Source organism: Micromonospora sp. U21 (genome assembly GCF_018070045.1).
Lineage (GTDB): Bacteria > Actinomycetota > Actinomycetes > Mycobacteriales > Micromonosporaceae > Micromonospora.
Genome location: NZ_JAGPYK010000027.1, coordinates 1 through 57,671 on the forward strand (window position 1 = coordinate 1; position 57,671 = coordinate 57,671).

A 57,671-nucleotide genomic window follows, 5' to 3' on the forward strand; every position below is an offset into this window, starting at 1 on the left:
AGGGAAGGCATGTCCAAGAAAGAGATCATCCGCTGCCTCAAGCGCTACGTCGCCCGCGAGCTCTACCAGCTCATCACAGCAAACGATCTTCAACTCGCGGCTTGACATCTATAGGAGCATCTTTGCCAGGGCCCTGGGCCGTAACCGTGCAGCTTGACCTGCTTCGACAGCCCGCACGGCTTAGAAAATGTGGACACGGGCGGAAGCTGCTCGGCAGTGAGCTGGCTTTACCTGCGCCGCCACGCTGGCTGTCACGTCCAGTAGTTAACCGCCGTTGACCGCCGTCGCCCATCCCAACGGGCACGCAACGGCACGGCGACCGAGAGATTATGGGATCAAAATGCCCGCCCCGCCGACCTTCGCGCGTGGGGGTCTAGCAGCGGAAATGCTCTCGACATCTCACACTGCTCCCCCGCTGTCCGTCGACCTCTTGCGGACTAGATGCGGACCGCTCCAGGTTCGTCCGTCCGGCAACTGCCGGCGCAGGGCCGCTACGTCACAGCTCGCGTTCGCGCAATGGCGGCTACTCACGCCTTACGAGGCGGTTCAGGCCACGCTCTGTCCCAGCTTGCCCAAATGTCAACCTCGTCAGCCGACTCCAGACCCATTGCCAACAGCAGAGAGATGACAGCGACCAGGCGGGTGAAAACCACAACCGAGGAGCCGTACAAGCCCTCCCCTATGGCCCGATGACCAGACCCCCAGCAAGATCGCGGCCTGCGGCGTGAAGGGCCTCGGCGTACTCCGGCTCTGTTAGCCCGAACGTGACTTCATCACACGGAACGGAGAGCGCAACGGGCACCGGATTAAGGTCGAGCTGGACCCCCGGAGAGTCGGTAGCACGCGCCATGAGCAAGCCATACGAGGACCGGTGCCCCAGACGGCCCCGGTACTCGACGCCGACGACGTCAACCTCGGCCGGCATCGGACCGTCGCCACCAGCCCACGCGGTCAGGCTGGAAAACTCCCGCCGCCGAAACTCCCTCAGCATGGGCCGCACCGTAGCGGGATGCCGTAAGCCTGGCGGCCTTGGGATTAGAAGAAGGTCGCGGATGGTTGGTCCGACGGTCACACCCCCGGTCAGCCCGTCCGTGGTTGTCGGGCGTCGTCGGCGGCTGCGGCTTTCCTTGGCTGTACCGATGGCTGTACGACCAGCCGCAGCCGGTCCGCACGTGTTCCTCGTGCGCGGCGCAACGGCCCGCGAGCGCCATCACCGCGGACGGGCCGGTCTGCGCCGCGTGCTACCGGGCACCGGCCCGCCGCTGTGGTCGGTGCGGCCAGCACCGCCCCGTCGCCCGGCGAGCCGGCGGCGGCAGTCCGGACCTGTGTTACGGCTGCTATCAGGGGCAGGAGGTGGCCTGCTCGGTCTGCGGGCGGGTACGACCCTGCCACCGAGCGGGCTCTGGACGTCCGATCTGCAATGCTGCCGACCGCGTCCGCCGAGGACCTGCTTCCGCTGCGGCCGCAGCCGCCCGGTTCAGGCGGAATGGCCAGCCGGTCCCGTCTGCGTTGGCTGCTACGAGTACGTCCGTCGGCATCCCGCCGAATGCCGCACCTGCCACCAGGTCCGGCCGCTGATCGCCCGGAACGGCGAAGGCGGATCAGTCTGTGGGCCCTGCGTCGGGGTCGACCTGACCGACACCTGCCGGGACTGCGGTCGAGCGGAGAGATCCACTGCGACCGGCGCTGCTTCCACTGTGTCCTGGCCGAACGCCTCACCGACCTGCTCACCGGACCCGATGGTCAGGTCGCCGAGCAACTCCGTCCGCTGCAGGAAGCGCTGACCGGGGTCGGCAACCCCGCGACGGTCCTCGGCTGGCTCGCCAAGAGCCGTTCGGCGAAGCTCCTGCGCGAGTTCGCCATCACCACCGCGCCCCTCACCCACGACATCCTTGACCAACAGCCACAGACCCAGCCCCTGCACTACATCCGCGAAGTCCTCGTCACCACCGGCGTCCTCCCGCCCCGCGAAGAACATCTCGAACGGCTCGGCCCCTGGCTTGACCGGATCCTCGCCGGCAAGCCCAGCCATCACGTCCGAACCGTCAAGCCGTTCGCCCAGTGGTTCGTCATCCGCCGCGCCCGCCGCTCCGCCACTCGCAACGGGGACTACCGCCGCGGCAGCGCCGATCACGCACGCGCCCGGATCCTGACCGCGTTGGAACTGCTCAGTTGGCTCGACCAGCGCGATCTGACCCTGGACACACTCACGCAACCCCGTCCTCGACCGGTGGCTGGAGGAGGGTGCGACCACACGTCGCTCGGTCCGCTACTTCCTGGCCTGGGCCCACGACCGCGGATTGGTCACCGGGCTCGATGTCCCGATGGCCGCCAGGACGGCACCGGCGATCCTCCTCGAGGAAGACGACCGCGCCGCCCAACTGCGTCGCTGCTTCACCGACGAGACTCTTCCCCTGGATCTGCGCGTTGCCGGAGCCCTGATCCTGCTGCTCGCGCTGCCGCTGACCCGGGTGCTCCACCTACGCGGCGCTGACCTCCTACGCGATCCCGACCACACTCACCTCCTGATCGACGGCCACCAACTCCGCCTACCACCCCGCCTCGCCGATCTGATCCACCGGCTTCAGAACCACGCAGGCGTCCGATCCACCCTGACTCGGATCAACACGTCCCCGGGCTGGCTGTTCCCCGGGCAGATCGCGACCCGGCCAGCCCACGACAACGCCATCGCCACACGGCTAAAACGCGCCGGCATCAACACCTTCGCGGGACGCAACGCAGCCCGGCTCGCACTCGCCGCCGAACTTCCCGCCTCCGTCCTGGCTGACCTGACCGGTCTGCACATCACCACCGCCGTGCGATGGACGGCCTGGGCCAAGCGTGACTGGGCGCAGTTCGTGGCTACACGCGGCGACGACAGCTCCAACGAACCCCACCGGCCTGACGGCCACGACATCCTGGAGAGGGAGCATGAACTTCCAGCACTTCGACCTCGGTCAGCTCAAGCGCGGCGCCACCGTCGTCGTCCAGCTCCGTGGGAACGCCGCGAACGTGCGCTTGATGGACTCAAGCAACTTCTCCAGCTACAAGAACGGCCGTGCGCATCGCTACGCCGGAGGCCTCGTGACCAAGTCGCCTGTCCGGCTCCCAATCCCACGCGACGGCCGCTGGCACGTGACGATCGACATGGCGGGCCTGCGCGGATCAGTGCGGGCCACCGTGTCCGTCGAGCCGCCGCCGCTTCCGAGACTGCGCAGCAGCAGTACGACCGCCCCGCTGAGTCAGATCCGCCACGAAGCACCACCCTCCCTCGACGCCGACGACTCCCGGGTCTGGGATGTCTTCATCTCGCACGCCAGCGAGGACAAACCAGCGGTCGTCACTCCACTCGCCGAGCACCTGCGAGAGCTGGGTGTGACCGTCTGGCTCGACGCGTTCGAACTGCGCATCGGCGACAGCCTCCGCCGCAAGATCGATGCCGGCTTAGCCCGCAGCCGATTCGGCATCGTAGTGCTTTCCCAGTCCTTCTTCCGAAAAGGCTGGCCCCAGTACGAACTTGACGGTCTCATCACCATGCAGGTCTCCGGCAAACAGAGCCTGCTGCCCATCTGGCACGAGATCACCAAGGACGAAGTGATGAGCCAGAGCCCATCCCTCGCAGACAAGATCGCCCGCAGTACTGCTCAGTACACCATCGAGGAGATCGCCACCGAGATCGCCGACGTCGTCCGGCCTGACCTCGACGCGGGTGCGGCCTGAGGAATACCGCACGCTACGAATAAGTGTTCTCCGCCAGTACACCCCGAGGCCAAGCCGGCCATCTGCCGCGGCTTCGCCGACCGCTACCGGACTCAGGCACTACAACTCATCGAACGGCTCTTCGGCTTCGTCGAGGTCGATCCGCCGGACACCAGCGAGAGGACAGTCGTGTGACGTTATAGCTCGTGCGCAAGTACACCGGCCATGACGTCACCGGCGCCGTGACCGCCGCCGCCGAGATGGAGCAGCTCTACAGCGAACTGAAGCCGCCGCTCCGGCGGTGTCGCCGCCTGGGCAGGGTGGTGCCGTTGCACCAGCAGCATGTGCTCGTTGAGCGGATCCGCGTCGGCCTGGTAGCAGGCCTGCTGCAAGATCTGTCGGTAGCGCGTAACTATCGCCGGCTGGTCGCGGCGCCGTAGCCGGCGACGCTTAACGTGGCCGCCCGCCCGTTAGTTGCCAGTTGCGGCGGTGCCGGAGTGGATCTGTGGGCTGCTTGGAGTCTGCGCCGGGGTGCGGTATGTCTTGACAGCCCGCTCGGGCCAGAACCCCAACAGCGTCTTCATTTGGCCGACCTGCCGGACGGCGCCGACGGCGGATACGATCCCGCAGTTGTAGTCGACCCTTACCGTGACTTTGGTGTCGTCTGGGTAGCCAAGGATGACTTGATATTGATCATGACCCGCGAGCGTGCAAGCGTTGCTTTCAAGGTCGGCCGGGTCGAGCGTGTTCAGGTAATCGGCCAGACCGTCCATCTTGTCAGCGGCTAACGGGATCGGTTGACGCAGTGGGTACTGGTCTCCGGTACGCGGAAATGAGTACACGCACAGCAGCGCCGTCGAGCTTCCCTCGGGCACGAGGTCACCGTAGCGGCTGGCCTTGGTGGGTGCGTTGTTCACGAATGTGGCAGGACAGGTGGGCGGGCCGGGCTGCTTCACGGCCGCGGTGTCATCCTCGGCCCCACACGCCGCCAGCAAAACGATAAGCCCTGGGATGACTCCCATCCGGACGATCAGCGATAATCCATGAAAACTGGCTGGCATACCGCCCCTTTGATTTCGAGTAATAGCGCTGCTCGGGCGCCCAACTTAAAGTTGGGCGCCCGAGGTGGTGCCGGTGGTTACGATATCACTGAGTCAGCGGGGTTGCGGCCAACGGGCCGCCAACGACCTGGTCCAAATCCGCGAAGTACAAATAATAAGGGGCGTTACCCCCCGCCGTGACAGTTCCCTTGGCCCGCACGCCATCTCCGTCGAGCGAGAAGACGGGACCACCGCTGTCCCCGTTCTGACCGGCCGCGAGGTGGTTGATCTGTTCCACCAGACCCAAATCGCTCATATATGTGAGCTCGCCATCGGAGTCCACACCCTTGATCGTGTACTCTCCGCCTTGGGTCTTAAGGCCGCAGATGGTACCGCTCCTTGACCCCGATTGGCAAAGCAATTCATTGACCGCCCGGTAACCCCAGCTATGCACGGGCTTTCTGATTGTGGTGTTGACCCCGCCATCGTAGATCCAGGCCTCTCCGGGGGCGTCGATTAGCAGGACATCATGTTCCCAGTCCTCTTGATAGACCGGGCCGATCTGCTCAAAGTAGGTATCGCCGTCAAAGTGGCCGTTGAAGGCCACGTCCGGTGCCGTCATACAATGCGCTGCGGTGAGCATGTACGTCCGCGAATTCTTCGCCACGGTGAACCCGGTCGTGCACCAATCCGACCTTTTCTCTAGGTCGCGCCAAGTTTCGAACTGTGCGCCCCCACTCCACGGCGAAAAGTCGCTCTCCCGGCTCAGCGGGTTGATGGGTGCCGTCGCGGTGGTCATCTTTACCGGCACGCCCAAGTTCAGGCCGCCCACCAAGCTGTCCGCGTCTTTACTGGTCAGGCCCTTGTTGGCCAGCTTGGCCCGCATCTTCTCGGCGGTTGCGGTGGGCATGCGCTCCACGTGCAACCCAGACCCGTCGTCCCGCGTTCCGATCGCCTGGATGGTGCTGTGCTCCCGCTTATCCGCAGCCTCCAGTTGTGCCTGCGCCCGATGCAGTTCAGCGCGTGAGAAGGCAGCCATCTTTACCGTCACGGGCCCAATCCGGCGGGCGTCGGCAACCGCGCTGGCCATGGCGGCCGGCAGTGAACCTTTGTAATACAACGTGACGCCGTCTCCCTCGTACGCCACGCCAGCGTAACCTGAAGTCTTTGGCAGCTTCATAGCGGCCTCGAGTAGAGCTTGCGCCGCTGGGTGCAGCTTCTCCTGCCGACGCATTTCGGCGAGCAGTTCCGGGCTCTGGTTGTCGGTCAGTTGCGGGTCGTTGGCCGCTGGTGCGGGCGGATCCGCCTGCACAGCCCCAGGCGCGATCGATAACGCCAGTAGCAATGCGCTGAAGGCTATTGCGAACCGTCGACGAGATCGGCTTCGTGTCATTGCTCTCCTCACGCTGACGTCGGAAGCAATCAAAGCATCCGACTCCGCTTCGTTCTTAGGCTTGACACCCGGAAACTGGGGTGGCGCACGGCCGAATATCCGCCGCAATCACACGACAGAGAGTAGAAACGCCAATGCATGGTGGCACATTGGGCTCGATTGCTAAATCGGTTTACCCCCGTGTTCCGATGTGAGGACAACGACGCCGAATGTCCTGACTCGAAGCTAGTCGATCATCTCATTAGTGTCAATGCATCGTGTAACCGTGTCGTCTCCGGTACGCCCAGAGCTCAACGCCGCTGTTGCCGCCGGTAGTCGGGCGGCGATCGCGGCCAGCAGCGCGGGCCTGTTGCTTTTTCGGTGAGCACGTAGTCCGTGCCCCGGTCCTGCGCAGGTAGGCGGCGATGTCACCGCTGGGTCGTTGGGCGAAAGTCACTTCCGGTATCCGGAAAATTCACCTCTGGCAGATGGGCAAAGTGACTTCCGGTACTACCGAATGCGACCCGCGATACCGGAAGTGACTTACGTCACCCGGGCTGGTCACTAGTCGTCCAGCCAAGCCGCCGGAACGCCTTACACCGGTCCCCGCCCAACTGCTCACACGGCACGGCACGGCGCCGGCGGCCACCTGACGCTCGCTTCACTGAGTCAGGCGCGACACCTCGCCCCGGGCCCTTCAACGTCCGGGGCGGCGGGCAGAAGCACATCCGGGCGAGGTTGAACATCACCGGTCCGTGGTTCTGCACGACGCAGGTGCCCTGGGGATTGAACAGCTTGCCGCAGCCGACTCAGGGAACTTGCAGCCGTGCGGCCCGGGGACCGGCAGCGACTGCCAGTCCGCCGGGATCAGGAGTTGGTACTCGTCGGCCATGCGTCGGTGCGCCACCCCGAACGTGACCCGCTCGGCCATGCCTAAGCCAACCATGGCCTTCTACGCGGAACAGAGGGGTCAAGTTTGAGCCGGCGTTGACAGTTGTCATGGCGGCCGCGTCCCGCCGCCAGTTCGGCAAGACCTTGTGGAAGGCCCGCAAGGGCAAGGAGGTTTCGTACGTATGCCGCGCGCACCTGGCACACAAGGCCGGATCGCTCCGCCTCGAAGCCTCGCAGGGGGCAACGCGGAGGCCGGATCGATCGTTACGATGCCTCCCTCAATCACTGGGGAGGATGAATGGAAGACATCGACGTGCCTGTCGCCTGGGCGAGCACCCACGGACACACGCTGCCCGGCGTCTGCGCCCGCCACGGCGAGCCGGCCGAGGAGATCCACCACCCCAGGTTCGGCCGGACGTCGCCTGGCTGGACACTGATCGCGGCAGTCACCTCGCTGGTATTGGCGTTTCTCCTCGGCGTGGCGGTGGCGCCCATGCTCGCACCCTTACCAGTCGTCGCGTTCGTCGCCATCGTCATAAACATGCGGTCAATCCAGGTCGCCTGGCCCTACTGCGCGCGGTGCGTGCTCCTCCACCACCGGGTGAAGGTCCTCGGCCGCGTGGCGGGCGCGCTCACACTGCTGGGCACGTTCGCAGCCGTATCGCGCATGCGTGCCAACGGCGTGGACGGCACCATGCTATGGGTGACGGCCGCGTTGCTGCTCGCCGCACTGGTCATGGCCCTGGTGATGGCGGCGTTCTCCTGGCAACGGCTCGCCGGGGCGCAGGTGTCGCGGGACCAGCTCTCCGTACGGGTAAAGGCGCACCCACGGTTCGCCGCCGAGGTCCGGGAGCGGCTCGCGGCAGAGCGGGCAGCCGCTGGCCACATTCGGTAGGTGAAGCGGGTGACGGGAATCGAACCCGCACTGCCAGCTGACCCGAAAGTGGGCTCCCCAGCCGACGGCCAGAGTGACAAACTGCAGGTAACAGCTATGGCCCGCCATGCTCCCACCCCGCGCCACGGCTTTGATTGCGGGCCTCGGGCGGTTGGCGTGTCCATTTTCCCGCATGTGCGGCGCCCCGAAGAGACCCAGGAACAGCTTGGGAATTATCGATCTGGGGCTGCCCTCCTGGCTTGGCGGCCCGCTCTCTCGGCGGTCTCTCGTGGCCTCGGCTGGCCCATGCTGTCCTCGCCCAATGGCGCGCTAATGGCACGGCGGGTGCTCGCTGCGATCGCCGGCCGAGCGATCGCCGACCCCTGCGTTGCAAAGATCAAGACTGCTGTCGGCGGGCGTCGACTACTGCCGCTGATCTGCTCGATCTGTTGCATCGCCGTCGGGCCGTCGAAATCTGCCACCACGAACTGGCACGTGTTGCTGGACAGCAGCGGGTACAGCCCCATGAACACGTCACCGACGAGATGCGCGGCGACGACCTCCGGCGTGCGGGGCAAGTACGCGACGCCGCGCCGATCCATGCCCTTTCGCCACCCGCCGGCAACTGCGGGCATCCACCCGGCAGCGCCGGTGCGGGCGTTCTCCCATCGCACGGCGTACACGTCGACGCGGGCCCGGAACCAATCGGCGAACAGCGCCAGCTTGTCCCCCACCGGCGAGGCCATCGTGACCAACCCTGGCGCAGCGACCGACGCGGACAGCTGCTCCGGCACCGGACTCGTGTCCTGACCGCGCAGTTCCAGCAGGCGCGACAGCCGGGCGTTCTCCGCTCGCAACCGCTCCACCTCGCGGCGAAGGCCGACGAATTCGTCCACGGAACCCACCGGACCATCCTCGGGTATCGGGCTTCGAACACCCCGGGGCGGATCCGCTATTCTCCGCCGATGGCATCGGAGCGGGATGCGGCGATCGAAGAGGCCACCGTCGACGCGTACAACGACGACGAACAGCTCACCGGCCTGTTCACCATGATCGAAGAGCATCTGGCGGTGCCATTCACCACCACCGTCCTCGGCATGGAGGTAATTATGCAGAAGGTCGACCTCACCGCCGACAGCATCGTCGCGGTCTGCGCCCGGGGCCGCCACCGGCAGAGGATCGACCTGCTCGACCTGCCGCTGCCCACCCCTGCACCGGATGGCGCCGCCTGGATCGACGCCTACCGGCACTGGGCGGGGCGGTAAGCCGCGGTGAGCGAGTACCAGTACTACGAGTTCACCGCCGTCGACCGGCCCCTCACGACCCGAGAGCAGGCCGAACTGCGCTCGCTGTCCACCCGGGCCGACATCACCGCCACCAGCTTCGTCAACGCCTACGAGTGGGGCAACTTCAAAGGCGACCCAGACAAGCTGATGGAGCGGTACTTCGACGCGCACCTGTACCTCGCGAACTGGGGCACCCGCCAGCTCATGCTGCGGTTGCCGAAGCACGTGCTCGACCCCGCCACCGTCGCCGACTACTGCGTGGGCGACGGCGCGTTCGCCTGGACCACCGGCAGGCACGTCATCGTCCGCCTCAACCGGGAGGACGAGGACGGTACCGATGAGTGGGACCTCGACGGTCACGGCCTGCTCGCCTCGATCATCCCGGTCCGGGCCGGCCTCGCCGCCGGCGACCTGCGCCTGCTGTACATGGGTTGGCTGCGCTGCGTGCAGTCCCTAGAGCTCGCCGACGACGAGCCCGAGCCGCCCGTCCCGGCCGGGCTGGGCACGCTCGACGCGCCCCTCACCGCGATCGCCGAGTTCCTGTGCATGGACCGTGATCTGCTCACGGCCGCGGCGGCCGGATCGACACAGACCGCAGCCGACGAACCGACCGCCGCGCAGCTCCGCACCTGGGTCCTCCAACTGCCCACCCGAGACAAAGACGCCATCCTGACCGACCTGATCACGGGCAGCGACGGTCACCTGCGCAGTCGGCTGCAGCGCCGGTACCGCGACGCGCATCCGACGGACGCGGCCACCACGAAGGCCCCACGCACCGCCGGGGAACTGCTCGCCACCGCCGCAGACCTCCGCGCCGAGCGGGAGCGCCGAGACGCCGAGCAGCGCGAACACGACCGGGCCCGCCGGGAACGGTTCGCGGTGGCCGCCCGGCAGCGGCACCTCGACACCCTCACCGTTGACCAGCCGAACGCCTGGCAGCAGGTGAGCGAGCTCATCTCCACGAAGAGGCCGCGCGAGTACGACACAGCCGTACAACTCCTCGTCGACCTACGCGACCTCGGCGAACGCGACGGCAACACCACGCCGTTCCGGCAGCGGCTGGCCGAGCTACGAACGGCGCACGCGCGCAAGCCCAGCCTGCTCGAACGCCTCGAACTGGCAGGCCTCGATGCGTGAACACGTCCGGCCGACCGCCGCGCAGGCCCAGATCAACCTGCACACTGTGCTGCAACTCGTGGCGGCCGGTCGACTGCGGTGCAGCCAAACGACCCGCCGACCAGCCGCCGCGACCGTCGCCGCAATCGCCGAAGTGCTCGACGACGGCGACTTCTACCCCGACGAGCCGATCGCGGCGTTCGCATGGCCACTGCTCCTGCAAGCCGGCGGACTGGCCGAACTCGCCAGCGGCCGGCTTCAACTCACCGACCGCGGACGCGCCGCCCTGGCCAAACCGGCCGCCGCGACGATCCGGCAGCTCTGGCGATCCTGGATCACCACCACCGTGCTCGACGAGCTCACGCGGGTCGACGAGATCAAAGGCCAGCGCGCCGCGAACGTCCTCACCTCGGTCAAGACCCGCCGCAAAGCCGTCGCCACCGCCCTCGCCGGCTGCCCACGCGACGAGTGGATCGCCGTCGACGACCTGTTCGCCACCATGCGCCGCAAACGGGAGACCTCTCCAACCATCGCCCGCAGCGAACGCGCACTGTGGAAGCTGTACCTCGTCGACCCCCAGTACGGCAGCCTCGGCTACAGCGGATTCGCCGACTGGCCGATCCTCGAAGGCCGGTACACCCTCGCCGTGGTGTTCGAGTACGCCGCGACCCTCGGCCTCATCGACATCGACTACACCGACCCGGCCGGCGCCCGCACTGACTACCACGACAACTGGGGCTCCGACGACCTCGACTGCCTCAGCCGCTACGACGGACTGCTCGCCATCCGACTCAACCCGCTCGGCGCCCACGCACTCGGGCTGACCGGCAACTACCAGCCACCCGCCAGCACCACGGCGCCGGAACGGACCCTGAAGGTCCTGCCAACCCTCGACATCGTCGCCGTCGGCGACCCCACCGCCGCCGACCGGCTCATCCTTGACGCCCACGCCGAACACACCAGCGACCGGGTCTGGACCGTGCGCGCCAACACGCTGCTCGCCGCAGTCGACACCGGCCGGCAGCTAGGCCATTTCGTCGCCTTCCTGACAGATCGTGCAACGCACGACCTGCCGGCAGCGCTCGCCGTCCTCGTCGATGACGTGACCACCCGGGCGACGAGGATCCGCGACGGCGGCCTCGTCCGCCTCGTCGAATGTGCCGACGCACCACTCGCGGCCCTCATCGCCCGCGACCCGAAACTCCGCACCCTGTGTACCCTCGTCGGCGACCACCATCTCGCCGTACCCGTCGAACACGAAAAGCAGTTCCGCCGCACGCTGCGCACCCTCGGACACACCATCGCCACCCCAACGGGATGAACCAGGCCGCGGCGGCCCAGCAACCACTTACTCGCAGGGCAGACCGCATCGGCTGGGGGACTCGTGCATGCCGAGCCCGTCCTCGCCGCGGCCATCCCCTCCCGCGCTGCTGCGGGCGCCCGCACTGGCCGTCCTCGGCCTGCTCGCCGCCCTGTTCCCTGCTGCTGGTCCAGCTACACCTGACCCGGGAGCGCCGCCGGGAGGTCCGCGACACCGCCCACGCCGAACGCTCGCACTCGAAGCCGAAACCACCGCCTGGCGGTGGCACCTGTAGATCCCGGCCAGCCGTCCCACACCCGTCTGCGCTCGGCCGTCACCTCGATGCACGCCGGGAACTCAAGGAGTCCGATGTGCGGTGACCGCACGTCGCTGGCGGCGGCCATGCGGGCTGACGATTCCACGGCTGGCATTGCCGCGGCCATCATGGTCCACCCCGCCCTCGCCGCATGCACAGACTCCCTTGATCAAGTCCCGCAACCAATCACACCTCACGCGCGGCGGCAGATGAGATGAGTGTCCCCCGACAGCCTGACGCGCTATCGGTAGTCGATTGGCGTGTCGAGCGGGTCAGAGATCGGTGATCCTTCCGTCGTCGGCGAAGGCCCCCACCGCGGCTAGGAACTCCTCGAGGAAGTTGCGTAGGTCTTCGCCGACGACCGTGATGCCGCGTTCGGTGCCGTGATAGATGCCGACCTCGTAGACGGCCTCCTGCAACCGGTAAACCGGGCCGCCGTCCGTGGTTGCCAAGGCGTAGAGGTCGCCGCCTCCGTTGCTGCCGAAGACCACGTTGTCGACGTCCTCCGCAAACGGCTCGCTGATCCGGTCGGCACGCCCGTCGTCGTGATACAGGTTGCCGATCACACTGTCCGGAGGGTGCAGAAAGTAGCCGTTGGTGATGTCCGACAGCGACAGCGGCCCGACAAATCGGTACAGGGCAAAAAGCTCATCCGGTACCCACGGCATGCGCTCGTGCAGCGCGGCCAGTTCCGCCGCGGAGGACGGCGGCCCACACGATGATCACCCGCCTCGAACGGGTACTTCGACACGACGTCCCTCAGCGCCCGCACGGCGGCCGCCTCGACCTGCGCCGCCCGAGCAGTCAGCCACTCCTCGTTCAATCCCAATGTCGCCTCATCCACTCGTCCGCTTCGCGTCGATCAGCCCGGCCGCCCTCATCGCGGCAAATGCGCGCAATCGACCCAACCGCGTCGTCCGACTCGTACCACGTCCGCGTTGCCCGCGAGTGCGAAGGCGCCGCTTCCAGGGGGTTACGGTCGGGATCCGGTCGCTACCGTGGTCGCGGCGGCAGCCAGCAGATTCCTGAGCCGGGTGTGCGGGAAGTGCTCACCGGCCTCCGCCGACGGTGTTACCCGTGTGCTGTAGAAGTCGGCATCGTGGTCGTCGTCTTGTTCGGCCCACAGGTTGCCTGCCTCGTCGCGGTGCCACACCACCTTTTGGCCGCGGAAGTCGGCGCGTTCGAGCCAGTCGGCGCCACTGGGCCAGTAGCCGTCCCAGCCCTTGGGCCGCAGTGTGGCGTACGCCGCGTCGACGCCGGCTACGGCGCGGTCCACGTCGTCGTCCTCGAAGACCGCGGCGAACCGGCATAGCAGGGCCATCGGCGCCCCGGGGTGGGACAGCTGCGGATCCGGCACGGCGACTGCCCGGCAGATCAGATCGAGCTCCGACCAGCGCAGCGCGTACGGGTGCCAGTGCGCCAAATCGTCCCAGCCCAGCTCGGCAGGCTCGGCGGAGCCAGGTCCGGTGATGCCCAGCTCGTACGAGCCGAGCCGGGTGTCAACGTCGAGCAGGACGAGGTGGCCGCCGCCGACGTCGAAGGCGACGTTGAGCGCCGTTTCCTGTTCGTCATCGTCGTCCTCGTCCTCGTCGAGCAGCTCTTCAAGGGCGCCGAGCCGATCGGCGCCGGGGCCGTCCTCTGCGGCGAAGGTGTACCGCGCCCAGAACGCCGGATCGTGCAGAGATTCGCGCAGGGATACTGGAATGCCCACCCCACGATCATCGCCTGCCGACGCGGCACTCCGTTAAGCCGGGTCGGCTGCCTTTGATCGAGCGCGCCCGGACATGCTTCCCTACGCACGCTCATCGGCTACTTATCTACTGGTGCTACGACCGCAGCCCGGCCAGGCTTGGTCGAGGTGACCGGCGGGGTGGCTCTCTCATCGGCTGCCCACTGCGGTTTGGTGTGGCTCTCATCTGGCGTGCCTCCTGCCGGTCACCGTGGCGCGGAGAGGCTCAAGAGGGGTCGGCGTGCCCTGACATTGGTGCCCGACCGGCACATGTGTGTCGTGCGTACCGACCAGATCGTCTACCTGGTGCCCGAAGCGGTCACCCGCCTCGACCCGCGAGCACCGCTGAGCTGGATCTCCGGTCCGTCGGCGACCAGCGACATCGAGTTCGACCGGGTCGAGGGGGTACACGGCCCACGGCGGGTGGGCGACGATGTGGCGGTGGCACCGTAGTCGCGCCATGTCGCCCAGCCAGCCATACGTTGCCGGCCACCACACCCTGTTCGGCCGGACGTCAACACCGAGAATCATCGACAACCATTTCTGCCGATCCGGCCGGCTGCCTGCGTCGGTCGGCGCAGAGATGGTCGGACTACTGGTGCGGGAGGGGTTGACCACCATGGAGTCGTTCGGCAGCCGGCGTACGGCGCGCACTGAGCACCAACGGCAGTGCCGGGTACGGAGGGTAGATCCCCCGTACCCGGTACGCCCTCCGCTTACAGCTCGCGAACCCTGACGTCGCGGATCTCGATCAGGTCGTTGGTGCCGTGGTTCTGCAACCCGATGAACCCGCTGAGGAACTGCCGCAGGTCCGTGGGCGGGTCGCCCTGGCGGGACGACGCCTTGCCCGGGGTGTTGTCGAACTCGTTGATCACCACACCGTTCCGGATGATCGTGTAGTGCTGGCCGACCACCCGGATCTCGTAGTCGTTCCACTGGCCCTTCGGGGTCGCCCCCGCCTGGTCCAGCCCGTTCGGGTCGAAGTTGTAGATCGAACCGGTCTTCTGCGGTTCACCGGTGGGTCCGTCGTAGATCTGGATCTCGTGACCGCAGTAGATGGCGACCCACGCCTCCGAGCTCCGGGCCGAGCCGAACGTGCCGCAGCTGCCCTCCGGCCGCTCGGCCAGCGGCATCCTCGGGTCCGGGAACCGGACGAAGGCGCCGCTGTTGGCGTAGACGCTGCCGGCGGAGACGTCCCGGAACTGCATCCGCAGGGAGAAGTCGGCGAACTCGTCCTTGGCGTACCAGAGCATGCCCAGCCCGCCGGAGCTGCGGATCGACCCGTCCGGCCGGAGCGCGAACGATCCGCCCGGTGCCTGTCGCCAGTCGGCGAGGGAACCCGCCGTCCCGTCGAAGATGGGCTGGTAGCCGGCGACCTTGCCGATCTCCGACTGCGCCGCCGCCCGGTTCAGCGTCGTCGCCTCACGGTTGTCGACGACGCCGTCCGCCCGCAGGTCGTTGACCACGTCGTTGACGTGGCTGACGAACTGGCCGTGGTTGGACCACATCCGCTCGTCGTCGATCAGGTCGTTGATGGTGCAGCCGCCGCCGGCCTGGTGGTTGGCCACGCCGGTGTCGGTGTCGAGCATCCGCACCGTCTGCCGGCCGTCGGGCGCGGCGCACCCGACGACGACCTGGACCGTGCCGGTGGCGACCTCGCCGTTGGCGTAGGTGACCTTCACCGTCGCCTGGTAGGTGCCGTAGTCCGCGTACGTGTGGGTGGGCTTCGCCTCGTGTGACGGCGCGCTGCCGTCACCGAAGTTCCACTCCCACTTCAGACCGCCGGTCCGGGCACTGGAGAAGGCGATCGTCTTCGGGTTGCTCTGCGACACCGCCCGCGCCGTAGCGTCGTTCGGGTTCGGCGTCGCCGGGCCGCCCTGGTAGGCGATCCGGATCAGTTTCTGGTTGGGGTGCAGGCTGAAGAACCCGCCGGCGTAGTCAAGCATGTACAGCGCACCGTCGGGCCCGAACTTGGCGTCCATCCAGGACTGGAGCTGGGTGGTGCCGCTGCCCGAACGGATGATGCTGCGCAGGTCCTCGGCGAAGGCCGGCGGCCCGTGGCTGTCGACCTTGCTCGGGTCGACGGTGACCGCGATCCGGTTGTTGGCGTTGGACTGGTCACCGATGAACCACTTGTTGTCCCAGTATGCCGGCCACGCCACGCCGCTGGCGGTGTCGACGTTCTCCCGCTGGTAGGTCGGGCCATCCATGATGGCCTGCCCGCCGCCCTTGAGGTACGGCTGGGTGAAGGTCTCCTGACCCGCCTGGTACGTCGGCAGTCCGCTCCCGTCGGTGCGCTTCGGGTAGACCGGCCCACCGCCCTGCGGCGAGTACCAGATCATGTTGTCCCGCGCCGGCGGGATGTTGACAAGACCGGTGTTGCGAGGGGATTCGTTCTTCAGGTTGTTGCAGTCGTACCAGCCGGTCAGCACGGTGGCGTCGGCGTTGCTGCGGTCCCGGTAGGGCTGCCGGTTGCCCATGCAGTACGGCCAGCCCTGGTTGCCAGAGGAGGTGATGATGGTCGCCGTCTCGTACTTGGCCGGGCCGAGGTTCGGGTCCGGGCCACCGGCGTCCGGGCCGACCCACGCCGCGGTGAGCCAGTCGTTGACCGGGTCCCAGGCGATCCGCGCGATGTTGCGGACGCCCATCACGTAGATCTCCGGGCGGGTCTTGCCGCCGCCCTGCTCCTCGCCGGTGAACAGGTTGCCGGCCGGCACGGTGTACGTACCGTCGGGCTCCGGGTGGATGCGGAGGATCTTGCCGTTCAGGTCGTTGGTGTTGCCGGAGGTACGCCGGGCGTCCTGGAACGACACGCCCTTGTACTCCTGCGTCCAGTTGTTGCCGGCGTAGCCGTTGGAGCCGCCGGAGGAGTTGCTGTCCCCGCTACCGATGTAGAGGTTGCCGGACTCGTCGAAGGTCATCCCGCCGCCCGCGTGGCAGCAGCTGTGAATCTGCGTATCCCAGTGCAGCAGGTCCTTGCGGGTGCCCTGGTCGAGGGACTGCTTCGCCGCGTCGTAGGTGAACCGGGAGACGGTCCGCTGGCCGATCCGCCGGTCCCGGTCGATCGACTCGTGCGGCATCCAGTAGGCGTACACCCAGCCGTTCTGGGCGAACTTCGGGTCCAGAGTGATGCCGACCAGGCCCTCCTCGTTCTTGACCAGCTCGCTGCCGCTGCCCCGGTTGCCCATCACGGCGAGGGTGGTCAGCAGTTTGACCTGCTTGGTCTTCGGGTCCCACTGGTGGATCGTGCCGCAGCCGAGGCCGACCTTCGGGTCGTCCCAGTTGACGACCGGCCCGGACGCGCAGGCCGCCTTGCCGATGTAGAACACCTTGCCGTCCGGCGCGACGGTCAGGCCGTGCGGCTCGCCGATCTGGTCGAGCTGCCCGGGCTGGTTGGTGGTGGTGAGCCGCTCGATGCGGTAGTTCGACGCGATGGTCGCCTGGCAGTCGCCGCGCACCATGCCGGTGGTCCACTGGATGGCGCCGACCAGGTGGCTCTGGAACTTCGTGTCGCTCGTCCAGCTGGCCTCGGTGCGACCCATCCCGGTGTAGAAGGACCGGCCGCCGTCGTAGTCATGACACCAGGAGATCGGGTGGAACGCGCCGTTGCCGCTCAGCCCCGGGTTGTAGGTCCCCTCCTCGACCTGGGCTAGGGTGTGCACCCGGCCGGTCGGGCTCGGGTCCCAGTTGATCCACTGGTCGGAGCGGGTCAAGGTCAGCGGCTGCCCCTTGTTCGCCGGGTGCTGACGGTCGGTGAAGTCCACCACGGCCTGCTGCACCGTGGTGTCCGGGGCCGGTCCGGCGTCCGGGCCGATCAGCCACAGCTCGGCGAGCTGGATCAACGGCTCGCCGCCGTTGGCCGTGATGTTCAGCCGGTAGTGCTGGTACGCCGTGGTGTTGGTGAAGCTGTACTGCTTGGTCTGGAACCGCTGGGGGAAGGACTCCCCGCTGCGCGTGTCCAGGTCCGTCCAGGTGGTGCCGTCCTGGGAGCCCTGCAGGGTCCAGTTCTTCGGGTCCCGGCCGGGGAAGTCGTTGGCCGAGGTCAGCGCGTAGCGGCTCACCACGACCGGCTTCGCCAGCTTTGCCGCGAGCCAGCCGGTCGGGTTGAAGGTGAGCCACTTGGTGCCGGTCGACCCGTCGATCGCCTTCGCGGCGGTCTCGTTCGGCGCGTTCTCGGCGCTCGCGGTGGCGGAGACGGGCTTCTCGGCGTTCGGCAGGCTGGCGGCCGGCCGGGTGCCGATCAGGCCGGTGAACCAGGCCGAGCTGGGCTGCGCGCGGGCGGCGTCGTGCACACCGACGAACCCGCCGCCACCCTTGACGTACGCCTGGAACGCAGCCTCTTGGGCGTCGTTGAGCGTCACCCCGTTGGCGGAGAGGAACACCAAGCCCCGGTACCGGGACAGGTTGCCGAATGTGAAGACACCGGGGTCACTGGAGTCGTCGACGGAGAAGCCGTGGTCCGCGCCGAGGCTCCGGATTGCGGTGACGGCCCGGTTGACCGGGTCGTCCTGCTGGGCCACCGGACCGTGGAACACCAGCACCTTGACCGCCGCGGCGGCCTCGGCGGCCGCGGCCTTGACCGGGGTCGGGCTCGCGGCCTGGGCGGGCAGACCCAGCACGCCGAGGGCCAGCGCGGCGCTCGACGCGAGGGCACCGGCGCGGCGCATGGCCCGCCGTCGGGCAGGCGGTGGTGGGGTGGCCGTCGAGTCGGACCGTAGCCGTCGTCCGACCCAGCGGGATAACCGGAAATGGCGTCCTTGAGCCATCTCGACTCCTCTTCAGGTTGGGATATGGCGGACATGCGCTGCCGAGCGGTCGTGCCGGGATCGACCGGACACCGGTGCGTGGGACCACCGGCGACGCCCGGACGGGTTGGGGGTGGGTGCGGGACATTGCGGCGGACTGGTGGATGGCTGGGGAGCCCGCCGTGGGCGCGGGGTCACGCCGGTGGCTGCTGGTCCGCCGACAGACCAGCAGCCCCCGGCCCGGTCACCGGCGCGGTGGCGCCGGTGCTCAGTTGTGCTGGTGTTCGCCGGTGTCGGTGGCGGCACCGGTGCCGGCGGCGGTCGCCGGGTGGGAGTGGTCGTGGCCCGGGGGCATCGCCCCGGACTCGTCCAGGACGTGCAGCATCGTCGACATGCCGCCGTCGGAGTGGAACTGCATGTGGCAGTGCAGCATCCAGTGCCCCGGCCCGACGGAGTCGCCCGCCGCCACCTGGAACCCGAACGAGTCGCCCGGCCCGAGCGGCTTGTTGTCGATGACCGGGACGCTGTCGGCGAACGGTTCCCCGTTGCTCACCAGGCCGGTCCGGGTGTCCGCCCAGGAATGCCCGTGCAGGTGGAAGGTGTGCATGTCATTGCCGATCCCGACGACGATGAACTCCACCTTCTCCCCCTTGCGGGCGACCAGGCAGGTCGGGCCGGGCTGCGGGTTCTGCGCGTCGCAGGTGTCGGTGGCCGCGCCGCGGCGCAGGTTGATGCTCTGCCGGTCACCGAAGACCACGGTGTACGTGCGGTCGGGCTTCGGGTCGCCGGGTCGGCGCACCACCAGCCCGCCGAAGAGTCCCGCGCCGAGGCCCTGGGTGCCGTGCGGGCCGCCCACCACGTGATCGTGGTACCACCAGTAGCCGGCCGTGCCCGGCGAGCCGGTCTTCCTGTTGCGCTGCTGGGCGAACCAGGTGTACGTGCGTGACTCGCCGGGCGGGACGAACGAGCTGCTCTGCACGGTGCCGTCGGAGAGCTGGGTGTACTTGACCCCGTGCACGTGCAGCGACACACCCAGCGGGTGCGCCGGGTCGGTGCGCAGCTGCTCCAGCGTCGCGGCGGGCACCAGGTTGTGCAGGGTGATGGCGAGGCACTCCCCCTCCATCATCTCCATGGTCGGCCCCGGGTAGGAGGCGGTCTGCGGGCTGGTGCCGTAGCCGAGCCGGATCTGGGTGCCGTCCCTGGGTAACTCCACCGCGTAGAGCTGCATGCTGCGGTCCGGCTTGACGCAGCCCTCCGGCCGCTCGGCCGAGAGCACGCCGGTGCCGGCGATCGCCAGGCCGCCCGCGCCGACCAGGGTCAGCAGCACGGTCGCCGCCACCACCAACAGCCGGCGGGTGCTCGACCGCGGGCGGCGGGGGTCGGCCGAGTGGCCCTCCTCAGCCGCCGCTGCGCCCTCGGGCGGCGGAGCGTCCTCGGTGAGCCGCCAGGCCGTCACCGCTCACCCCGCAGGTCGACCATCCGCTGGTAGCTGCGCTCGGCGGCGCCCAGCGAGCCGGGCGGGTTGGGCTGCACGTTCGGCCCTGTGTCCTGCTCCCACAGGTAGGTGAACCGTCCGCCCCCGTCGAGCTCTGTGAAGAACTCTGCGAACGGGATCACCCCGGCGCCGAACTCCACGTCCAGGTACGAGTTGCCCTGCTGCGGGTCGGGCAGTGGGACGCCGTCCTTGACGTGGAACAGCGGGTAGCGGTGCGGGTGGGCGTTGACGTAGTCGACCGGGCGGAAGCCCGGGTACTTCCGCGCCCCGCCGTACGCCCACAGGATGTCCATCTCCAGGAACACGTACCGCGGGTCGGTGAGCTCCAGGAACAGGTCGTAGAGCCGCACGTCGGGCCGGTCGGTCGCGAAGCTGAATTCGATGGTGTGGTTGTGCTGGTAGAGCTTGATCCCGCGGGCCGCGGCGGCGGCGCCCCACGCGTTGAACTCCGCCGCGGCCGCCTGGTAGCCGGCGATGGTGCGGTTGCCGGTCGGCGCGGACGCGGTGCCGATCGCCGACATGCCGAGCGTCTCGGCGGCGTCCAGCTCCCACTCCAGGTTGGTGCGGAAGTCACCCAGCCCACGGTGGCTGCCCGCCGCCTTCAGCCCGTTGTCGTCGAGCAGCTGCCGGATCTGCTCCGGAGTGATCGGGCCGACGTTGCCCTGGGTGTAGCCGGCGAACTCCACCTCCCGGTAGCCGATGCGGGACAGCTCCTCGAAGACCGCCGCGAAGCCGAGCTGGGCGATCTTGTCGCGGACGCTGTAGAGCTGGATGCCCAGATGCCCCTGCGGGATCAGACGGCCGCTCGATTCGCTCGCCGCGACGGCCGGCAGCGCGCCGGCGAGGCTCGCCGCGCCGACCGCGACGGTGGATCCGGCGAGGCCGCGGAGCAGCGCCCGACGGTCGATCCTGTTCTTCGCCATGGTGGTGTGGTCCTTTCGCTCGGTCAGCAGCAGCTGGTGGAGGCGGACGGCGTCCCGTCCGGGCAGCACGGGCTCAGTGGCGCGATCCGGACGTTGCGGAAGCTGACGACATCGGCGGTGCCGTGGTTCTGCAGGCCGATGTAGCCGCGGGCGCTCTGCCGTCCGGCCCCGCCCGGGTCATCCGCGCGGGGCGGGCTGAACACGGCTTCCGGGGTGTTGACGTACTCGTTGATCAGCTCACCGTTGCGGTAGACCGAGTAGTGCTGCCCCACCACCCGGATCTCGTAGTCGTTCCAGGTGCCCTTCGGGGTGACCCGCGCGCCGGCCAGGTCGACCCGGTCGAACCCGTACACCGACCCGCTCTTGTACTGGTCGCCGTCGGGCCGGTCGTAGATCTGCAGTTCGTGGCCGTACTTGATGGCCACCCACTCGGGCCGGGACTCGGCCGGGTGCCCGTGCACGTCCGGGAAGCGGACGAAGACCCCGCTGTTGGCGCGACCTTCGCCGGGCGCGTCGTCGCGCCACTGCAGCTTCAGCGAGAAGTCCCCGTACGTCGCCGTGGGCAGCCAGAGCATGCCGAGGCCGGCGACCGGGCGACTGGTGATCGACCCGTCGGCGTCGCGGGTGAAGCCGCCCGCCCCGACGTGCTCCCACCGGTTGAACGACGCCGCCGAGGTGTCCAGCAGCGGCTGGTAGCCGCTCTTGTCGTCCGACTTGCCGACGCCCGAGCGGGCGGCGGCGCTGGCCAGGCGGCCGTGCTCCTTGTGGTCGATCACGCCCAGGTGGTGCAGGTGCTCGGCGACATCGGTGACGTGCTTGACGAACTGGCCGTGGTTCGGCCAGGCCCGCTCGTCCTGGATGGCGTTGTTGATCGTGCAGGCGTCCGCGACCACCCGGTTGGGTACGCCGCTGTCCACCGTGCCGAGCCAGACCGTCGGCCGGGTGTCCGGCACCGGGCAGGCGGCAGGACCGCTGGCGACCACGGTGAAGGTGACCGACGCGGCGCCCGAGGTGTTGCCGGCCTTGTCGGTGGCCCGGTAGCTGAGCGTGTGCGCGCCCGGCTGGTCGACGGTGACCGGCGCCGAGTACCGGGCGTACGTGCCACCGTCGAGGGCGTACTCGATCCGGTCGACGCCCGAGCCCGCGTCCGCGGCGGTGAGGGTGACGGTGGCGCTGCCGAGGTAGGCGCCGGTGTCGTCCTGCTGGCCGGAGAGCGTGGCGGTGGCGGTGGGCGGGGTGGTGTCCGGGGCCGGCGGGTCGACCACGGTGAACGACACCGACTGCGCGGCCGAGGTGTTGCCGGCCTTGTCGGTGGCCCGGTAACTGACCGTGTGCTGGCCGACCTGGTTGACGGTGACCGGCGCCGGGTAGCCGGCGTACGGCTGCCCGTCGAGGGAGTACTCGATCCGGTCCACGCCGCTGCCCTCGTCGGTGGCCGAGATGGTGACCGTGGCGGACCCGACGTACGCCCCGGCGCTGTTCCGCTCGCCGGTCACCGCGGCGGTCGCGGTGGGCGGCGTGGTGTCCTGCGCCGGCGGCTCCACCACCGTGAACGACACCGACTGCGCGGCCGAGGTGTTCCCTGCCTTGTCCGTCGCCCGGTAGCTCACCGTGTGCTGGCCCGGCTGATTCACGCTCACCGGCGCCGAGTAGGCGGCGTACGCGCCGCCGTCGAGGGCGTACTCGATCCGGTCGACGCCCGACTCGGTGTCGGTGGCCGACAAGGTCACCGTCGCCGACCCCACGTACGCGCCGGCGTCGTTCCGCTGGCCGGTCACGCCGGCCGAGGCGGTGGGCGGGGTGGTGTCCGGCGCGGGCGGCCGCACCACGGTGAACGACACCGACTGCGCGGCCGAGGTGTTGCCCGCCTTGTCGGTGGCCCGGTAACTCAGCGTGTGCTGACCCGGCTGGCTCACGGTGACCGGCGCCGAGTAGCCGGCGTACGGCCCGCCGTCCAGGGAGTACTCGACCCGGTCGACGCCCGACTCGGTGTCGGTGGCCGACAGGGTCACCGTCGCCGAGCCCACGTACGCCCCGCTGTCGTCGCGCTCACCGGTGAGCGCGGCCGAGGCGGTGGGTGGGGTGGTGTCCGGTTTCGGGGGTTCGACCACGGTGAACGACATCGACTGCGCGGCCGAGGTGTTCCCCGCCTTGTCGGTGGCCCGGTAACTCACCGTGTGCTGACCCGGCTGGCTCACCGTGACCGGCGCCGAGTAGCCGGCGTACGCGCCGCCGTCCAGGGAGTACTCGACCCGGTCGACACCGGACTCGGTGTCGACGGCGGTGAGGGTGACGGTGGCGGTGCCGACGTACGCGCCGGTGCCGTCGCGCTGGCCGGTGACCGCGGCGGCCACGGTCGGCGGGGTGGTGTCCGGGGCCGGCGGCTCCACCACTGTGAACGACACCGACTGCGGGGTCGAGGTGTTGCCGGCCTGGTCGGTGGCCCGGTAGGTCAGCGTGTGCAAGCCCGGCTGGTTCACGGTGACCGGCGCCGAGTAGGTGCCGTAGGTCCCGCCGTCCAGGGAGTACTCGACCCGGCTCACTCCCGATCCGCTGTCGGTCGCCGACAGCGTCACCGTCGCCGCGCCCAGGTAGGCGCCGTTGCCGTCGCGCTCACCGGTGACCGCGGCCGCCACGGTCGGCGGGGTGGTGTCCGAGTTGCCACCGGTGACGACCAGGAGCCCGTTCATTCCGCCATGGCCGGGGATCGCGCAGAAGTAGCGGTAGGTGCCCGGGGAGAGGACCACGTCGACGGTCCACCGGCCGCCGTTGGCGTCCGTCGGATCGGCCAGGATGTTCACGTCGACGTCGCTGTTGTACGCCGGGTTGCCGGTGTCGAACGTCAGGGTGTGCTGCATGCCGGTGGTGTTGCCGGTCGCGTCGCTGTTCTCGAAGACCAGCGTCGTCGGCCCGGCGACCGCGGTGGCCGGGGCGGAGCGGTACGCGAGGAAGTTGTCACCGGCGGTCCAGGTGAGCACCTGGGCCTGCAACTGGCGCGGCGGCGACGGCGCGACGGCGGTGGTCGACGGTTGCAGGTCGACCGGGCGCGCGCTCGCCGGCACCGCCACCAGCCCGGCGGTCACCCACACCAGGGCGGCCGTGGTGACGGCCGCGATCGATTTCCGCAACCGGCCGGCCGGGAGCCGGCCGGGAGGTGGGTATCCGTTCATCAATGCCTCTCTCCCAGGTTCGAGGCGTGCGCCGGCAGGGCAGACGTCCCCCGTCGGTGCCAGATCACCTCTTGTCGAGATATGTCGCCCGAGCGGCGAACCGCGTGGCCCCCTCCTGGCCGCACGGGATCCCCGGCCGGGGCGGATGCCACGGCCGTCCGGTGTGGATGGACTCGGTCCTGGTCCGCGGGCGAGCCGGATCGCACGCGTCGTCGGACGGCGTTCAGCGTGGAGCTGATGGGGTGAGGGTTGCGCCTCGGAGCTGAGGAGGCGTCATCGAGTAGGGACGAACATCGGTCAAACCCACAGCATCTGCGGGCCACGGGTCGTACCGCTGACCCGGGGTGCCATCCCTGGTCGAGTCGGTCGCCGCCGGACGTGTTGCGCCGCCTGGGGCCATCGATCGAGACTCACCGCGCCGCCGGTTAATCTCGATGAAACATATTGATGGTTACGGACACTACTAAGTTGGTCTCGCCCTGTCCAGAGCTTTCGTCGCCCTCTGCTCTACTTTTCTCTGAAACGACGAAAGTCAGTAGCGTTGCCGACCACAAGTGCGTTACATCAGGTCAGACATCCATATCGAACGATGAATTGGTGGGAGGGTCAGGTGGCCGCTGTTGCATTGCCGGATGGTGGACGCGTTGAACCCGTGTCGGCCCCCGTGGTCAGATCGCTTGGGCGAGTTCGGTGAACGCGGCGGCGACCCGCAGAGCGGGCGGGGTGTCGATGGCGAGTCCGTAGTGTCCGCGGCGCAGGTTCTGCATGAACGCGTGGCCGGCGATGATCACTTGTGCTGTCTTGTCTGTTCGTAGCCCGCGCATCGGTCTCAACCGGTGTTTAAGCTGGCTGTGATCAGCCTCGATCGGGTTATTGGCGTACTGCTCGACGTGGTGCCAGGCGGACGGGATCAGCTCATCCAGCACACCGGGGTAGACCGGCGCGGCCTCGGTGACGACCTCGCTGGGTGTCACCTTCAATGTCGACAGCGCCCGGCGAAAGAACCTGCGGGCCGCTTCGGCGTCCCGGCGGGCCGAGACCAGCACGTCGATGACATGCCCGTCCTGGTCGACCACCCGGTACACGTACCGCCACAAGCGTTGACCTTCACGTACGTCTCATCGACGAACCAGCGGTCACCTGGCGAGTGGCGAGTCAACTACCCGCCCATGAATGGGCGGGCTTGCAGATCAACCCCGCTGCTGGGTGCAACGAGGTGCCGCGTGTGGGCGATTGACTGCTCCCCAGCCGTCCACACCGCGCTGGGCGATGTTGACGGCCGCATTCCGATCGGCGTGGGCAACGACCCCGCACGACCGGCAGATGAAGGTGGCCTGGTCGGGCCGGTTCCGCTTGTCCCGGTGACCACACTGCGCACACGTCTGCGAGGTGTACGCCGGGTCGACCTGGACAAGAGCGACACCGGCCCGGCGAGCCTTGTAGGTCAGGAAAGAGCCGAGCTGGGCGAACGCCCACGAATGCACCGCGGCCCGTTGGGGCTTGCGCAGCCGTACCCTCTGCCGGATCCCCGTCAACTGCTCGACGGCGACCCCGCGCGAGGTGCGTGCGGCCTCGGCCACGATGCTTTTCGAGATCACATGGTTGGTGTCGGTGGCATGCCGCGCTTCCTTGCGCTTGCGCCGGGCCAGCAGGCGCCGCGCGGACTTGGTGCCCTTGGCTTGCAGACGGGCGCGCAGTCGTAGCTGCCGCCGCCGGTAGCGGTTCAGCTTCTCCCCGGCGTACACCCGCCCGTCGGAGTCGGTGGCGATGTTCACCACGCCGAGATCTACGCCAAGGAACCCCTGCGGGTCGACCGGATCAGCTTCGGCAACCTCGACAGTGGCGCACAGAAACCACGTGCCGTCGCGGTGCACGAGGTCGGATTCCCCGACCGGCAACTCGGCCACGGCCTTGAGCTGCTCGGGCGAACCGGTGTAGGCGACACCCTTGCACCGTCCGTCGATCGTCCAGATCGACACGGTGCGCGAGTCGGACTGCCACGACAGCATCCTGGCGTCGTACGGCTGCGCGGCGTCCCACCGGAATCGGACCGGCGTCGCCTCGACCCGCCGCCGGCGCTGCGACCCTGGCTTGCCGTAGTTACCGGCCGTGATGTTGGCGTGCAGCGTGGTGTAGGCGTCGGCGACCTTCTTGATGACGTGCTGCGCGGCCTGCGCCCCGAGCCGGTAGTCGGTCCTGATGCCGTGGTATGCGTGCCGGCGCAGGTCGTAGTTGCGGTAGCAGTCGATGTCGCGGGCCATCCGCGCCACATCGGACGCCGCCTCGTTGCAGGCGCGCAGAGTCGCCGTCAGCGCGGACGCCTGCTCCGACGTCGGCAGCAGCTTCACCTGCACGACCAGCTTCACCAGCCCATCGTATCATTTGGTCCATGTCACCTCGATGGACCCCCGACCCAAACGTGCGCAGGGGTCGCAGTGTCGTCCACAATCTTCACGCGCACTTGGTCTTCACCACCAAGTACCGACGCGGCGCCCTCACCGATCCGATCCTCACCCGCTGCCAGCAGGTCATGGCCCAGGTGTGCGAAGACTTCGGCGCGCAGCTGCGCGAGTTCAACGGCGAAGACGACCACGTCCACCTGCTCGTGCACTACCCGCCAGCCGTGGCTCTGTCGAAGTTGGTCAACTCGCTCAAGGGTGTCTCGGCCCGGTATCTGCGTCAGGAGTTCTCGTCCCACCTCAGTCAGTATCTGTGGGGCGGTCACCTGTGGTCGCCGTCGTACTTCGCCGCCTCGTGCGGCGGTGCCCCACTAGGTGTGGTCAAGGAGTACATCGAGAACCAGAAGCGTCCAGGTCCGTGACGGCGTTCCTCCCGGCCGTAAACGGCCGGGGATCCCGCCTTATTCACTGCTGAAGGGGGCGGCGTCGGCCAGCAGTGGGGTGAACCGCTGCACCCACCGGTAGGCGGTGACGTGATCGACCTCCACGCCACGCTCGACCAGCAGCTCCTCAACGTCGCGATACGACAGGTTGAAGCGTAGATACCAGCGAACCGCGACCACGATCACCTCCGGTGGGAACCGGAACCCGGCGAACGCGGACGTCGGAGGCAGCCATGGTCCAGGTCGGGTCGATGACTTCACTGCTCAAGCCTGCCTCGATCTTGCCGACGTTCAATGCAACAGAGCCCACTGATCCACCCATTGGCGATCTTGATGCCCGCGGACCCGCGCCGCGCGGCGAGGTCGGCGACCGGTGCCGGCAGCGCGTCCAGGTTGGGTGGCCGTTGCTGGCGGCCCTGATGCGGGCGGTGCTCGTTGTAATGCGCGGTGTACTCGCCCAGAATGGCCAGCAGGTGCCGTTGTCCGTAGATGAGCATCCGATCCAGGCACTCGCGGCGTACGGTGCGCACCCAGCGCTCGGCGAACGCGTTGGCCCGTGGGGCCTGCGGCGGTGTGCGGACGATTTCGACGTTTTCGCTGGTGAAGACGGTGTCGATGGCGTATGTGTACTTGGTGTCGCGGTCTCGGATCAGGAACCTGAACAGGCCGATTCGCTCGCCGAGATCGATGACGAGGTTGCGGGCCTGCTGGGCGACCCACTCGCCGGTGGGATGGGTGGTGGCGCCGAGGATGTGCACCCGCCGGGTGGCGACTTCCATCAGGAACAGCACGTAGATGCGGGTCAGCCCGATGGTGTCGACGTGCAGAAAGTCGCAGGCCAGGATGCCTTTCGCCTGGGTGGTGAGGAACTGGGTCTAGGTGGGGCCGGCCCGACGCGGCGCCGGGTCGATACCGGCGGTGTGCAGGATCGTCCACACCGTTCTGGCGGCGATCGGGTAGCCCAGCCCGACCAGCTCGCCCTGGATCCGGCGATGGCCCCAGCTCGGGTTCTCGGCCGCCAGCCGCAGCACCAGGGCGCGGACCTCCGCCGCGATGGGCGGACGGCCGAGTCTCGCTCGGGGATAGGTCCATCGTCGGGCGACCAGGTCGCGATGCCAGCGCAGCAGCGTGGCAGGGGTGACGACGAACGCCGGCCAACGTGGCCGCGGCAGCAGCCGGGACAGAGCCGCCAGCACGGCGCGGTCGGCGGGTTCCAGATCGAGGCGGGTGACCTGGCGACGCAGCACAGCGACCTGATGGCGCAACACCAGGATCTCCACATCCTTGGCCCGGTCGCCGCGCATCCCCTGGATCAACAGCTGCAGGACCTGGCGCAGTATCAGGTACCCAAACGACAGGATCATGACCGCGAGCATGCCGCCAATGCCTGGCTGGACGTCGTACAAAACCGCACGTCAACCCAGGTGACCGAGTTTCCGAGCGGTACAGGCTCGCCGCCGTGGACCAGGCGGTCGCGTTCGGCGAGGCCGGTCTCCAGGACCACCTCCATGCGCTCCAGCAACTCGTTGTGCGTGGCGGGCAGCAGTGCGCGATGGAAGCTCAGGTCGGCGGTTACGGCGGCGGCCGGATTGCCGTTCGCGGCGGCCATCTCCGCTAGCGACCTCACGGCAGCGGGCCTGCCAGTGCAGTGGGCCGGGGACCACGACGCGGAACTGTTCGTCCTGCGCCGCGACTGACCCGATCCCATTTCTGGACACGGGTGCCCGAGCACCTGATCCGATCGCTGACCGCCGCCGCCCCACGTCTGTGGCCGCCGGCGACGGGACCCAGAATCCTCGCCAAGCCTGTTGACCCCGCACTCGACGCCGCTCGGACCAGGCCCGGCGCCAAGCAGGTGCGATGGATCGAAGGGACGTCCCAGGCGCTCCCGCACCGGCCGTTCGACACGGCGGTGGCCGCCGTTCACCGCCGCGACATGAGCTTCACCCGCCACTAAACATTCCTGGCGGAAGATTCATCAGCCCGGCGCGCTGCGCTTCCGGACGGAGGATCAGCTAGACGCCTGGCTGCGAGCCGCGGGATCCGGCGTCGAACGCACTACGGCGGATGGACCAGGCAGCAGCCCATAGGCCAGGGCGACGGCGAGTTCCTCCTCCTCGCGCGGAGGCAAACCCGGTAACGACAGTCGCACCCAGGTGAACCGTCACCTGGGTGCGACTGTCCCCGTTCAGCAGGTGGCGTTCAGGCCGGCCCAGTTCGTGCGGTCGTTGTAGCCGCCGTCGCCCGCGTCGCCGACCAGCAGGTCGAGCACCCGGACGCCGGTCAGGTCGACGTCGACCTGGCGGATGTCGTCGCGGGTCAGCACACCGCTGTCGAACAGGACCCGGCCGTCGCCGATCACTTGGAAGGTCGAGGTCGCGCCCCCAGGTCCGACGTTGCGGACCGCGTCGTCCAGGCCGACGGTCGCGGTCAGCCCGCTGCACTTGTCGCCGACGTAGTAGCGGACCGTGGACGGCGACGCCACCCCGATGCCGGTCGGGTACACCTGGCCGAGCATGCTGATCGGCGACCCGCCGCCGACGCTGCGATCGATGGTCGGGCTCATCCAGCCGCTGGTGGCGCTGATCCACTGGTGGTGCGACAGTATGACCTCGCCGTCCGGTGGCGCCGGCGCGACCACCACCGCCGAGACCGTCGCCTGCCGCAACCGTCCGTGCCCGATCACGTCGTACGAGGTGGTGGCGGTCAGCACGGCATCGCCGGGAGCGGCAGCGGCCGGGAGGGTCACCGCGAAGGCGAAGGTGGCGGAGTCGCCGCGGGCCAGCAGGATCGGCGCGCGGCTGAGGGGGCGGACCGTCCAGGCGGCCGGCGCCGCCAACGTCACTTGCGGCGCGAGTACCGGCAGCACACCGTCATTGCGTACGGTGACCTCGACGCGCGCCTCGTCACCACCGGCGACCACCGGCGCCGTGCCCTCTGGCATCGGGTCACCACCGACCTGCGTCACCAGCGGGAGGCCGGCGGTCACGTGTGGGACACCCGGTAGGCCGCGGGCCGGGCCGACCCGGAACAGTGCCGCGCCGTGGGCCGCAACGGCGGCGCTGATGGTGCCGGCGCTCTCGGTGACCTGGTCGGTCCACGCGTTCTTGAGGGTGAACCGCGCCCCGGAGAGGCCGACCGACGACGCCTTCGTGGTGAGGATCTTCGGGCTGTCGCCCCGGTTCAGCAGCACCACGGCCCGATCGCCGTTCGCCAGCCGCTTCACCCACGTCTCGGTCGTGCCGGCGGGGCCGACCCGGACGGCCTGAACGACGGCAGGGTCCTGGTTGATCGCCAACACGTCGGGGTCGGTGAGGATGTCCACAGAGGTCTGACTGAGCGTGCGGGCGTCGCTGCCGATCACCAGCGGCGCGGCGGCCGCAGACCAGAGCGTCATCTGCGTACGGAATTCCTCGTCGGTCATCCCGAGCTGCGGGCCGAGGTAGTCCGGGTCGTTGAAGTGACCAGGCCCGGCGACCTCGGGGTGCCGCGCGTTCGCGTCATAGTTGCGCAGCACGTCCTTGAACTTGATGTCCCCGACGAAGCCCACGTCGGTATAGGTCCGCCAGGACTGCGCGATAGCCGGAGCGTAGGTCCAGGAGTACGTCGACTGCTGCTCCTTCGGGTAGTTGCCCCAGTCGGGCGAGGTCACCGGATTGCACAGGTTGAAGAGGATCGGCCGTCCACTGGTGTTGTTCCGCAACGCCTGCGCGAACTCGGTGAACACGGTCTTCGGGTCGAGGTCTGCGGCGATCCCGCAGAGGAAATCCACCTTCACCGCGTCGAACTCCCAGACGGCGAACTGGTCCGCGTCGCGCTGGTAGTAGCCGCCGCTGCCGAGTCCGCACTTCCCGGGGATGTACGGTCCGGCGTCGGTGTAGATGCCGGCCTTCAGGCCCCTGGCGTGGATGTAGCGCGCGAGCTCAGCCATCCCACTCGGGAAATGGTCGGGGTTGGCCACCAGTTGGCCGGCCGAGTTGCGTGGGGTCGGCGCCGCCCAGTTGCCGTCAATCCAGACGTACTGGTAGCCGGCATCGCGCAGGCCGCTGCTGACCAGGTAGTCGGCTGTTGACTTGACCTCGGCCTCGGTCGGATCGCCACCCAGGCCGAAGTATGTGTTCCAGCCCATGTACGGCGTCGGGCTCAGCACCTGCTGAGGTGCTGGCGCCGTGACGGCGGCAGTGCCGGCCGCTGGGCCGGCGTGGGCCGGTGTCGGCACGATCAGCAGACCGGCCGTGAGGGCGAGCAGGGCTGTGAGCACATGTCGTTTCACATCGGATTCCTTTGCTGCCGGGATGGGCGGACGCCACGACGGGCTACTTGCCAGCCTTCTTCTCGTTCTGGACCTGCTTGTACTCCGGCTTGACCTCACTCCAGCGCCTGGGCTTGTTGCGCACCGGCGTGGGAGTCCGGAGCAGCACCGCGCGTTTCGGGGGCGGTGCCGAGGAGCACGTCGGTCGTCCCGCTCACGTCGGCCCGCTGGAGGCCCCGCTCGAGGTGTCCGACGTGGAGGTGGCACAACCGCCGACGTACGTCGCGGCGCACCGCACCCCGGGACTTGTGAGGCACCCCACGATGGGCTGCCAGACCAGTCATGTCCGCACTCCTGAGGTTCGTTTCGAAGATCTTGCATCCCGTTAGAGCTATGTGTCAATGTTAATTCGTAAATTATGAGTTCTAGAGTGCTCAGGGCCGTCCACATCCGACCCGAGCCCCCCACCAGACCAGGCACCGAGACCGGACACCGTAGAGCGACGAGCGCGCCGATTGGCCACGGTCGACGACGCCATATCCCTGTTGCGGCAACCCGGTCCAGCCACTGACGCCTCACCATGACCGGGACGACGTCAGCGGACGCCTGACCTGCGGCACGAGGGCACCCGCACGGCGTCGCGGCGACGATTGATCCATCCAGAAGTCGCGCCTCACTCGTCGCTTGTGAAGATCCAGTAGTGGCATTCGGCACCTGCCCGAGTCAAGGAGTCCAACAGCGGCGTGCTAGGGCGCGGTGCCGGCCGCCCAGTGGCAGCCACCGGCGGCGCATCTGCCAGTCGGAGCGGGCGGTGCATGAGGCACGACCAGTTGCCGATGTCCCCGAGGTGGGCCGGGTCGAGGCCGTCGCGGCCGGCGTGCCGTACGACGGTGTTGTGGTCGAACTCGGCGTTGTAGGCCAGCACGGTACGGCCGGCGGTGACCTGCAGCAGCTTCGGCACGACCTCAGCGAGGGGCGGCGCGTCGGCCAGCTCGTCGTCGGTGATGCCGTGCACCCACCGGGCCTCCGGCTCGGCTTCGCACCCGGGGGCGACCAGGGTGTCCAGCAGCGGCTCCCCGGTGCACGCGTCCACCACGGCGGTCTCTACCAGGTAGCCGGCCAGGCCAGTGGTCTCCGAGTCCAAGATCACGGCGGCGCCGGGCTCGCGCATCGCGCGGGCCCACCGGACCGCCGCGCCGGCCTCGGTGCACATCGCGATCTGGTGGCGGTACTCGCGCAGGTATGGGTGCGTGGCGATTGCCTGCTTCACCTCAGCCGGGGTGGGCGCACCGTCAACGCGTTCCCAGTCGATTTCCCACCGGCCGGCGCCGCGGTGCCACCACGCCCAGACCTCGATGCCGTGCCGGTCGCCCAGCTCGGCCACCCACCGGCGGACGAAGGCGGCGCGGTCGACCGGGCGGCGGGCCAGCCGGCGCAGCGGCGACGGCTCGCCCGGTTCACCGCCCGCACGGCTTCCCAGTCGATGCTGGGGTGAAGGTGGGCGCCGCGGTCGTGACCATCGGTCCCGCCGCCCGGTCCCCTGGTTCAAGATCCGGACGGCTCACCTGCCGGCGCAAGACCGCGACCTGATGACGCAGCACAAGGATCTCGACCTCTTTGGACCGTTCGCCGCGCAGGCCGAGCACGATCAACTGCATGATCTGGCACAGGAACAGGTACCCACACGACAGGATCACGGTCGCCAGCATGGCCATCAACCCACGCCCGGCGTCGCACAAACCCGCACGTCAACGCCCCGTGACCGAGTTCTCGAACGGTACAGGCATGGGCCGCCCGCGCCGCCGGCCGACCGTGGGTCGATCATGGGCCGGCGGCGCGGGCTGGGCCCGGACGGTGGATGGACCGCGTGGGCTGGCAGGCTATGCGGGCCCTATCGGTTTTGGAAGATCAGGATCGTGACGCCGTCGCCGACCGCTCGCGCTTCGGCCAGGCGCAGTGTCTTCTTGTCGCTCGTGTTAACGAACAGCCGCTTGCCGGCACCCAGGACGACCGGCGAAACGATCAGCCGCAGCTCGTCAACGAGGTCATGCTCGATGAGCGTCTGCACCAAGGTGGCGCTGCCATGGACGATGTCACCGTCCACGGCCTGCCGCAGCCTCGCCACCTCGGTCGGTGCGTCGCCGGCCAGCACGGGGGTGTTGTTCCATTGTGGATTTCGCAGGGTCGTTGAGACGACGTACTTGGGCATGGTGTTGAGCAGGTCGGCGAATTCGTGCTTCTGCGGCGGCCATGCCTGGGCGAACTCCTCGTACGTGACCTTGCCGAGCAGCAGCGCCGCCGAGTTCTTGGCCTCCTCGAACTTGAAGACCATGCCCTCCTCGCCGGAGCTGGTCTCCATGCTCCAGCCGCCGTGCTTGAATCCCTCCGACCCTCCCGGGTCTTCGATTACCCCGTCGATCGAGATGAACTCGGTGACGACGATCCTGCCCATTGCTCCCCCTTGGATACGTTTTGCGGTTCGGTGTTGACCGCGAAGGCAGGTTCAGGCTGCCCGCGGCGGGTGACCGGGCGAGCACCAGGCGGGCACCGGGCGAGCACCGCGGGCAGCAGCCGCCATGGTGGATGGCGGGCCGGTGGGCGGATCGCGACAATGCTGGGATGAAGTTCGGCATCCTGGGCCCGACGCAGGTCGACCGCGGCGACGGCCAGCTGCTGGCGGTTGGCGGACCCGGGCTTCGGGCGCTGGTGGCCCTGCTTCTGACCGCGGGCGGTGAGATCGTCACGATCGAGCGCCTGGTCGACGGGTTGTACGGCGCGGAGCCGCCCGCCGGCGCGGTCAACGCACTGCGATCGCAGGTGGCCCGACTGCGCCGGCTGCTCGGCGACGTGGTGGTGTCACACCCGGCCGGTTACCGCCTCGCGGTCGACGCCGACGATGTCGACGCGCACCGGTTCGAGCGGTTGGCCGATGCCGGCCGCAGGGCCCTCGACCAGGGTGACCATGCGCGGGCGGCGGGGCTTTTGGGCGAGGCGCTGCGGCTGTGGCGCGGCCCTGCCCTGGCCGACGTCGGTGCCGCACCGTTCGCGGCGGCCCGGGCCGCACGGCTGGAAGAGTTGCGGATCGCCGCGGCGGAGGACCGGATCGAAGCAGCGCTGCCGGACAGCAACCTCGGCCCGGTGGTGGCCGAGCTGCGTGAGCTGGTGGCCACCAATCCACTGCGGGAACGCCTCTACGCCCTGCTCATGAGGGCGCTGGCGGGGGCCGGGCGGCAGGGAGAGGCGTTGACCGTCTTCGAGCAGGCTCGGCGCACGCTCGCCGACGAGCTGGGAAGTGACCGTCCGCCGAGCTGACCGCCGTTCACCTGGCCGTTCTGCGCGGTCACCTCCCAGATCGGCGCGCTGCGGCGCGGACGGGCGCCCCGGAGGGCACCCACCGGTCGGCCATCCCCCGGATGCTGCCCGCCACCATCGCGGACTTTGCCGGGCGCCTCGATCACCTCGGCGCCATCCGCCGCGCGGTGGAGGCGACGGACGGCGGCGACAGTCGTCTCGCCGTCCCGGTCGTGATCATCTCTGGGCGCGCCGGCGTGGGGAAGACAATCTTGGCAGTGCATGCCGCCCACGGCTTGGTGGACCGCTTTCCGGACGGCCAGCTGTTCGCGAACGTCCACGCGGCCACCGCTCATCCGGTCCGGCCGGCACAGATCCTGCAGCGTTTTCTGCGCATGCTCGGCGTGCACGGCGCGTTGATCCCGGACGGCGTCGACGAGCGGGCGGAGATGTTCCGCAACCTGCTGGCCGACCGGCGTGTCCTGATCGTCCTGGACGACGTCGACGGCGAAGACAGCGTTGTCCCGCTGATTCCCGGCGGCCGCTCATGCGCGGTCATGCTGACCTGCCGGCGGCGGCTGCCCGGGCTCGCCGGGGCCACCGGCGTCGGCCTTGGACGGTTCGATCCTGGGCAGTCGCTCGAGCTGCTGTCCCGCATCATCGGCAGCGATCGGGTACGCCAGGAGGCCGACCACACCCGCAGCCTGGCCGACCTGTGCGGGCATCTGCCTCTGGCGTTGCGGATCGCGGGCGCGCGGCTGGCTGCGCGACCGCATTGGAGCATTCGCCAGATGTCCGACCGCCTCGCCGACGAGGAGCGCAGGCTCGACGAGCTCATCCACGGCGGGATGGCTGTTCGCGCCGGCGTCAGGCTGATCCACGACGCCCTCAGCCCGCCGGCGCGGCGGCTCTTCCGACTGCTGGCCACCGTCGACGCACACGTCTTCGCCAGCTGGACCGCTGCGGCGTTGTTAGACCGACCACTGGACGAGGCTCAGGACTGCCTGGACGAGCTGGTCGACGCACACCTGGTAGAAACCGTCGGGACCGGCCGCGGCCTGCACAGCCACTACCGCTTCCACGACCTGATCCGCGGCTTCGCCCGCCAGCGGCTGGCCGCCGACGAACCGGCCGCGCAACGATCCGCCGCTCTCGCCCGGGCCCTCGACGCCGTGCTGTGCCTCAGCCGCGCCGCCGCGGCGCCCGACGCGCACGATCCGATGCAGCTCTCCGACCGGTCACCGACCTGGTCACCACCCGCGGAGCTGGTGGACGAGGTGACGGCTGACCCGAACCTGTGGTTCGAACGCGAACACGTGCTGATCACCGCCGCTGTCCACCAGGCCGCGCGGATACGGCTGCCAGACCTCTGCTGGGCCCTTGCCATAGCCATCCGGCAGTTCCTCATCCTCCGCGCCTACAAGGACGACGCGCTCGCCGTGCTCACCGCCGCGCTGCACGCCGCCCGCCAGGCAGCCGACCGCAAACGCGAGGCGGCGGTGCTGCTCGAGCTCGGTACCCACGCCTCCGGGCTGCGCAGCCACGACGACGCCGAGCGGCACCTGGCCGCGGCAGAAATTATCCTTCAGCAGCTTCACGACGAACGGGGCGTCGCCGTCGCGATCCGGGGGCGGGCGTTCGTGTACTACGGCCAAGGCCGGACGGCCGAGGCGGTCCCTCTGCTGCGGCGGGCCCTGGCCACCACCCGGTCCCTTCGCTTCGACAGCGAGACCGCCTACATCCTGCAGGTACTTGCCGGCATCAGCCTCCTGCACGACGACGTCCCCGTGGCCGACCGGTTGCTGGCCGAAGCGATCCACCACGCCCGCGCATCGGGCAACCCGAGGATCGTGGCTCAGGCCCTGCACCGGACCGGCCAGGCGCAGCTGCAAGCAGGTGAAGTGGGCCTGGCCGCCGACACGCTGGCCGAGGCGCTAGCCCTCGCCCGGGGCGCGGGCGATGTCGCCGGCGAGGCGCACATCCTGACCGGCCTCGGCTCCACTAGGCTGCGTGAGGGTTCGTCAGCGGCGGCCCACGACGTCCTCTCGCAGGCGCGTGACCTCGCGCGTACGGCTCACGACGCGCTCGCGGAAGCTCACGCGCTGTGCGGTCTGGGTGAGGTAGCACTCGACCAAGACCGCGCCGAGCAGTCCGTGATGCTCCTCCAGCAGGCGGTTGCCCTGTTCCGCGCGGTAGGCAGCCGAATCCACGCCGCACACGCCCTCGCCAGGCTCGGCGACGCCTTACAAGCCGCAGGGCACATCGAAGCCGCGCGCGAATCGTGGGACGAAGCCATGCTGCTCACCGAGCACATGGACCCCGCCGTATCCGCCGGACTACGCGCAAAGATCCCCGCCCCGCCCCGCGGGTTACCGTGACACCCTCGGCGAGCCCGGACCTTCCCGTGCCCATCGAGTTTGCGACGCCTCGTCCCCGCACTCGGCGACGGCGCCGGCTTGCAAAAGGCCGCGGGTGATGGTCGCGTCGTAGCCGGTGCGGCCCGACAGCACCCGGGCGGTAACGCGCACACGTTGGCGCAACACGTGGTCGACTCGGCGGCCACGGCCCTGCGCACGTGGGCGTCCGCGCGGGCGGTGCACGCCTGCCTGCCGCCTGCGACCGCTCGATCACCGCGGCCGAGCTCCGCCTGGTCGAGGTTGACCAACTTCGGGTAGGTCTCGAACCTCGACATGGTTGTGCTCGCATAGGTGTCTCACAAATCTGATGAGGTGCCGGGCTGCGCTGCCGCTACCCGCCCGCGCGCCGATCATGCTCAGGCCGCCCGCCGGTTGCTGCCGAGCCCTCCGCTGCCAGCGCGGGGCGGTGCCCCATGCCAGACAGGACATCCGTTCCCACGCCTGGGGTATACCCGAATGTCGGAACCGCGCGGCGGCGCGCGCCATACCGAGTCACACCGCGCGGCTTGAAGACGGCCAGCACCGTCATGGCGAGCAACACCAGCAGCCCGCCGGCGGCATGCACCACCAGCGACGCGCGGGCCTCGCTCCACAACCTGTTCGGGAAGCCGGTGCCCACAGCGACGTCGGCGAGCGCGCCGGTCGGCGCCACCTGCAACAGCAACACCCCCGTCGCCGCAAGAGTCACCACCAACTTCACCACCACCCACCAGTGCCGCACCAATCCCCACGGGCTAACCCACGACGACACCAGCCCAGTGACCACCGACGCAACCGCGAACGGCACCACCACCAACCGTGCCACCAGGTCCAATGCGACATAACAGGCCCGCACCAGCGCGACATCTCGACCGCCCACCGCAACGACCGCGAGGACGAGAAACACCACGACCGCGCCGAACCAGCCCACCGAGGCGGCCACATGCGCGGTCAGCGCCGCCTTGCGCGCGCCCGGCCAAACCTTCACCACCTGCCCGCCAACGCCTGCTCCGCGGTCGCGGGCAGGCCACCCGGCACGTGCCGGCCCGGGCCATGATGCCCGCCCCACCCCGTCAACTGGACGATCACGAACAGGGCCAGCAGAACCAGCCCCACCACCGCGAGCACGACCACCCAACGCGGCATACCCGACCGACTCCCATCGCCGCTCGACCTGTCCGCCATCCGCCTCTCCCGCCTCTCCGAAGCCGAACCGCCCGCCCGACTTTTTCGATACATCATGTCTTGGTTGCAAGACAGCATGTCACGCTATCGTCGGTGCGTATAGTTGGGTCGTGCCAAAGCTGTGGAACGACACGATTGAGGCGCACCGCGCCGCGGTACGTGACGCGGTGCTGGATGCCGCCGCAGCATTGATCGCTGAGCACGGGCTGACCGCGCTGACCATGTCCCGCATCGCCGGGAACACCGGCATCGGGCGGGCCACCCTCTACAAGTACTTCCCCGATGTCGAGGCGGTCCTGCTCGCCTGGCACGAACGCCAGGTCCACCAGCACCTCACGCGCCTGATCGAGGTCCGCGACAACGCAAGCGACCCGACAGCGCGGCTGCACGCCGTCCTGCACGCCTACGCGCGGATGTCACGCCACACTCACGACAGCACCGTCGCGGCAGAACTGCACCGCACCGAACACGTCAACGCCGCCCACCGGCAACTACGCGAACTCCTGAGCGAAGTGATCGCCGACGCAGTCCAGGCCAGAACCGTCCGCGACGACATCACCCCCGACGAACTCGCCGCCTTCGCCCTGCACGCCCTAGCCGCGGCCAACATCCTCACCGCAGACGGTGCCGCTGATCGGCTCGTCACGCTCACCATCGACGGGATGCAGTCCACGCCCTGAACCGAGCGCGGCGTTAAGCCCCCGCGGCGATTCAAGGACGCCGGCCACCGGACGGTCGTGCCCAGCAGTACCAGGTAGACGGCGGGACCAAACCTCGCGTTACCAAGCGACAGAAGGAGCACTGCCAGAACGCCATAGCCCCAGTACTGCCACAGCTTCGACTTGCTACGCGACGCCATGAGCGTACCGACATGGATGCAGAACGTGAACGTCTTACCTTCGTCGCCGATCCGACAGCGTCCTGCCCCCAGCCATCCCTCGGCCTTCGTCCGCACACCGTGTAGTGGGTGGGGCCTGCCCGGTCAAGGTGGAGCACCCTACGGCTGAACGACCTTGACCGGGCAGGCACTGCCCGCTCGGCTCTGCCCGGACGGAGGCTGTCGGGATGGCACTTACCATCCCGGAGTGCCTGAGCACCCCACCGGAGGCACGCCCTGGTCGTCACCTTCACATTGAAGCCCCGGATCTGCCAACACCCATGGCGACCCGGGGCTTCGTCGTATGTCGCGCCGCCGGCGGGCTGGAACCGACTCGCTGGCGGCCGAAGGCCAGAGGCCCGGCGGCGGGCCACCAGCCCGGCCCAGGTTCGGCGGTGCGAGCGGCCTGCGAAGCGGGCCGCCTTGATCACAAACGAACGGCGTGGTGTCCGGTCTCAGGACCTGCGTGACGGATCGGTATCAGGACCTGGCTGACACCCCCCTGTAGAACGCCGCCACTCGACCCAGGCCATGGCAGCACATCCGCATCCACCAGAGCCCGCAGCGTGGTACTGCTTCAAAGCGACAATGACGGCAGAAGCGGGCGAACCTATGGCGACCAGTAGGGCGGGCGGGCTGCTGCGGAGACCCGGGCAGCCGCAGCAGGCAACGTTCCTGGACTTGTTCTTCGACCTGGTGTTCGTCCTCGCGCTCTTCCGGCTCACGCAGGGGCTGCTGCAGAATCTGACGTGGATCGGCACCTTCCAGACGCTGGTGTTGCTGCTGGCCCTGTGGTGGGTCTGGTCCCGCGTTGCGGGGACAACCGACAGGTTCGATCCGCAACGACCGCCGATACAGCTGCTGGTCATCGCGTCCATGCTTGGCGTCCTGGTGATGGCCGCCGCGACGCCGGAGGCGTTCGGCAAGCGAGGCCTATTCTTCGCGGGCGCGTACGTCGCCATTCGGATTGGCGCCAGCGTCGTCCTCGTGCTCCTGCTGCGCGGCCACCAGGCGCAGCGCGCCTTCCTGCGGCAATTCTTCTGGTACGGCGTGTCCGCCGTGCCATGGATCGCGGGAGCCATCGCGCACGATACGGCGCGTCTGGCGCTGTGGACGCTGGCGGTGGCCATCGACTACACGGCGACCGCACTCCGCTTGCCCACACCGGGGTTGGGTCGCCTTGCGCGATCGGAGCTTGCGATCCTGGGCGAGCACTTGGCCGAGCGCTTCCGGCAGTTCTTCATCATTGCGCTCGGCGAGTTGATCCTGGTCACGGGTCTGGCGTTCGGCACCACTGGCTTCGGGGCCGAGCACAGCGTTGCAGCCTTGGTGTATTTCACTACCACCGTGCTGTTGTGGCGAATCTATATCTACCGCGCTGGGCAGCTGCTGTCGGAAGCCATCGCGGCCGCCCCCGATCCGCTCCGCCTCAGCATCTCGGCAACCTACTCCCACCCGATCATGGTGGCCGGCATCGTCATCACCGCCAACTGCGTCGATCACGTCCTCGCCCACCCGTTCGGACACGCAGAGCCGATCTGGATCGCCATGATCCTCGGCGGGCCCGCGCTGTTCCTGGCCGGGCGCGGCATCTTCGAGTACGCGGTCTTCGCCCGCGTGTCCCGCAACCGGCTGATCGGTGTCCTGGTCCTCGCCGCCATCTCACCGGCGATGATCCGGACGCCGCCGCTGGTGATCGCCATCGCCGCTGCTCTCGTCCTGGCCGCGATCGCCCTATCCGATACAGCCCGCGCCCGAGGACACCCACCCGAACCGCCGTCACCGCCCCGCTAGCCGGAAGTGTCACCCACGTTCCGAGACTCCTCTGTCACGAACGTCCTGAGACCTGACTGGGTGTTTTGATCGTTCCCGCTACGTATTGCTGCTTTCGTGGGCCTGGTTGGCGAGGCGTCGGCAGGGCCGAATTATCACCACTGGGATCAGGTTCACCTGATTTATGCCGATGCGAGATGCCCTGCTTTGATCCGCGGATCGTGTCTGGTTCACAAAGTTCGGAAATCAGCGGGCCTCAAGTGCGATCCAGTCTGACGTCCTTAGTAGACAGGGTGTATGGCCGAACGACCTGCCTACCCTTCCGACCTTTCCGACGCCCGCTGGGCACTGATTGCACCACGACTGGACGCCTGGCGCCAGGCTCGCACTGATGCTGGCGTCGGAGGACGCAAACCCACCTACGACCTGCGAGAGATCTTCGACGCGATCCTCTACGTCAACCGCACCGGCATCACGTGGCGCTATCTGCCGCATGACTTCCCGCCCTGGCAGACCGTCTACGGCTACTTCACCGCCTGGACAGGCGATGGCATCTTCACCCAGCTCAACTACGAGCTCACCGGCCTGGCTCGCGCCAAGGCTGGACGCGCCGCTCAGCCCTCGGCCGGCGTGATCGACACCCAGAGCGTGAAAACCTCCACCAACGCGCCACTGGCCAGCCAGGGCATCGACGCCGGCAAGAAGATCGTCGGACGCAAGCGCGGCATCGTCACCGACACCCTCGGTCTGCTCCTCGCCGTCATCGTCACCGCGACCAGCGCCAGCGCCAGCGACAACGCGATCGGCATCGACCTCCTCGACCAGGCCAAAGCCGCGCATCCCGCCCTGGCCAAGACCTGAGTCGACGCCGGCTTCAAGAACAAGGTCATCGAACACGGCGCCACCCTCGGCATCGACGTCGAGGTCGTCGCCAAAGACCCGCACATCAAAGGATTCTCAGTGGTCAAACGCCGATGGGTCATCGAACGCACCCTCGGCTTGGATCATGCTGCACCGGCGCCTCGCCCGTGACTACGAAGCCCTACCCGACAACTCTGCCAGCATGATCCGCCTCGCGATGATCGACAACCTCACCAAACGGGTCCCCGACGAAACCACCCCAACCTGGCGAGACACCTCAAGATCACATCACTCGCAAAATACGTGAATCAGACGCCCTCTAAGACCGCTGCCGCGCCGACCAGCTGGCAGAACCCTGCCCGGCACACCGCGGACCCGGCGCAGTGCCGGCGACGGGTCGAAAGGGCCACGCGCCGCGCCGCCCACGCGTCGGTTTCCTGCACACCGACTGCCCGACACGCAGATCCGTGCTGGCGGGCTTGACGTCGTCCACCTCGCCGCGAAACCGAGTGCCGGAGCACGCCACGCGCGCCCCGGCACCGGTCGGGAGCCGGCCGGCACCGGCTCGCCGTCATCTCCTCACAGGTGGGCTCGCAGGTAGGTGCCGGCCGCAAGCAACTGGGTGCGTGCCTGCTCGTCGGCGACGGTACGGGCGAACGTCGCGAACCGGTCGAGTGCGGCTTCGGCCGGCGGCTTCTGCCCGGCCTTCGCCATGCGCTCGGCCACCTTGAGCTGGCTCTTCAGGGCAGCCTCCCGGTGGGGCAGGATCAGCCCCTCCGCGCGGTACCGGTCGATGAGTGCCTCGGTGTTCGCAAACGTCGCGAACACCTCGAACGACGCCGTCGACTCGACTTCATTGCCCGCCTTGTCGGTCGCGACCGCGGTTACCTGGTGGGTGCCGGCGGTCGGCGCGACCGCCGCCGTGACCGGTTCGCCGTCGAGCCGTACGACGACAGACGCGACGCCAGATGCTGGGTCCTTCGCCGATGCGGAGATCGGCAACATCTTGCCCAGCTGGTAGGAGCCGCCGTCCGTCACCCCGTCGAACGACACCACGGGTGCCGTCGAGTCGACCCGCAGCGTCACGGCTGACTCCGGCGAGGTGTTGCCCGCCTCGTCGACGGCCCGGAACCGCAGCTCGTGCGTGCCGTCCGCGGTCACCTTCACCGGTTCCCGGTAGTCGGCCCACTCGCCGTCGCCGACGGCGTAGGAGATGCCGACCGGGCCGGTGCGGTTGTCCGTCCCGGTGGCCGACACGGTGACCGGCGAGACGTACCAGCCGTCCTCGCCGTTCGGCGCGGCCGGGTCGACCGTCACCGACACCGTTGGCGGCGTGGTGTCGACCACCCGGAAGTAGTCGAACGCCACCGTCACCGGCGACACCTGCTCCGGGCCGAGCGCGAGCAGACCGACCGACGTCATCGCGGCGTCGTTGGTCACCGGGTCACCCAGCGAGGTCCAGTTGACCCCGCCGTCGCTGATCTCGGCCGAGTAGGCGTTCCCGGTCCGCTTCAGCCGCAGGTCGTACCAGCCGCTCTCGGTCGCCTCGGCGACGTCGATCGACAGGTTGCCGCCGTTGCCGAACTCCCCGTTGCGCTCGGAGACCAGTTCGGCCCGTAGATCGGTCGGCGAGCCACTGGCGTTCGTCGCCACCACGTCGAACTTCACGTAGTTGTCGTCATCGGCATACACCAGGAACCCGGCCAGCTGCCAACGGTGCAGCATCGTCGGCGTCAACCGGGTCTGGATCGTCCAGTCGCCATCGGGCAGGTCCTGGAGGATGAAGTTGCGCGGCGCTTGCGTGTTGCCGCCGTTGATGTCGCCCGACTGCGTCTCGATGCGCAGCTGGCCGTCGGTCACCGCGGCCTTTGACGAGTCGTAGCGCACCACGGCGTCCCACCGGCAGCCGTCGAGCGCGTCGCCGTCGAACTCGTCGGTCGGCCCGCGCACGCCGTCGTCGGTCGAGTCGGGTGTGACGGTGAAGTGGTCGAACACCGCGTCGACCGCGGTGGCCGCCGTGTCGCCGGCGGCCATCAGGCCGATCGTGGCGCTCGGAATCACCGTAGCTTCGCCGGCCATCGCGGTCCAGGTGCTGCCGTCGGTCGAGTACGCGGCGGTCAGCTTCGACCCGTCGCTGACCAACCGCAGGTGGACGGCCTCCGGGAAGTCGGCGGGCACCTCCACGGTGGCATGCCATCTGCGGGTGCCTGCCGATTCCGTCTGGAACTCGAGGATCCGACCGCCGGACGAGTTACGGGTGAAAGCCACCTTCACGTAGTCGTTGTCGCTGCCGTGCATCAGCAACCCGGCGCGCTGCCACTCCCGGCTGTGTTCGATCGCCACCTTCGTCTCGACCGTCCAGGCACCGGCCCGTGCCGGCTGGCCGACGTAGCTGATCGGGCCGGTCGTATCCTCGTTGATGTCACCGTTGGTCACCGGCAGCGCCAGGGCTCCCTCCGCTACCCGCACCGGCATGTTCGGCGCGTTGCGCACCACCGTCCAGCGGGTGGTGGCGAGCGCCGTGCCGTCGAAGGTGTCCGAGCCCTTGACGACGCACCCCGGTCCCGGCTCGGGCTCGGGATCCGGCCCGGGATGAATCACCTCGTCCACCAGGCTGAACCCGGAGAACTCCGCCTCGCTGGTGGCCGACATGCTGTGTGCGGTCACCGCGAGCCCGATGTCCTGCGGGCTCACCGCGCCGGGCAGCGTCACCGGGTCGCCGACCCCGGTGAAGGTCACGCCGTCCTTGCTCCAGTAGCCGTAGTACTGGTTGCCGTCGCGCACGATCCGCACCCATGCCGGGTAGTTCGTGGTGCTGACGCCGGTGCTGGCGTCAAGCTGCCCGTTGCCGTCGGTGTCGCGCAGCCACTCGAAGCCGAGTCCGGCCCGCATCGTCATCGCCGCGTAGCCGGGCGAGGTGCCGGGCTGGGTGACGTCGTTGCGGACGATGAGCCCGGCCTTGGCGGAGGGGTTGGAGTTGGTCTGCCGTTCGATCTTCACCGTGGCGGTCCACTGGTTGCCGGCGGCGGCCGGGAGGTACACCGAGCCGTACTGGTCGGTGCCCTGCCACATGTTCCCGCCGCCGGAGTTGATCACCCAGGTGTCGGTGTCCGGCCGGTCGTACGTGGCGTTGGTGTTGCTGAAGGTCTGCCAGTCGCCGTACAGGTCGCCGACCTCCACCTCGACGATGCGGGAGGTGCTGCTGGTGCCCATGTCGTTGGTGGCGACCGCGGTCAGCCGGTAGCGCTGCTCGGTCGTGGCATTCCAGGTGAGCGCGTACGGCGCCGTGGTGTCGGTGCCGATCGAGGTGTCGCCGGCGAAGAACTCGACCTTCGTGATCGTGTTCTCCGCGTCGCTCGCGTCGGCGGTGACCTGGATCGCCCCAGGCTCCAGTTCGTCATCCGGAGTCGGGGCGGTCACCGTGACCTTCGGCTTGCTCGTCGGTGAGACGCCCTTGCCGTCGGCCTCGATGAAGTTCAGCCGCCGCTCCCCCGCGCCGGGGAACACCGCGTACAGGACGAACGTCTCGCCCGGGTCGGTGACGGCGACCGGTACGTCCACGTAGCCGCCGGCGGTGGTCGCCGGCACCTGGGCGGCGCCAAGAAGGGCGCCGTCGGGTGCGCCGCGGCGCAGCTCGACGGTGCCCGCGCCGGCCGCGCTGACGCGCAGGACCAGCTTGTCGACGCCGCGCAGGTTCACCGGGTCGTACGACGCCCAGGCACCGTTCTGGCCGGTGATGGCGTTGGCGTGGCCCTCCACGTCCCGCGACGGCGCCACGGTGACGCCCTGGGAGGCCTCGAAGAACTCCGCCTCCCGCTGCTTCGAGAAGAGCAGGGTGGTGTCCGACCCGGTGAGCGGCGGGATGCCGCCGGGGCCGCCGGAGTCGGTGTAGCGGCCGTCGAGGGCGTAGAAGACGTTCATGTCGTCGCTGTGCCCGCCGCCCAGCGAGGCGGCCACCGTGCCGGTCCGCCCGTGCAGCGGTTCGGCGGGGTGGGCGTGCTCGTCGTGGCCGAGCGCCGGTTGGATGACCACGTCGGCGTCGTCGATCTGGGTGTCCTCGGCGTCGGTGACCTTCAGGTTCCAGCTGATCTCATCACCGAAGTCGAAGAACGCGCCGGTCGGCGGCAGCTCGAAACGCACCTCGGGCCGCTTATTGCCGGCCGTGATCGGCACCGTCGTGGTGCCGGTCTTGCCGTGCGGGTCGGTCACCGTGAGCCGCGGGTTGTAGACGCCGTTGTCGGTGTACGTGTGGGTCGGCGCCCGGTCAGTCGAGTCGACCGTGCCGTTGCCGTCGAAGTCCCACGCGTACGTCAGCGGCTCACCCTCCGGGTCGGACGACGGCCCACCGTCAAAGCGCACCTCAATTGGCGCGGGCCCGGAGTCCGGCGTGGCCGTGACCTTCGCCTCGGGCGAGCGCGAGCCGGAGATGTAGTCGATGCGGTACAGGCCCGAGTTGGGGTTGTCGCGGCCGAAGCCGCCACCCCAGTCGAGCACGTACAGGGAGCCCTCGGGGCCGAACTTCGAGTCGATCGGCGCGAGGAACTGCTCCTGCGGCAGGAACGGGTTGACCTTCTCCACGTTCCCGTTGTCGGTCGGGATGATCGAGTACATCTTGTTGCGAGACCACTCGTAGAAGAACGGCTTGCCGTCGTAGTACGCCGGGAACTTCGTGTCCGACTCCAGCTCCGGGTCGTACTGGTAGAACGGCCCGCCCATCGGCGCGAGGCCACCGCCCTGCGGGATGACCGACGGCACCGAGGACCGCTGGTAGCCGTACCACATCTTGGCCGGCTTCGCCGCCGGCAACTGCGCGAGGCCGGTGTTGCGGATCGAGTCGTTGACCGGGTTGGCGCAGTCGAAGTACGCGCCCACCGTGACCGGGTTGGTGCGGTAGTCGACGTCCCGGAACGGTTCGTTGTTGCCCATGCACAGCGGCCAGCCGTAGAAGCCGGGCTCGGTGATGAGGTTCCACTCGGCGATGCCCGCGGGACCGCGGTCGGGGTTGTCGCTGCCGTTGTCCGGTGAGTAGTCGGCCATGCCCAGGGCACCGGTCTGCGGGTCGATCGAGAATCGGAATGGGTTGCGGAAGCCCATCGCGTAGATCTCCAGGCGAGTCTTCTCGGTGCCCGGCGGGAACATGTTGCCCTCGGGGATGGTGTAGGTGCCGTCCGGCTCCGGGTGGATCCGCAGGATCTTGCCGCGCAGGTCGTTGGTGTTGGCCGAGGTTTCCCGCGCGTCGTGGAAGGTGCCGTCCCGCTCAGACAGGGGCGCGTAGCCGCCGGACGGCTCGGAGTGCGGGTTCACGTCGTCGCCCACGCCGAGGTACAGGTTGCCGTCGAGGCCGAAGTCCAAGCCGCCGCCGGTGTGCCCTGGCTCGTCGGGCAGCCGTCGCGCGGGCACCTCCAGCAGCACCTTCTCGCTGGCCCGGTCGATTTGGGAGCCCTCGCCGACGGTCAGCCGGGACAGCCGGTTGACGAAGTTGGCCGGGTTCGTGTCGTCGCTACTTGCCGGCGAGTAGTAGATGTAGAGATGGCCGTTTTCCGCGAAGTTCGGGTCGAGCGCGATGCCCAGCAGGCCGTCTTCGCCGCCGGAGTACACCGGGATGGTGATGGCGGTCGACGTGGTCCGGGTACGCGGGTCGTATACCCGAATCTCGCCGCGGACGAGCTCGGTGTAGAACGCCCGGCCGTCCGGCGCGACGTCCATGGCGTACGGGGCGCTGGTGTTCTGGTCCAGCGGCACGCGCTCAAACTTGTCCCACGTCGTCCCGCCGCAGTCACCCTGAACCGTGCCGGCCGCCCACTTCACACCGCCGGTGATGTGCTGCACGAGCTGCGCCTCGCCGGTGTAGTGCGCGCCGAAGTGGCCCATGCCGGTCATCCAGGCGCGGCCGCCGTCGTACGGCTTGCACCAGGAGATCGGGTGGTCGTAGCCCATGGCGTTGCCGCCCGGGTCGTACGTTGTCTCGTCCATCGTGGCGAGCACGTGTGCATCGCCGCGGACGTTGAGCGCGTAGTTGTACCACTCGTCGGCGCGCTGCCAGCGCTGCGGCAGGTGACTGGTCGACGGGTGGGCGTGGTCCTCGACGCGGACGGTGCCTGGCAGGCCGGGGCTGCTGCCGGTGGCGGCGTGGCCGGGCATCAGCGTGCCGATCATGCTGTCCCACCACGCGTAGTTCCCGCGCATGTCGGTCGCGTTATGGATGGAGACGATGCCGTGGCCGGCCTGCATGTACCGCTCCATGGCCGCCTTCTGGTCGGCGGTCCACGGGTCTCCGGAGGCCTGGAACATCACCAGAGCGTCGAAGTGCGCGAGGTCCTCGTCGTTGAAGATCGACGAGTCCTCGGTGTGCTCGGAGGTGATGCCGGCGTCGGCGAAGGCGGCCTGCAGGACGGGAACGCCCTGCTCGATCGCCTCGGTGTGCCGGAACTGGGTGGTCTTGGTGAAGATCAGCACGTGGGCATCGCCGTGGGCGCCCGGGTGGGCAGCCGCCGGCGCCGGGTTGATCATGGACATCGCGAGCGCGGCGGCGATCGACATCGCGAGTAGCCGTCCCCATCGGGGACGCCGGGTCACGTTCATGGGGTGCGGAACCTCCTGGGACGCGCGAGGAACTGATGCTGTCGTGACCAGGCGGCGTGCCGGCGCCGTCGGGCTGTACGGAGCGCGGGTTTGTCGGATCTACGGCATCACCGCCCGCAGGAACGTCAGGCCGTCCACGGCGATCGCGTCCTGGCTGTCGGCGAGCGGTCGCCAGATGGAGGCGGCGGTGGCGATCGTTGCGTTCTCCGCGGTGAACGACTCGATGCACAGCGGGCCGGTGTAGCCGGTCTCGTCGATCGCGGCGATGATGGCCGGCCAGTCCAGGTGGTCGGTGCCGGGTGTGCCCCGGTCGTTGCCGCAGACCTGGACATGTGCCACTCGGCCGGCGGCCGCGCGGATCGCCGCCCGGATGTCGGTCTCCTCGATGTTCTGGTGGTAGAGGTCGAGCGCGACCCCGCAGTGCGGCAGGTCGCCGATCGCCTCGACGGTCTGGCCGACGGTGTTGAGCAAGCTTGTCTCGTAGCGGTTGAGCGGCTCGACGCCCACCGTGACCCCGGCCGCACCGGCGTGCACGACGACCGGGGCGAGGTTCTCCCGCAGCTGAGCGTAGGCCGCGGCCCGCTCGGCCGGGGACAGCCGCCAGGTGCGGCCGACCGACGTGTACGCCGGTCCGGCGATCACCGGTGAGCCGACCGTCGCGGCGACGTCCACCACCGTGCGCAAGTAGTCCTGGGTGGACCGGACGGTGGCCTCGTCCGCCGCGACGAGTTCACGGCCGGGTGGCATGACGAGGCAGACGGTGGCACCGAGGCCGTGGTCGGCGAGCACCTGGGCGGCCTGCTTCGGGTCCCAGTCCCCCGGGTTCTCGACGGGGAGTTCGAGCACGTCGAAGCCCCACCCCGCGACCTTGGCCGCGAGGGCGGCCAAGGCCGCGTCGGTCAGCGGCGAGGTCCACACCCAGGTGTTGACCCCGAGCGGACGTCCGGTCACTTCCACGGCCCTGGGTAGCCCGGCATACCCTCGCAGCCGCACATCGCGTAGTGCAGCGGCGGCATGTCCTGCTTGACGTACTCCCGGACGTTGTCGCTGGTGATCCGCGGCTGCGGCAGCACCCACTCCTTCGGCACCTGCTCGCCCTTGAGGATCTTCACGGCGGCGACGACGGGGGTACGCCACTGGTAGGTGGGGTAGGTCGGCGCGATCGCGTTCAGGCCCTCGTCGACCCAGAGCCGCAGGAAGTCCTGCTGGTCCTCACCGACGATGGCGGGCACGTCGACGCCGGCGTCCTGGAACGCCTCGGCCGCGGCGACGGCAGTCGCGCCGGCGTCCATCCACACACCGTCGATCTTCCCTTCACGCTGGATGTAGTCGGACACGATGCTCTTGGTCTTGGCTGCGTCACCGTCGGTGAACTCCACCCCGACCACGTCGAGTTCGGTGCCACCGAAGATCTCGTTGGCGGCCGCCCACCGCTGCTCGAGCACGTCCACGCCGGGCAGGATGCGCAGGGCGAGGATCTTGCCGCCGGGCTTGACCTTCTCCTTGAGAAACTCGGCGCCGTCGGCGCCGAAGGCGAACCCGCCGATGGGATGGATGAAGGTGACCGGGCAGGTGGTGTTGACGCCCCGGTCGAACACGATCACGGGTACGCCGGTGCCGCACGCCTGCTCGACGGCGGGCGTCAGGGTGGCGGTGGTGTTCGGCGAGATGATGATCGCGGAGCAGTTGCGACCGGACAGCGACTGAATGTCGCTGACCTGCTTGTCGTCCTTGGCCTCCGCGTCCAACACGACGAAGTCGGTGATCTCCGGGTGCAGCTTCACCTCCTGCTGCATGGTCTTGAAGCCCACCTGCCGCCACGGGTTGTTCACGGCGGCGTTGGAGAAGCAGAGGGTGTATTTCCCGCCCGGCTTGGCGAACTTCGCCGTGTCGGCCATCTGCGGCTCGAGCATCTGCTCCCACGGCTTGCCGTTCGGGCCCTGCGGTGTGGCGTTACGGAAGGCGAGCTGACGGTCGTACTCGGCCTGGTCGAAGAACTCCGACTTGGGGCTGTCGGAGCTGGGTGATCCGCCGCTCGAGGGCTCGTCGGGCAGATCGCTCGAACAGCCGGCGAGGGCGAGCATCCCCGCCGCGGCCACCAGGGCCCATCTTCTCGTCATTGTCTTCGATCTCCTTACCAGTCGAGGGGACGTCAGGAGGAAACGGGTTGCACGCTGTTTCGGTGTTTCGGCCACAGCCGCAGCCGTTGCCGCAGGCCACCGCCGAGAGCGGCGTACGCGACGGCGGCGATGATGATCACGCCCTGGACGGCCGACTCGAGGGCGCCGCTCACGCCGAGCAGGTTCAGCAGCGTGAAGAGCGCCTCCAGGGAGAGCGCGCCGGCGGCGGCCGCGACGACCGACCCGCGCCCGCCGCCGAGGAGTACGCCACCCAGCACGACCGCGGTGATCGCACGGAATTCCAGGCCCTCGCCGACCTGCGCCGAGACGCCGGCGAAGCCACCGAACAGGATCGCGGCGATCGCGGCGAGCAGGCCGGACAGGACGAACGCGAGCAACCGGAGCCGGTCGACCTGACCGCCGGAGAGCCGTACGGCGGCGTCGTTGTCGCCGACCGCCACCAACGCCCGGCCGGTGCCGCTGCGCATGAACAGCGCCGCGGCAACCAGAATGGCCAGCAGGATCAGCACCGACCAGGGGACCTCGCCGAGCACCGGAACGTCCAAGGCGCCCCGCCCGAACGTCCGGAAGCCTGTGGACAGCGCACCCCGGGGAGCGCCGCCGGTCCACAGGAAGGTCGCGCCGTCGAGCACGAGCAGCATGCCGAGGGTGACGATGAACGACGGCACCAGGAGCTTCGTCGTGACGAGCCCGTTGACCAGGCCGACCAACAGGCCGAACCCCAGCACGACGAGGATCACCCACGTCGTCGCGGACTCGCTGCCGTCGATGAGGCGGGCCGCGATGACCACCCCGGCGGTCACCAGGGCGCCGACCGACAGGTCGAACCCGCCGGAGACGATGACGAAGTACTGCCCGATCGCGAGGATCATCAGCGGCGCAGCCCGCTTGAGCAGCGCCAGGTAGCCGGCGGGCCCGTCGTAGGCCGGGCCGGCGATGGCCAGACCGACGAGCAGCAGGAGCAGGACGACGAGCACCGGCGCGGTGCCCTCGGCCAGGCGTGGACGCCAGGTCACGTGAACCTCCGGCGGGCGCGATCGGCCATCATGCGACGGGCGTAGAGCGCGACCGCGGTCACGAGGACGACACCGCGCACCACGTTCTTGAAGAACGGGTCGACCTCGAGGTCGTCGAAGATCGTGTCCAGGGTGGCCAGGATGAGGACGCCGCCGAGGGTGCCGACGACGCCGCCCCGGCCGCCGGCGAGCAGCGTTCCGCCGAGCACGACGGCGGCGATCGACTCCAGGTCGTAGCCGGCGTCGGTGCCGACGTACGGGGCGCCCGATCCGAGTCGACTGGCGAGGTAGATCCCGGTGAGGCCGGCGGCGACCGAGCACAGCACGTGCGCGGTGATGACGACCCGGCGGGTCGGCACTCCGGAGAGTCGGGCCACCTCCGTGTCACCACCGACGGCGTAGATGTGGTAGCCGGGACGGGTCCGCGTCAGGTACCACCAGGCGAGCGCGACCACGGCCAGCATGAGCAGCGCCGCGACCGGCACCGGCCCGATCCGGTCGTAGCCGAGGTGCTGGAAGCCGCGGGGAACGTCGCCGGCCGGGCCGGTGTAGGTGTTCTCGAGGTAGCCCCGCAGGATCAGCGCCACGCCGAGTGTGGCGATGAACGCGTTGGCCCTCAGGACCGTGATGATCAGACCGTTGACCAGACCGACGCCGGCGGCTACGGCGAGCGCGAGCAGCACGCCGGGCAGGACCATGCTCTCCCGCCCGGCCATCGTCTCCGCCGCGAGCAGCGAGGTGAGGCCGATCAGGTAGGCGACGGACAGATCGAGGGATCCGGTGAGGATCACCATTGTCTGGCCGACGGCGACGACGCCGAGCGCGGTGGCCCGGGTGAGGATGTTGAGGATGCCGGCTTGGTCGAGCAGGACCTCGCCCCGCAGCCCGACGAGGACACTGCCGACGACGAGCAGCGTGACGAGCGCGAGGTAGACGATGACGACCGGGGTGAACCGCCGGCGCACCGCCGGCCTGACGGCGCTCTGCCGGGCCGGGGAGATGTTCTCCTGAAGCGTGCTCATGCCACCTCACCGACCCGGTGTCCGGTGGCGAGCGCCATCACCGCGCCCTCGCTCGCTCCGGCGGGCAGCTCACCGGCCGGCCCGCCGTCGTGCATGACGAGGATCCGGTCACTCATGCCGATCAGCTCGGGAAGCTCCGAGGAGATCATCAGCACGGCCACGCCCCGCCTCGCGAGATCGCGCAGCAACTCGTGCACGGCCCGCTTCGCGCCGACGTCGATGCCACGCGTCGGCTCGTCGACGACGAGCACCCCCGGATCGACGGCCAGCCACTTGGCGAGAACCACCTTCTGCTGGTTGCCGCCGGACAGGAAGCGCACCTCCTGGTGCTCGCCGCGGGCCACCACGGCCACCATGTCCAGCAGCCCCGGCAGGTCCGACCGGGCGCGCGACCGCGCGCCGCGCAGCGCGGCACGGCGCACCAGCAACGTGTTGTCCCGTACAGACTGGCGAAGCGCCAGCCCATCGCCCTTGCGGTCCTCGGTGACCAGCGCGATCCCGAGGCGTACGGCGGTGCGCGGCCGGGTCACCCGCCGCGGCGTACCGTCCACCTCCATCACCCCGCGCGTGAACGGCTCGACACCGAAAACCGCACGGGCGACAGCGGAGCGACCGGACCCCTGCAACCCCGCCAGCCCGACGATCTCCCCGGCGCGTACCTCGATGGTCAGGTCGCGGACCCGGTCGTTGCCGGCGCCGCGTAACGCGAGGCGCACCGGCCCGAGGTCGTCCGGGGTGGCCCGGTCCGGGTAGTACTCGCCCAGGTCGCGCCCCACCATGTGCCGGACGAGGTTCTCCGAGGTCAGCTCCCCCGTCGGGGCGCAGGTGACGAACCGGCCGTCCTTGAGCACGGTGATCCGGTCGGAGAGGTCGAAGACCTCGCGCATGCGATGCGAGACGTAGAGGATGGCGATGCCGCGCTCGCGCAGCCGGCGCACCAGGTCATAGAGCAGCGCGACCTCGTGATCGGCGAGCGCGGCGGTCGGCTCGTCCATGCCCAGCACCCGGGCGTTCGTCGACAACGCCTTGACGATCTCGACGACCTGCCGCTGGGCGACCGACAGCGACGACACCGCGTCATCCGGATCGATCCCGTCCTCGCCGAGCCAGTCCAGCAGCTCGCGGGTGTCGGCCACCATGCGCCGCCGGTCGACCTGCATCCTGCGCACGGGCTCGCGGCCGAGGTAGACGTTCTCGGCGACGCTGCGGTGCGGCAGCAGGGTGAACTCCTGGTGGATGATCGCGATGCCGGCCCGCTGCGCGTCGCTGGGGCCGGCGAAGGACACCGCTGCGCCGTCGACCTCGATGGTGCCGCCGTCCGGCCGATGCACCCCGGCCAGCACCTTGAGCAGCGTGGACTTGCCCGCGCCGTTCTCGCCCATCACCGCGTGCACCTCCCCGCCGCGCAGCTCCAGGTCCACGCCGTGCAGCACCGATACGCCGAGGAAGGACTTGTTGATCCCGGTCAACCGCACGTTCGTCGTGGCGCGGGCGGTCATGTCGGCACCTCGGTCCAGGCGCCGTCCGCAGCCGCGGAGGCCAGCACCGCATCGGTGATGCGGGTGGCGCGCAGACCGTCGGTGAACGTGGGCAGGCCGTCGGGAACGTCCTCGCCGCGCACCGCCCGGTAGGTGTCGGCGACGAACGCGTCGAAGCAGTCCTGGTAGCCCTGGGCGTGCCCGGCGGGCAGCCGGACGTAGCGGGCGGCGGAGGGGTGCAACGTCGCGGGATCACGCAGTAACGTCTGGCCGCCCGCACGCCGGCCGATCCACAGCCGCTCCGGATCCTCCTGGTCGAAGCCGAAACTCGCCTCGGTGCCGGAGAGCTCCAGGTGCAGCCGGTTCTTACGGCCCGCGGCGACCTGCGACACCACCAGCGTGCCCAGCGTGCCCGCGGCGGTGGTGAACTGCACGGCGGCAAGGTCCTCGGTCGGGGCGCCGGCGTGGCGTGCGCGCTCGTGCACGACGGCGGTGCGGGCGGACAGGCGGGCGATCCGATCGCCGGCCACGAATTCGAACAGGTCGCACCAGTGCGAGCCGATGTCCGCGAACGCCCGCGACGGCCCGCCGAGCGCCGCGTCGATCCGCCAGTCGTCGTCGGATGGGCGGGACAGCCAGTCCTGCAGGTAGCTGCCGGTGACGCTGGCGAGGTGGCCGGCCTCACCGGCGGCAAGCCGCGCCCGCAACTCACGCACCAACGGGTGGAAGCGGTAGACGAACGGCACCGTGGCAACCCGAGCTCCGGCCGCCTGCACCAGCGCTGCGGCCTCTACGCTCCCGGTGGCGAGCGGTTTCTCGCAGACGACGTGCACGCCGGCGGAGAGCGCGGCGGCGACGACGAGGGCGTGCGACGCGTTGGGCGTACACACGTGGAGCACGTCGATCTGGGCATTGTCGAGCAGGGTCGCCAGGTCCGGATAGCCCTCGTCGGCGCCGACGGCGCGAGCCGCGGCGGCGGCGCCGTCGGAGCGTGACGCCACTGCGGCGACGACACGTGCCCCGGCACGCCGGGCCGCCTCCGCGTGCACCTGCCCCATGAATCCGGCGCCGACAACCGCCACGCGCACTGTCTGCTGATTGGATTCGAGCTCATCGGGTGTCGCTGCCAGGTCGGCCATAGACATGCGTCGACCGTAGCGACGACTTTTGCACTAGTCAACCAAAAGTCACGCCACCATTGCGGATAGTTAGACGGTTGATGACGAAAGCCCGGACCGACGGAGCACCACGTGGTTGAGGATGGACCGGGCCCGGGCCCAACGCCCTTGCCCCCACGCAGCTCGCGACGAGTTGGAAGCTGCCGGCGGCGCCGACTACCGCTACCGCGTCGCCGTGGAAGGCAACGACCGCGCCGCATCGACGTCGCCATCTCCTCCCGCCAGGCCCATCACCCGCATCAGCTCATGGCGGTTCTGACCCGAGCCCACCGGCGATCCGGTCTTCGGCCACGATCTACTTCAAGCACAGAGGGGTCTGTGGATATCTAACGGCCCTGTCTCACATTCGGTGGTGACGGGGGGCGAGGTCGACCACAAGTCCATGATCGTCGTTCATGGCGACCTACAGCTCACGCCCAGATGACCCCCGTCAGCCCGGCTGGGCCGCATTGACGGACATCACCCGCCCAGGCTCGGACCGAGCACCCCCGGGCCTGCCCGGGTGCGCAAGCTCCTCAGAACCGGTCCCGGGTTCCGAGGAGGGAGTTGTGTGCGGCGCGGCGCCACGGCGCGAGTTCAGTGTCGATCTCGGCCCAACGGATGTCATCGACGCAGAGAGCTCCGTCGACGCCAGGCAGGGCCTCGATCAGCCGCATCCGCTGGTCTTCGCCCGGGTGGGTACTCCACAGGTCGGTGGTTCGCCGGCTGAGCTGACGGGCCAGCGGCAGGTGGGCGGCCACGCGTTCCCGGGCTTCGGCAGCCATCGCCTCCAACTCTTCACCGTCGATGCGCGGCGCCAGATGCCACAAGTCCTGCCAGATCCGGCCGGCGAGCAGGACCGTCTCGGAGGATCGGAGGAAGGGCGCGCTGCCAGCGACCCGGCGGGCGACCAGATCGGCCCGGTACTCGGCGCGGCGGCTGTCGGGCATCGCCACGCTGTCGACGAGCAGCTGCGCGGTCGCGCCGGCGACATTGGCCAGAGCGACGATTCCATGCACGATCATCCCGAGCAGGACGACCGTCCCCCTCCCCTGCTCGGCCAGCGAGTCAGCCGCGCGAACGGCCCGCCGCCAGGGATTTCGCCCACCGGTGGCCGCTACTGCCCGGGTGCCGAAAGTCCTCGCCAGGAGCGTCCTCCGTACCCGAAGTGGATCGCCGTTGGCGAGGTGACCCAGTTCGTGGGCCAGAAGCGAAGCCCGAGCCGGCCGCGGCAGCATCACCCACAGGGGGATCCCGATGACGAGCACCGACCGCTGGCGCCAACCCAGCCGGGCGACACCAGCGTTGAGGCTCAGGTCTGCACAGATCACGTCCGGAACCGGTGTCCCGGCGGCATCGGCGACCTCCCGCACCAGACGGTGCAACTGCGGGGCCTCGCGCTCGGTGATCACGCCATACTTGGGCACCCGCCCGAACGACGGCTTGACCAGCAGCAGGACGAGCACAGCGGGGATCGCCAGGGCCAGCCGGACCCCCGGCGGCAGGCCGCTGGCCACGACGAGCCAGACCAGGTAGCCCACCGCCGCCACCCCCAGCAGGGCCAGCACCACGGAGACCGCCAACAGCCAGACCTCACCCGACGACGTCCCAACGGGGCGGGCCTCCGGGTCGGCCAGCAACTGCTCATGCGTCGCCCGATCGATTTCCAGCCCCCGCCGGAACCCCCACCGACCGATCATCCTGGTGCCGCGCCAGGGAGCCAGGGCCGGGTCGTACACGTCCAGGTTCCACCGACAGGCAGGGCACCAGGAGAGCGCCCTCGCCTCCAGCAGGATCAGGTCGTGGGCACAGGCCGGACATCTGCTTGGCGTCGTCGTCTTCGTCGGCACGAGGGTGGAGTGTAGATCTCAGTGACAGGCGTGCGTGCCCGGGCTCGGGCGCCCCTGAGCGCTCGTTAGCTGTAGGGATCCTTTGATGACGCAGCTGATGAGTGGTTTGCCGCCGAGGGCAGAGTGGCCGAAGCCGGCCGCAATCGAGCAGGTCCTCGGCCCCACCGTCCACGGCGAACATCGAGCATCCGCTGGATCGCCATCGAGCCACAGCACAACGGCCGGTACGCGGTGATGGTCTACCTCAACTGGAACATCGACGGTGAGCACTTCGGCGATCTGCTGGAGTTCCCGCCGCTGGAAACCGTCGACGTTGACCCAGAGGTCGCCCAGTGCCTTGATCATGATCCGGTGCACGATGGGGGCTGTCTCGCTAACGGTGTTTCCGGCGATCTTGGTTAGTAGGTTTCAGCGGCTGGGAAGCGGTCGCTGAAGGTGGTGGCGAAGGGGTTCAACGCGGGTTTCCAGCGCATCGTCCATCGGGTTCTGCCGTCTCCGGTGGGGTCCAGGGACCGGGTCACCAGATACAGACACTTCAACGCGGCCTGCTCGTCGGGGAAGTGGCCGCGGGCCTTGACCGCCCGCCGGAAACGGGCGTTCAACGATTCGATCGCGTTCGTGGAGCAGATGACTTTGCGGATCTCCACGTCGTAGTGGAGGAAGGGGATGAATTCCGCCCAGGCATCGTCCCACAGGCGGATCACCGCCGCGCCGACGACCTCGCCGACGCGCCCGGCGCCTACTGGCCTGTGGAGAACAACGACGACCGATACATCGACTGGTCTGATTTTGAGTACGAGCGTGGTCGCCCGCGACGCAGGCCGGGCACTGCCCACATGCGCAGACGAATTGCGCGGTGACCCGGTCGCCGCGCCGCCAGCCGCGTACGCCGGCGTCGACCTCCGTGACGACGCCGGCGAACTCGTGGCCGGGCACGTGTGGCAGGCGGATGTCGGGATCGTGTCCCTGCCAGCCCTGCCAGTCACTGCGAC

At 69.0% G+C, this 57,671-nt stretch carries 41 protein-coding genes and 5 pseudogenes (1 of these 46 running past the window's edge); 13 read left to right on the forward strand and 33 right to left on the reverse strand.

The genetic code is table 11. The features are described from left to right. Positions 1-1,516: 1,516 nt before the first annotated feature. Positions 1,517-2,134 (reverse strand): hypothetical protein, encoded by a 618-nt coding sequence (locus KBX63_RS26795; protein ID WP_210916002.1) that lies wholly within the window; start codon positions 2,132-2,134, stop codon positions 1,517-1,519. A gap of 797 nt (positions 2,135-2,931) precedes the next feature. Here KBX63_RS26795 and KBX63_RS26800 point away from each other — a divergent pair. Together KBX63_RS26800 and KBX63_RS26805 are read left to right on the forward strand one after the other, a co-directional pair. Continuing rightward, positions 2,932-3,720 carry a DUF1883 domain-containing protein gene (locus tag KBX63_RS26800; RefSeq protein WP_210916004.1) on the forward strand — a complete coding sequence of 263 codons (789 nt, stop codon included), beginning with the start codon at positions 2,932-2,934 and terminating at the stop codon, positions 3,718-3,720. Positions 3,721-3,905: 185 nt separating this feature from the next. Continuing rightward, on the forward strand, positions 3,906-4,139 hold the full coding sequence (locus KBX63_RS26805) for a hypothetical protein (RefSeq protein ID WP_210916007.1): 234 nt from the start codon (positions 3,906-3,908) through the stop codon (positions 4,137-4,139). Between the two features lie 30 nt (positions 4,140-4,169). Here the strand turns inward: KBX63_RS26805 and KBX63_RS26810 are convergent, their stop codons facing one another. Next, on the reverse strand, positions 4,170-4,760 hold the full coding sequence (locus KBX63_RS26810; RefSeq protein WP_210916009.1) for a hypothetical protein: 591 nt from the start codon (positions 4,758-4,760) through the stop codon (positions 4,170-4,172). 85 nt (positions 4,761-4,845) lie between these two features. After that, positions 4,846-6,051, reverse strand: coding sequence for a trypsin-like serine protease (locus KBX63_RS36535; protein WP_210916011.1), 1,206 nt, complete (start codon positions 6,049-6,051; stop codon positions 4,846-4,848). Positions 6,052-7,300: 1,249 nt separating this feature from the next. Here KBX63_RS36535 and KBX63_RS26820 point away from each other — a divergent pair. Next, the gene (locus tag KBX63_RS26820) at positions 7,301-7,897 is read left to right on the forward strand and encodes a hypothetical protein (RefSeq protein WP_210916013.1); all 597 of its coding nucleotides are present in this window, start codon (positions 7,301-7,303) and stop codon (positions 7,895-7,897) included. A 212-nt stretch (positions 7,898-8,109) separates the two neighbouring features. Here KBX63_RS26820 and KBX63_RS26825 read toward each other — a convergent pair whose 3' ends face one another. Beyond that, complete coding sequence (locus tag KBX63_RS26825; protein ID WP_247663243.1) at positions 8,110-8,772, reverse strand: hypothetical protein; 663 nt, start codon at positions 8,770-8,772, stop codon at positions 8,110-8,112. A gap of 69 nt (positions 8,773-8,841) precedes the next feature. Here KBX63_RS26825 and KBX63_RS26830 point away from each other — a divergent pair, with 69 nt between their 5' ends. Genes KBX63_RS26830 through KBX63_RS26840 form a run of 3 tightly spaced genes read left to right on the forward strand, consistent with a single transcriptional unit; the run spans position 8,842 to position 11,599 of the window. Continuing rightward, entirely contained in the window at positions 8,842-9,141 is a 300-nt protein-coding gene (locus KBX63_RS26830; RefSeq protein WP_210916014.1) for a hypothetical protein, read from the forward strand. Positions 9,142-9,147: 6 nt separating this feature from the next. Beyond that, positions 9,148-10,299 (forward strand): hypothetical protein, encoded by a 1,152-nt coding sequence (locus KBX63_RS26835; protein ID WP_210916015.1) that lies wholly within the window; start codon positions 9,148-9,150, stop codon positions 10,297-10,299. Next, positions 10,292-11,599 carry a helicase-associated domain-containing protein gene (locus KBX63_RS26840; protein WP_210916016.1) on the forward strand — a complete coding sequence of 436 codons (1,308 nt, stop codon included), beginning with the start codon at positions 10,292-10,294 and terminating at the stop codon, positions 11,597-11,599. Before KBX63_RS26835 ends, KBX63_RS26840 begins: the two co-directional genes overlap by 8 nt. A gap of 567 nt (positions 11,600-12,166) precedes the next feature. Here KBX63_RS26840 and KBX63_RS26845 read toward each other — a convergent pair. Together KBX63_RS26845 and KBX63_RS26850 are read right to left on the reverse strand one after the other, a co-directional pair. After that, positions 12,167-12,562: a hypothetical protein gene (locus KBX63_RS26845; RefSeq protein ID WP_210916017.1), complete on the reverse strand. Its 396-nt coding sequence runs from the start codon at positions 12,560-12,562 to the stop codon at positions 12,167-12,169. A gap of 305 nt (positions 12,563-12,867) precedes the next feature. Continuing rightward, the gene (locus tag KBX63_RS26850) at positions 12,868-13,605 is read right to left on the reverse strand and encodes a hypothetical protein (RefSeq protein WP_210916022.1); all 738 of its coding nucleotides are present in this window, start codon (positions 13,603-13,605) and stop codon (positions 12,868-12,870) included. Between the two features lie 210 nt (positions 13,606-13,815). Here KBX63_RS26850 and KBX63_RS26855 point away from each other — a divergent pair, with 210 nt between their 5' ends. Next, positions 13,816-14,076, forward strand: coding sequence for an LUD domain-containing protein (locus tag KBX63_RS26855; RefSeq protein WP_307871860.1), 261 nt, complete (start codon positions 13,816-13,818; stop codon positions 14,074-14,076). Between the two features lie 263 nt (positions 14,077-14,339). Here the strand turns inward: KBX63_RS26855 and KBX63_RS26860 are convergent, their stop codons facing one another. The 6 genes and pseudogenes from KBX63_RS26860 to KBX63_RS26885 all read right to left on the reverse strand — a co-directional run bounded on the left by KBX63_RS26860 (position 14,340) and on the right by KBX63_RS26885 (position 26,322). Further along, complete coding sequence (locus tag KBX63_RS26860; RefSeq protein WP_247663251.1) at positions 14,340-18,389, reverse strand: ThuA domain-containing protein; 4,050 nt, start codon at positions 18,387-18,389, stop codon at positions 14,340-14,342. Positions 18,390-18,636: 247 nt separating this feature from the next. Next, entirely contained in the window at positions 18,637-19,824 is a 1,188-nt protein-coding gene (locus KBX63_RS26865) for a multicopper oxidase domain-containing protein (RefSeq protein WP_210916027.1), read from the reverse strand. Continuing rightward, positions 19,821-20,786, reverse strand: a complete 966-nt coding sequence (locus KBX63_RS26870; protein ID WP_210916028.1) for a sugar phosphate isomerase/epimerase — start codon at positions 20,784-20,786, stop codon at positions 19,821-19,823. The genes KBX63_RS26865 and KBX63_RS26870 overlap by 4 nt, the downstream gene beginning before the upstream one ends. Before the next feature lie 23 nt (positions 20,787-20,809). Then, a complete protein-coding gene (locus KBX63_RS26875; RefSeq protein ID WP_210916029.1) occupies positions 20,810-23,956 on the reverse strand; it encodes an OmpL47-type beta-barrel domain-containing protein in 3,147 nt (1,048 codons plus the stop codon). A 668-nt stretch (positions 23,957-24,624) separates the two neighbouring features. Further along, positions 24,625-25,109, reverse strand: a pseudogene (locus tag KBX63_RS26880) (transposase); the annotation flags it as partial. 37 nt (positions 25,110-25,146) lie between these two features. Further along, positions 25,147-26,322: an RNA-guided endonuclease TnpB family protein gene (locus KBX63_RS26885; protein WP_210916031.1), complete on the reverse strand. Its 1,176-nt coding sequence runs from the start codon at positions 26,320-26,322 to the stop codon at positions 25,147-25,149. 23 nt (positions 26,323-26,345) lie between these two features. Here KBX63_RS26885 and tnpA point away from each other — a divergent pair, with 23 nt between their 5' ends. Further along, positions 26,346-26,777 carry an IS200/IS605 family transposase gene (tnpA, locus tag KBX63_RS26890; protein WP_210916035.1) on the forward strand — a complete coding sequence of 144 codons (432 nt, stop codon included), beginning with the start codon at positions 26,346-26,348 and terminating at the stop codon, positions 26,775-26,777. A gap of 57 nt (positions 26,778-26,834) precedes the next feature. On the opposite strand, the pseudogene KBX63_RS26895 reads toward tnpA, so the two are convergent. From KBX63_RS26895 to KBX63_RS26930, 8 genes and pseudogenes are all read right to left on the reverse strand, one after another. Beyond that, positions 26,835-27,029, reverse strand: a pseudogene (locus KBX63_RS26895) (IS6 family transposase); the annotation flags it as partial. 26 nt (positions 27,030-27,055) lie between these two features. After that, positions 27,056-27,589, reverse strand: a complete 534-nt coding sequence (locus KBX63_RS26900) for an integrase core domain-containing protein (protein WP_307871861.1) — start codon at positions 27,587-27,589, stop codon at positions 27,056-27,058. An 84-nt stretch (positions 27,590-27,673) separates the two neighbouring features. Further along, on the reverse strand, positions 27,674-28,162 hold the full coding sequence (locus tag KBX63_RS26905; RefSeq protein WP_210916037.1) for a helix-turn-helix domain-containing protein: 489 nt from the start codon (positions 28,160-28,162) through the stop codon (positions 27,674-27,676). Then, positions 28,159-28,407: an FCD domain-containing protein gene (locus KBX63_RS26910; RefSeq protein WP_247663253.1), complete on the reverse strand. Its 249-nt coding sequence runs from the start codon at positions 28,405-28,407 to the stop codon at positions 28,159-28,161. Before KBX63_RS26910 ends, KBX63_RS26905 begins: the two co-directional genes overlap by 4 nt. Before the next feature lie 579 nt (positions 28,408-28,986). Continuing rightward, positions 28,987-31,071, reverse strand: coding sequence for an NPCBM/NEW2 domain-containing protein (locus tag KBX63_RS26915; RefSeq protein ID WP_210916040.1), 2,085 nt, complete (start codon positions 31,069-31,071; stop codon positions 28,987-28,989). A gap of 652 nt (positions 31,072-31,723) precedes the next feature. After that, the gene (locus tag KBX63_RS26920; protein ID WP_210916041.1) at positions 31,724-32,434 is read right to left on the reverse strand and encodes a 3'-5' exonuclease; all 711 of its coding nucleotides are present in this window, start codon (positions 32,432-32,434) and stop codon (positions 31,724-31,726) included. 73 nt (positions 32,435-32,507) lie between these two features. Then, entirely contained in the window at positions 32,508-32,765 is a 258-nt protein-coding gene (locus KBX63_RS26925) for a hypothetical protein (protein WP_210916042.1), read from the reverse strand. Positions 32,766-32,941: 176 nt separating this feature from the next. Continuing rightward, positions 32,942-33,502: a dihydrofolate reductase family protein gene (locus tag KBX63_RS26930; protein ID WP_210916043.1), complete on the reverse strand. Its 561-nt coding sequence runs from the start codon at positions 33,500-33,502 to the stop codon at positions 32,942-32,944. A gap of 167 nt (positions 33,503-33,669) precedes the next feature. Here KBX63_RS26930 and KBX63_RS26935 point away from each other — a divergent pair, with 167 nt between their 5' ends. Then, on the forward strand, positions 33,670-34,362 hold the full coding sequence (locus KBX63_RS26935) for an AfsR/SARP family transcriptional regulator (RefSeq protein WP_210916045.1): 693 nt from the start codon (positions 33,670-33,672) through the stop codon (positions 34,360-34,362). A 101-nt stretch (positions 34,363-34,463) separates the two neighbouring features. After that, on the forward strand, positions 34,464-36,719 hold the full coding sequence (locus KBX63_RS26940; protein WP_210916048.1) for an NB-ARC domain-containing protein: 2,256 nt from the start codon (positions 34,464-34,466) through the stop codon (positions 36,717-36,719). A gap of 370 nt (positions 36,720-37,089) precedes the next feature. On the opposite strand, the gene KBX63_RS26945 is transcribed toward KBX63_RS26940, so the two are convergent. Both KBX63_RS26945 and KBX63_RS26950 read right to left on the reverse strand, forming a co-directional pair. Next, complete coding sequence (locus KBX63_RS26945) at positions 37,090-37,728, reverse strand: DUF2269 domain-containing protein (RefSeq protein ID WP_210916049.1); 639 nt, start codon at positions 37,726-37,728, stop codon at positions 37,090-37,092. Next, positions 37,722-37,883: a hypothetical protein gene (locus tag KBX63_RS26950; RefSeq protein WP_210916050.1), complete on the reverse strand. Its 162-nt coding sequence runs from the start codon at positions 37,881-37,883 to the stop codon at positions 37,722-37,724. The genes KBX63_RS26945 and KBX63_RS26950 overlap by 7 nt, the downstream gene beginning before the upstream one ends. A 149-nt stretch (positions 37,884-38,032) precedes the next feature. On the opposite strand from KBX63_RS26950, the gene KBX63_RS26955 reads away from it, so the two are divergent. From KBX63_RS26955 to KBX63_RS26965, 3 genes and pseudogenes are all read left to right on the forward strand, one after another. After that, positions 38,033-38,602, forward strand: coding sequence for a TetR/AcrR family transcriptional regulator (locus tag KBX63_RS26955; protein WP_210916051.1), 570 nt, complete (start codon positions 38,033-38,035; stop codon positions 38,600-38,602). 809 nt (positions 38,603-39,411) lie between these two features. After that, positions 39,412-40,593, forward strand: a complete 1,182-nt coding sequence (locus tag KBX63_RS26960) for a low temperature requirement protein A (protein WP_210916107.1) — start codon at positions 39,412-39,414, stop codon at positions 40,591-40,593. 276 nt (positions 40,594-40,869) lie between these two features. After that, a pseudogene (locus tag KBX63_RS26965) lies at positions 40,870-41,740 on the forward strand (IS5 family transposase). A gap of 272 nt (positions 41,741-42,012) precedes the next feature. Here KBX63_RS26965 and KBX63_RS26970 read toward each other — a convergent pair. The 11 genes and pseudogenes from KBX63_RS26970 to KBX63_RS27020 form a co-directional block, all read right to left on the reverse strand. Continuing rightward, on the reverse strand, positions 42,013-48,015 hold the full coding sequence (locus KBX63_RS26970; protein ID WP_210916053.1) for a ThuA domain-containing protein: 6,003 nt from the start codon (positions 48,013-48,015) through the stop codon (positions 42,013-42,015). A gap of 99 nt (positions 48,016-48,114) precedes the next feature. Then, entirely contained in the window at positions 48,115-48,966 is an 852-nt protein-coding gene (locus KBX63_RS26975) for a sugar phosphate isomerase/epimerase (RefSeq protein WP_210916056.1), read from the reverse strand. Further along, complete coding sequence (locus KBX63_RS26980; protein ID WP_210916058.1) at positions 48,963-50,135, reverse strand: substrate-binding domain-containing protein; 1,173 nt, start codon at positions 50,133-50,135, stop codon at positions 48,963-48,965. The genes KBX63_RS26975 and KBX63_RS26980 overlap by 4 nt, the downstream gene beginning before the upstream one ends. A 32-nt stretch (positions 50,136-50,167) precedes the next feature. Next, positions 50,168-51,172, reverse strand: a complete 1,005-nt coding sequence (locus KBX63_RS26985; protein ID WP_210916061.1) for an ABC transporter permease — start codon at positions 51,170-51,172, stop codon at positions 50,168-50,170. Continuing rightward, positions 51,169-52,194, reverse strand: coding sequence for an ABC transporter permease (locus KBX63_RS26990; protein WP_210916064.1), 1,026 nt, complete (start codon positions 52,192-52,194; stop codon positions 51,169-51,171). Before KBX63_RS26990 ends, KBX63_RS26985 begins: the two co-directional genes overlap by 4 nt. Next, entirely contained in the window at positions 52,191-53,693 is a 1,503-nt protein-coding gene (locus KBX63_RS26995) for a sugar ABC transporter ATP-binding protein (RefSeq protein WP_210916067.1), read from the reverse strand. Before KBX63_RS26995 ends, KBX63_RS26990 begins: the two co-directional genes overlap by 4 nt. Then, positions 53,690-54,817: a Gfo/Idh/MocA family protein gene (locus tag KBX63_RS27000; RefSeq protein WP_210916070.1), complete on the reverse strand. Its 1,128-nt coding sequence runs from the start codon at positions 54,815-54,817 to the stop codon at positions 53,690-53,692. Before KBX63_RS27000 ends, KBX63_RS26995 begins: the two co-directional genes overlap by 4 nt. Positions 54,818-55,365: 548 nt before the next feature. Then, positions 55,366-56,679, reverse strand: coding sequence for a M48 family metallopeptidase (locus KBX63_RS27005; RefSeq protein WP_210916073.1), 1,314 nt, complete (start codon positions 56,677-56,679; stop codon positions 55,366-55,368). 18 nt (positions 56,680-56,697) lie between these two features. Beyond that, on the reverse strand, positions 56,698-57,024 hold the full coding sequence (locus tag KBX63_RS27010) for a hypothetical protein (RefSeq protein WP_210916074.1): 327 nt from the start codon (positions 57,022-57,024) through the stop codon (positions 56,698-56,700). A 53-nt stretch (positions 57,025-57,077) separates the two neighbouring features. Next, a pseudogene (locus KBX63_RS27015) lies at positions 57,078-57,386 on the reverse strand (transposase); the annotation flags it as partial. A 145-nt stretch (positions 57,387-57,531) separates the two neighbouring features. After that, positions 57,532-57,671: pseudogene (locus tag KBX63_RS27020) on the reverse strand (alcohol dehydrogenase catalytic domain-containing protein); its annotated part runs 121 nt beyond the window's last position; the annotation flags it as partial.

Excerpts from the sequence above, each read along its gene's own strand:
- KBX63_RS26875 (WP_210916029.1), bottom strand. The coding sequence starts at position 23,956 with ATGAACGGATACCCACCTCCCGGCCGGCTCCCGGCCGGCCGGTTGCGG.
- KBX63_RS26960 (WP_210916107.1), top strand. The coding sequence starts at position 39,412 with ATGGCGACCAGTAGGGCGGGCGGGCTGCTGCGGAGACCCGGGCAGCCG.
- KBX63_RS26870 (WP_210916028.1), bottom strand. The coding sequence starts at position 20,786 with ATGGCGAAGAACAGGATCGACCGTCGGGCGCTGCTCCGCGGCCTCGCC.
- KBX63_RS27010 (WP_210916074.1), bottom strand. The coding sequence starts at position 57,024 with ATGATCAAGGCACTGGGCGACCTCTGGGTCAACGTCGACGGTTTCCAG.
- KBX63_RS26840 (WP_210916016.1), top strand. The coding sequence starts at position 10,292 with ATGCGTGAACACGTCCGGCCGACCGCCGCGCAGGCCCAGATCAACCTG.
- KBX63_RS26820 (WP_210916013.1), top strand. The coding sequence starts at position 7,301 with ATGGAAGACATCGACGTGCCTGTCGCCTGGGCGAGCACCCACGGACAC.
- KBX63_RS26925 (WP_210916042.1), bottom strand. The coding sequence starts at position 32,765 with ATGGCCATGCTGGCGACCGTGATCCTGTCGTGTGGGTACCTGTTCCTG.
- KBX63_RS26905 (WP_210916037.1), bottom strand. The coding sequence starts at position 28,162 with ATGATCCTGTCGTTTGGGTACCTGATACTGCGCCAGGTCCTGCAGCTG.
- KBX63_RS26940 (WP_210916048.1), top strand. The coding sequence starts at position 34,464 with ATGCTGCCCGCCACCATCGCGGACTTTGCCGGGCGCCTCGATCACCTC.
- KBX63_RS26830 (WP_210916014.1), top strand. The coding sequence starts at position 8,842 with ATGGCATCGGAGCGGGATGCGGCGATCGAAGAGGCCACCGTCGACGCG.
- KBX63_RS26800 (WP_210916004.1), top strand. The coding sequence starts at position 2,932 with ATGAACTTCCAGCACTTCGACCTCGGTCAGCTCAAGCGCGGCGCCACC.
- KBX63_RS26970 (WP_210916053.1), bottom strand. The coding sequence starts at position 48,015 with ATGAACGTGACCCGGCGTCCCCGATGGGGACGGCTACTCGCGATGTCG.
- KBX63_RS26930 (WP_210916043.1), bottom strand. The coding sequence starts at position 33,502 with ATGGGCAGGATCGTCGTCACCGAGTTCATCTCGATCGACGGGGTAATC.
- tnpA (WP_210916035.1), top strand. The coding sequence starts at position 26,346 with ATGTCACCTCGATGGACCCCCGACCCAAACGTGCGCAGGGGTCGCAGT.
- KBX63_RS26935 (WP_210916045.1), top strand. The coding sequence starts at position 33,670 with ATGAAGTTCGGCATCCTGGGCCCGACGCAGGTCGACCGCGGCGACGGC.
- KBX63_RS26810 (WP_210916009.1), bottom strand. The coding sequence starts at position 4,760 with ATGCCAGCCAGTTTTCATGGATTATCGCTGATCGTCCGGATGGGAGTC.
- KBX63_RS27000 (WP_210916070.1), bottom strand. The coding sequence starts at position 54,817 with ATGTCTATGGCCGACCTGGCAGCGACACCCGATGAGCTCGAATCCAAT.
- KBX63_RS26995 (WP_210916067.1), bottom strand. The coding sequence starts at position 53,693 with ATGACCGCCCGCGCCACGACGAACGTGCGGTTGACCGGGATCAACAAG.
- KBX63_RS26860 (WP_247663251.1), bottom strand. The coding sequence starts at position 18,389 with ATGGCTCAAGGACGCCATTTCCGGTTATCCCGCTGGGTCGGACGACGG.
- KBX63_RS26845 (WP_210916017.1), bottom strand. The coding sequence starts at position 12,562 with ATGCCGTGGGTACCGGATGAGCTTTTTGCCCTGTACCGATTTGTCGGG.
- KBX63_RS26980 (WP_210916058.1), bottom strand. The coding sequence starts at position 50,135 with ATGACGAGAAGATGGGCCCTGGTGGCCGCGGCGGGGATGCTCGCCCTC.
- KBX63_RS26910 (WP_247663253.1), bottom strand. The coding sequence starts at position 28,407 with ATGGCCGCCGCGAACGGCAATCCGGCCGCCGCCGTAACCGCCGACCTG.
- KBX63_RS26990 (WP_210916064.1), bottom strand. The coding sequence starts at position 52,194 with ATGAGCACGCTTCAGGAGAACATCTCCCCGGCCCGGCAGAGCGCCGTC.
- KBX63_RS26950 (WP_210916050.1), bottom strand. The coding sequence starts at position 37,883 with ATGCCGCGTTGGGTGGTCGTGCTCGCGGTGGTGGGGCTGGTTCTGCTG.